Raw genomic sequence first — 57671 nt, forward strand, 5'->3', positions numbered from 1 at the left:
CGCCACGGCCAGACCCCGGCCACCATCGAGGCGGTCTGGGACCTGGTGGGCGTCGCCACCCTGAACGCCACCGCCGACCGCACCTCGATGGCGCTGGCCGCCAAGGTCTTCCAGACCGGCCTGCTGTCCGACCCGGGCGCCGCCGACATCGGCGTCGCCCGCGTCCCGCTCGGCGAGATCCATCACGACCGGGCCCGGGCCGAACTCGAACGCGCGGGCGTCCGGGTGCTGCTGCGGGCCAAGGCCGCCGAGCTGAAGGCCGCCGAGCCCCACGCCGTCCGGCTGGAGAGCGGCGAGCTGCTCACCGCCGACACCGTGGTGCTGGCCGGCGCGCAGGACACCGCGGCGGCGCTGCTGCCGGCCGGCGCGATCCCCGGGCAGCAGCGGCTCGCCGAGTTCGGCACCGCGCCGATCCTCAACGTGCACGTGATCTACGACCGGCCGCTGATCCGCCGCCCGTTCTTCGCCGCGATCGGCTCCCCGGTGCAGTTCGTCTTCGACCGCACCGGGCACTCCGGCCTGGCCGTCCCCGGCGCCCAGTACCTGGCGGTGTCGCAGTCCGCCGCCGAGGACGAGATCGACCTGCCGGTCGCCGAGCTGCGCGAGCGCTACCTGCCGGAGCTGGCCCGGCTGCTGCCCGCCGCCCGCGACGCGCGGGTGCTGGACTTCTTCGTCACCCGGGAGCGGACCGCCACCTTCGACCCGGCGCCCGGCACCGCCCGGCTGCGCCCCGGCGCACGCACCGAGGTGCCCGGGATCCTGCTCGCCGGCTCCTGGACGGCCACCGGCTGGCCCGCGACCATGGAGGGCGCGGTGCGCAGCGGCCACGCCGCGGCCGACGCCGCGCTGGCCGGCTCCGGCCGGCATGGGGGCACCTCCCAGCCCCCCTTGGGGCTGGGGGACGACCGCGCGGACGGGCGGTGGCCCCGATGACGGCGACCCGGCAGCCCCCTGCCATCGACATCGCACCCGGCCTGCCGCCGTTCGCGGCCGGCCAGACGTACCGAGAGGGAACGCACGTGGAGGCACGCACCGGCTCGACGGTCAGGGACACCCCGACGGTCCTGGACCTGCTGGCGCGCGGGCGCACGCTCTGCACGCCGCCGATGCGCGAGGCCGTCGCCACGCTGGCGGCGCCGATGGACACCGTCGCGGCGTACCACTTCGGCTGGATCGACCGCGACGGCCGGCCCGCCGCGGGCGACGGCGGCAAGGCGGTGCGCCCCGCGCTGGCCCTGCTGTCGGCCGAGGCGGTGGGCGCGGACGCGCAGGTGGGCGTACCGGGCGGCGTGTCGGTCGAACTGGTCCACAATTTCTCCCTTCTCCATGATGATCTGATGGACGGTGACGAGACGCGTCGGCACCGGGCCACCGCCTGGACGGTGTTCGGCCCGGCGCAGGCCGTGCTGGTCGGCGACGCGCTGGCCACCCTCGGCACCGAGGTCCTGTTGGACGCCGCGGTGACCGGCGGGGCCACCCCGACCGATGCCGCCCGCGCCGTCCGTCTGATCACCACCGCGACCCGGCGGCTGATCGACGGTCAGGCGCTGGACGTCTCGTTCGAACAGCGTGACGTGGTGACGGTCGAGGAGTGCCTGACCATGGAGGGCGGCAAGACCGGCGCCCTGCTGGCGGCCTCCGCGGCGATCGGCGCGGTACTGGCCGGCGCCGACGACCGGATCTCCGACGCGCTCCAGCGGTACGGCTACCACCTGGGCCTTGCGTTCCAGGCGGTGGACGACCTGCTGGGCATCTGGGGCGCCACCGAGGTGACGGGCAAGCCGCACTGGAGCGACCTCCAGTCGCGCAAGAAGTCGCTGCCGGTGTGCGCCGCGCTGGCCGAGGGTGGCGCCGCCTCCCGCGAGCTGGCCGCACAGCTGGCCGACCCGACCGGCCGCGGCGAGGAGAGCGAGCAGCAGCTCGCCGCCCGCGCCGCGCTGATCGAGCAGGCCGGCGGCCGGGCCTGGACGCAGGAAGAGGCCCGCCGCCAGTACGACACCGCCCTCGCCGCGCTCGGCGAGGTGCCCATGGCCGACGAGGTGCGCGAGCACTTCGTCGCACTCGCCGAATTCGTGGTGGTCAGAGAGAGGTGACGTAAGAGTGACAGCAACCGCGGGTGGAAGGCTCGGACCCCAAACCTCAGTTGCAGTAACACGATCTGACGATTCCTCACCCGCGGCGGCGCTCAGCCGGGCCACCGCACACCTGCTGTCACTCCAGCACGCCGACGGCTGGTGGAAGGGCGACCTGGAGACCAACGTCACCATGGACGCCGAAGACCTGCTGCTCCGCCAGTTCCTCGGCATCCGCACCGAGGAGCAGACCCGGGCCACCGCGGCCTGGATCCGCTCCCGGCAGCGGGAGGACGGCACCTGGGCCACCTTCCACGGCGGCCCGCCCGAACTGTCCACCACCGTCGAGGCGTACGTCGCCCTCCGGCTCGCCGGGGACGCCCCGGACGCCGCACACATGCGGGCCGCCGCCGCCTTCGTCCGGGAGAGCGGCGGCATCGCCGCCACCCGGGTCTTCACCCGGATCTGGCTCGCCCTGTTCGGCTGGTGGCCCTGGGAGAAACTCCCCGAACTGCCCCCCGAAGTGCTGTTCCTGCCCAGCTGGGCGCCGCTGAACATCTACTCCTTCGGCCAGTGGGCCCGACAGACCATCGTCCCGCTGACCGTGGTCTCCGCCCACCGCCCGGTCCGCCCGGCCCCGTTCGACCTCACCGAACTGCACACCGACCCGGCGAACCCGTACCCGAGGCGGCCGCTCGCCCCCGCGCACAGCTGGGACGGCCTCTTCCAGCGCCTCGACCAGCTGATGCACCGCTACCACCGGCACGCCATCCGGCCGGTGCGCCGCCTCGCGCTGCGGCAGGCCGCCGCCTGGATCGTCGAACGGCAGGAGGCCGACGGCTGCTGGGGCGGCATCCAGCCGCCCGCCGTGTACTCGCTGATCGCCCTGCGGCTGCTCGGCTACCGCCTCGACCACCCCGTGATGAAGGCCGGACTGGCCGCCTTCGACGGCTTCACCGTGCACACCGAGGACGGCAAGCGCTGGATGGAGGCCTGCCAGTCCCCGGTCTGGGACACCTGCCTGGCCACCGTGGCGCTGCGCGACGCCGGACTGCCCGGCGACCACCCCGCCCTGGTGCGGGCCGGCGACTGGATGCTCGGCGAGGAGGTCACCACCCGCGGCGACTGGGCCGTCAAGCGCCCCCGGCTCGCCCCCGGCGGCTGGGCGTTCGAATTCCAGAACGACACCTACCCGGACGTCGACGACACCGCCGAAGTGGTGCTCGCGCTGCGCCGGATCGACCACCCCGACCGGGCCCGGCTGCTCGGCGCCGTGGAACGCGCCGTCGACTGGAGCCTCGGCATGCAGTCCAAGGACGGCGCCTGGGGCGCCTTCGACGCCGACAACACCAGCAGGCTCCCCAACAAGCTGCCGTTCTGCGACTTCGGCGAGGTCATCGACCCGCCCTCGGCCGACGTCACCGCACACATGGTGGAGATGCTCGCCGAGACCGGCCGCACCCGGGACCCCCGCACCCGGCGCGGCGTCGCCTGGCTGCTGGAGCACCAGGAGACCGACGGCTCCTGGTTCGGCCGGTGGGGCACCAACTACATCTACGGCACCGGCTCCGTGGTGCCCGCCCTGATCGCCGCCGGGATCGCCCCCGGCCACCCCTCGGTCCGCCGCGCCGTCCGCTGGCTGACGGCCCGCCAGAACACCGACGGCGGCTGGGGCGAGGACATGCGCTCCTACGAGGACCCGGCCACCTGGGCCGGCCGCGGCGACTCCACCGCCTCGCAGACCGCCTGGGCCCTGATGGCGCTGCTCGCCGCCGGCGAACGCGACACCGAGCCGGTCGAACGCGGCATCGCCTGGCTGACCCGCACCCAGCGCCCCGACGGCAGCTGGGACGAGCCGCAGTTCACCGGCACCGGGTTCCCCTGGGACTTCTCCATCAACTACCACCTGTACCGCCTGGTCTTCCCGGTCACCGCCCTCGGGCGGTACCAGCACGACGCGCCGCTCGGCCGGGGCGGCGAGCGATGACCGAGCCCCTGCTGGTGCTCTGCGCGCTCGCCCCCGAGGCCTGGGCGCTGCGCGGCGGCGACTGGTCCGGCGCGGCCGGCGGACCCCCGGTGCTGGCCCGCACCGGCATGGGCCGCCGGACGGCCGGGCGCCGGGCCGCCGCCCTGCTGGACGTCGGCGGCTACGGGGCGCTGCTGATCGCCGGGTTCGGCGCCGCGGTCGGCCCCGGGGTGCGCCCCGGCGAGGTGATCGTCGCCGACCGGGTCACCGACGCCGAGGGCCGCACCCACCCGCTGACCGCCGCGCCCGCGCTGGCCACCGCCCTGGAGGAGGCCGGGCTCCGCGCCCACCTGGGCACCCTCCGCACCGCCGACCACGTGGTGCGCGGCGCCGAACGGTCCCGGCTGCACGCCGAGGGCGCGCTGGCCGTCGACATGGAGGCCGCCGCCGTGCTCGCCGCCCGCGCCGAGCACGTCCCCGACCTGCCCGCCGCCGTGCTGCGGGTGGTGGTCGACACCCCCGAGCGGGAGCTCATCCGCCCCGGCACCCTGCCCGCCGGGTTCCGCGCCTGGCGGGCGCTGCGCGCCGCCGTCCCCGCCCTCACCGCGTGGCACCGGCAGCTGAACGCCGCCCCCCGTCCGCCGACGACCCCCCAGCCCTCGACACAGCCCTCGACGCTCCCTCAGGAGGCGAGCTAAGCCATGGCCATGCCGCTGCGTCAGACCCTCCGCGTGTCCACCTACCTCATGCAGCAGAAGCTGAAGCGCCGGGACAAGTTCCCGCTGATCGTCGAGCTGGAGCCGCTGTTCGCCTGCAACCTCAAGTGCGAGGGCTGCGGCAAGATCCAGCACCCGGCCGGGGTGCTCAAGCAGCGGATGCCGGTCGCGCAGGCGGTCGGCGCGGTCCTGGAGTGCGGCGCCCCGATGGTCTCCATCGCGGGCGGCGAGCCGCTGATGCACCCGCAGATCGACGAGATCGTCCGGCAGCTGGTGGCCCGCCGCAAGTACGTCTTCCTGTGCACCAACGCGCTGCTGCTGCGCAAGAAGCTCGACCTGTTCACCCCGTCCCCGTACTTCACCTTCGCCGTGCACATCGACGGCCTGCAGGAGCGCCACGACGAGTCGGTGGCCAAGGAGGGCACCTTCGCGGAGGCCGTCGAGGCGATCAAGGAGGCCAAGCGGCGGGGCTTCCGGGTCACCACCAACTCGACGTTCTTCAACACCGACACCCCGCAGACCGTGGTCGAGGTGCTGGACTTCCTGAACGACGAACTCAAGGTCGACGAGATGATGATCTCCCCGGCCTACGCGTACGAGAAGGCCCCCGACCAGGAGCACTTCCTCGGCGTCGAACAGACCCGCGAACTGTTCCGCAAGGCCTTCTCCGGCGGCAACCGCCGCCGCTGGCGGCTCAACCACAGCCCGCTGTTCCTGGACTTCCTCGAAGGCAAGGTCGACTTCGAGTGCACCGCCTGGGGCATCCCCAACTACTCGCTGTTCGGCTGGCAGCGCCCCTGCTACCTGATGGCCGACGGCTACGTCCCCACCTACCGGGAACTCATCGAGAAGACCGACTGGGACAAATACGGCCGCGGCCGCGACCCCCGCTGCGACAACTGCATGGCCCACTGCGGGTACGAGCCCACCGCGGTGCTCGCCACCATGGGCTCGCTCAAGGAGTCGATCCGCGCCGCCCGGGAGACCCTCGCCGCCCCCAAGGCCGTCTGAGCGGCCGTCACCGGCCGCCCGCGCCACGACGGCGCGGGCGGCCCACGCCGACAGGCGACCACGACCGCAGGGCCGCAGGCTGGACACCGACCGTCCACCCACCCGAACAGCCGTGAGGGGTACGCCATGCCACTGCTGAGCCGGATCACCGGGCCCGCCGACCTCCGCCGACTGCACCCCGAACAGCTCCCGCCGCTCGCCGCCGAGATCCGCGCGTTCCTGATCGACAACGTCACCCGCACCGGCGGCCACCTCGGGCCCAACCTCGGCGTGGTCGAACTCAGCATCGCCCTGCACCGCGTCTTCGACTCCCCGCACGACCGCATCCTGTGGGACACCGGCCACCAGGCCTACGTCCACAAACTGCTCACCGGTCGGCAGGACTTCAGCCGGCTGCGGGCCAAGGACGGACTGTCCGGCTACCCCTCGCGCGCCGAGTCCCCGCACGACCTGATCGAGAACTCGCACGCCTCCACCGCCCTCGGCCACGCCGACGGCATCGCCAAGGCCGACCAGCTGCTCGGCGTCGACCGCTGCACCGTCGCCGTGATCGGCGACGGCGCGCTCACCGGCGGCATGGCCTGGGAGGCCCTCAACAACATCGCCGAGGCCGAGGACCGCCCGCTGGTCATCGTCGTCAACGACAACGAACGCTCCTACGCGCCCACCATCGGCGGCCTCGCCCACCACCTCGCCACCCTGCGCACCACCAAGGGCTACGAGCGCTTCCTCGCCTGGGGCAAGGACGCCCTGCAGCGCACCCCCGTGGTCGGGCCGCCGCTGTTCGACGCGCTGCACGGCGCCAAGAAGGGCTTCAAGGACGCCTTCGCCCCGCAGGGCATGTTCGAGGACCTCGGCCTGAAGTACCTCGGCCCGATCGACGGCCACGACATCGCCGGCGTCGAACAGGCGCTGCGCCGGGCCCGCAACTTCGGCGGCCCCGTCATCGTGCACTGCCTCACCGTCAAGGGCCGCGGCTACCGGCCCGCCGAGCAGGACGAGGCCGACCGGTTCCACGCCGTGAACCCGATCGACCCGTACACCTGCCTGCCGATCTCGCCGTCCGCCGGCGCCTCCTGGACGTCCGTGTTCGGCAAGGAGATGCTCGCGCTCGGCGCCGAGCGCCCCGAGCTGGTCGCCGTCACCGCCGCCATGCTGCACCCCGTCGGACTCGGGCCGTTCGCCAAGGCCTACCCCGGGCGGACCTTCGACGTCGGCATCGCCGAGCAGCACGCCGTCGCCTCCGCCGCGGGCCTGGCCACCGGCGGGCTGCACCCCGTGGTCGCGGTGTACGCGACCTTCCTGAACCGGGCGTTCGACCAGGTGCTGATGGACGTCGCGCTGCACCGGCTCGGCGTCACCTTCGTGCTCGACCGGGCCGGCGTCACCGGCAACGACGGGGCCTCGCACAACGGCATGTGGGACCTGTCGGTGCTGCAGGTCGTCCCCGGGCTGCGGATCGCCGCGCCTCGCGACGCCGCCCGGCTGCGCGAACAGCTGCGCCAGGCCGTCGCCGTCGAGGACGGGCCCACTGTGGTGCGCTTCCCCAAGGGCGAGCTCGGCCCCGAGGCGCCCGCGATCGAACGGATCGGCGGCGTCGACGTGCTCGCCCGCACCGGCCCCGCCCCGGACGTGCTGCTGGTCGCCGTCGGCCCGATGGCCGCCGCCTGCCTGGACGCGGCCGCGCTGCTCGCCGCCGACGGCATCACCGCCACCGTCGTCGACCCGTGCTGGGTCAAGCCCGTCGACCCCGCCCTGGTCGAGCTGGCCGGCGCGCACCGGATGGTGGTCACCGTCGAGGACAACGGCCGCACCGGCGGCGTCGGCGCCGCCCTCGCCCAGGCCATGCGGGACGCCGACGTGGACACCCCGCTGCGCGACCTCGGCATCCCGCAGGAGTTCCTGGCGCACGCCTCGCGCGGTGAGATCCTGGAGGAGATCGGACTCACCGGCACCGGCGTCGCCGCCCAGACCGCCGCCCACGCCCGCCGCCTGCTCCCCGGGACCGGAACCCGCCCCGGCGCCCAGGAGTACCGGCCCCGGATGCCGCTGACCGATTGGAGCGAACCCGCGTGACCCAGGCCGAACCGCTCGACCTCGCCGCCCTGCTCGCCGCCCGGGGCGGCGAACGCTACGAGCTGCACGCCCGCTTCCTCAACCCGCAACTGCCGCGGATGCTGCACACCATCGGCTTCGACCGGTCCTACGAACGCGCGCAGGGCGCGTACTTCTACGACGCCGAGGGCAACGAGTACCTCGACATGCTGGCCGGGTTCGGCGTCTTCGCGCTCGGCCGCCACCACCCCGCCGTCCGGGCCACCGTCCAGCAGGCGATGGACCTGGAGACCGCCGACCTCACCCGCTTCGACTGCTCCCCGCTGCCCGGCCTGCTCGCCGAACAGCTGCTCGCCCTGGCGCCCGGCCTGGACCGGGTGTTCTTCGGCAACAGCGGCACCGAGGCGGTCGAGACGGCGCTCAAGTTCGCCCGGTACGCCACCGGGAAGCGCCGCGTCCTGTACTGCGACCACGCCTTCCACGGCCTCACCACCGGCTCGCTGTCCGTCAACGGCGAGAGCGGCTTCCGCAAGGGCTTCGACCCGCTGCTGCCGGACACCGCCGTCCCGCTCGGCGACCTGGGCGCGCTGGAGCGGGAGCTGAAGAAGGGCGACGTCGCCGCGCTGATCGTGGAGCCGATCCAGGGCAAGGGCGTGCTCGCCCCGCCGCCCGGCCGGCTGGCCGCCGCCCAGCAACTGCTGCACGAGCACAAGGCGCTGCTGATCTGCGACGAGGTGCAGACCGGCGTCGGCCGCACCGGCGCCTTCTTCGCCTTCCAGGCCGAGGAGGGCGTGCAGCCCGACCTGGTGTGCGCGGCCAAGGCGTTGTCCGGCGGCTACGTCCCGATCGGGGCCACCCTCGGCAAGTCGTGGATCTTCGAGAAGGTGTACTCCTCGATGGACCGGGTGCTGGTGCACTCCGCCAGCTTCGGCTCGAACGCCCAGGCGATGGCCGCCGGCCTGGCCACCCTGCACGTGATGCGGCAGGAGAAGGTGGTGGAGAACGCCGCCCGCGTCGGCGAGCTGCTGCGCTCCCGGCTCGCCGCGCTGGTCGACCGGTACGAACTGCTCGCCGAGGTGCGCGGCCGCGGGCTGATGATCGGCATCGAGTTCGGCCGGCCCAGGTCGCTCAAGCTGCGCACCGGCTGGACGGCGCTGCAGGCCGCCCGCAAGGGACTGTTCGCGCAGATGGTGGTGGTCCCGCTGCTGCAGCGCCACCGGATCCTCACCCAGGTCTCCGGCGACCACCTGGAAGTGATCAAGCTGATCCCGCCGCTGATCATCACCGAGAAGGAGGTCGACCGCTTCCTGGACGCGTTCACCGAGGTGATGGACGACGCCCACCGCGGCAGCGGCCTGATGTGGGACTTCGGCCGCACCCTGGTCAAGCAGGCCGTCGGCTCGCGGTGAACGCGCTACAGCTCGGTGCGGCGGCGGCGCACCACGACCCACAGGTCCGCCGCCGCCACCAGCGTCAGCACCCCGCAGGCCACCGCGAAGACGATCAGCGTCCCGCTGCTGGGCGCGCCGTGCGGCGAGGCGAAGCCCGCCCAGACCGCGAACCCGGCGGTGCACAGCGCGAAGAACGGCAGGAACAGCACCGACAGCAGGAAACGCAGCTTCAGATCGGTGCGCGCGGTGGCCGGCTCCGTCCCGCTCCGCCAGACCTTCGGAGTCTTCGCGCGCCGCATACGCCACCGCCTCCCTCGTACCCTTCCAGCGTAGGACTGTCGGGTGCGGGGAGGCGGAGTGATGGAAGACCGGCTGGACGACTACCTGGGGCTGCCGGTGGAGCGCGCCCGGGCGCTGGCCGCCGAGCGCGGCTGGCGCACGGTGCGGGCGGTGGAGCCGGAGGCGCTGCTCACCATGGAGTACCGGTCCGAGCGGCTCAACCTGACGGTGCGCGCGGGGGTGGTGGAACGGGCCTGGGCGGGCTGAGGGCGCACCGGCAGCGGGCGGCCCGGCCAGTGCGCGGTGGCCGGCTTCGGCCGGGGCACCGGGGCGGGCCGGGCGAACCTGCCCTCGCGGTGCCAGACCGCCAGCACCCGCTCGTCCAGCGCGGCGACGGCCGGCTCGGCCAGCGGCAGCGACAGCAGCACCAGCGCGCCCGCCGCCCAGCCGGCGAACACGTCGGATATCCAGTGGGTGCCCAGGTAGACGGTGGTCAGGCCGATCGAGGCCGCAGTGAGCGCGGCCAGCACCGTGCCGGTCCGCCGCCAGCGCACCGCGAGGTAGGCCAGCACGCCCCAGGTGACCACGGCGTTGGCGGTGTGCCCGGACGGGAAGATGGTGCCGCCGGAGAACAGCTCGGGCGAGCCCACGTAGTGCGCGTAGTGCGGACCCAGCCGACCGGTCAGGATCTTCACCCCGCCCACCGTGACGTTCAACAGCAGCAGCGCCATGCCCATCACCAGCAGCGGCCGCGACGAGTGGGTGCGGTAGCAGCGCCAGCCCAGCCACAGGCAGGCCGCGATCGCGGTCGGACCGCGCTGCCCGGCGATCACCCAGATGTCGAGGTACGGCAGGGCCTGCGGCCACTGCTTGTACGGGCGCAGCTGCTGCAGCGCCCAGTCCAGGTCGACCAGCGGTGAGTCCAGCATGATGGCCAGCACCACCGCCAGGTAGAGCACGGCCGTGATGCCGAAGAGCAGAGCGTGCCGCCGACTGATCGAGGAGAGTGCGGATTCGGTCGTCGTGGTGACGGAATCGCGCTCGGACTGGATCGGAACCGTGCGCGGTGCGGTCGATATCCGCGGCACGGGGGATTCGGGCTTGGCTGGCACGCCTTCGACATTACCGGCTGGCCCGGAGCGCCCCGGGCTATTCGGACGATCTGTCACCCGCCGGTGATCGGTTGTCCGCACTTTCCCCATACGGGCAGTTCAACGGGCACAGGGTGGGGCGGGAAAGCGGAGGGGAGTGGGCGAAATCACCCTCCCGAACGCTTCCGGGCACCGTTTTCCCGGGTTTCTCCAATTGCCGGGCGGGTGGTGCGGGAACGAAAGAGGCGGTCGATTTCCCGTGACGCAGGTCACTTCCGGGAAATCGACCGCCGGGTCGGACGGCGCGGTGCGGTTCAGGGCAGCACCTTCTCGACGGCTGCCGCGCCGTGCTCCTCCAGGTCCTTCTTCGCCTGCGCGAGCCGCTTCTCCGTGACGTCGCGCCCCGTGGCCTGCACCAGGTCGATGGGGTCCACCGGGTTCTCCGCCCCGGTGTGCAGTCGGCTGTCCGGAGTCGGCTTGGAGTCGCTGTCCGTGGAATCGGTCATCAAGATCCTCCATGGGTACGCCCGCCGCCGGGGGACGGCGGCGGGAGGTCTGCACGTCGAGTCTGGACCCGCGCCGTGGGCGGCGCACCACGAACCCGTCGGCGACTAGTCGAGCGGGCCGCCCGCGACGTAGACGACCTGGCCGGAGACGAAGCCGGCGCCCTCGGAGGCGAGGAAGGAGATGGTGTGGGCGATGTCGTCCGGCGTGCCGACCCGCTGCACCGGGATCGCCGAGGCGGCGGCCTGCTTGAACGCCTCGAACTCCATGCCGACCCGGGCCGCGGTGGCCGCGGTCATGTCGGTGGCGATGAAGCCGGGGGCGACCGCGTTGGCGGTGATGCCGAACTTGCCGAGCTCGATGGCCAGGGTCTTGGTGAAGCCCTGCAGGCCGGCCTTGGCCGCCGAGTAGTTGGCCTGGCCGCGGTTGCCCTGCGCGGAGGAGGAGGACAGGTTGACGATCCGCCCGAAGCCGGCGGCCACCATGTGCTTCTGCACCGCGCGGGTCATCAGGAAGGCGCCCTTGAGGTGCACGTTCATGACGGTGTCCCAGTCGGACTCGGACATCTTGAAGAGCAGGTTGTCGCGGAGCACGCCCGCGTTGTTCACCAGCACCACGGGGGTGCCCAGCTCGGCGGCGATCCGGTCCACCGCGGCCTGCACCTGCTCGGCGTTCGAGACGTCGGCGCCGACGGCCAGCGCGCGGCCACCCGCGGCGACGATCGCCTCGGCGGTGCCCTTCGCGGTGGACTCCTCCAGGTCGACCACCGCGACCGCGTAACCGTCGGCGGCCAGCCGGAGCGCGGTGGCGGCGCCGATCCCACGGGCCGCACCCGTCACCACGGCCACCCGCACCGGAGCGTCGGTGGTCACGGACGTGCTCTGCTCGGTCATCTTCGTACTCGTCTCTCTCGAAATCGGACGACGGGACCGGCCCGGGCCGGCGACCCGCGGATGAGAAATGAATGAGGTGCGCAGCGCGCAGCGCGGCAACCCTACCGGCGAGTAGAAATTCCGGCCAGAGGCAGCGCCGCAGGTGACAGAGGGTGAGGGCGTTCGGCGGCCGAGCGGGTGAACCAGGTTGGTCGTGGTCCCGACATACGGGGGAAATATGCCAACTTTGCCGAACCTGCGACTACTCTGCGCCCCTACCTGCCGGTCCAGGCCGACCGTTTGTATAGTGTGCGCCAGCAGCCACCGGCTGCACGGCCGGCGCGTCCTTACTCACAGCGGGATGCTCACTCGCCGTTACTGCCCCGCTCGGGTGTCCCACACACATCCCGAGCGTGACACCGGGACGGATTTCATGGTGCTGGGGGAGATCCCGACAACCCGTGTGCCCGGCCGACTGCAGCAGTCGCCCGGCCACCTCATTCGAGTGGCCCAGCAGGTGCACACCCGCTTGTGGTCCGAATACGTCGGTACCGAGCTGACAGCTCCGCAGTTCGCGGTGCTGCTGGTACTGGCACTGGAGCCCGGAGCCGACCAGCGCACGGTCGGCGAACGGGCCTCGCTCGACAAGGCGACGATGGCCGAAATGGTCGCCCGACTGGTCCGGCGGGGCCTGGTGCTCCGCCGCCGCGACCCTGCCGACGGTCGGCGCAAGCTGCTGGCGCTCTCGCAGAGCGGCGCCCAGGCGGTGCGCGAGGCGACCGGCGGCGTGGTCCGGGTCCAGCGGACCCTGTTCGAGCCGCTCAGTCCGGACGAACAGCTGGAACTCGTCCGGACCATGGCACGGATCGCCCGGCTGGAGCCGGCGGCCGTCGCCGTGATGGCCGACGCCCGGCCCACGCTGGACGCCCAGCGGGCCATCGGCTACCTGATCCGGGTCGCCCAGCAGGTGCACACCAAGCTCTGGTCGGAGAAGGTCGGCACCGAACTGACGGCCCCTCAGTACGCCGTGCTGGACGCGCTGGAGACCGAGCCGGGCGCCGACCAGCGCACGGTCGGCGAGCTCGCGTCGCTCGACAAGGCGACGATGGCCGAGATGGTCAGCCGGCTGGTGCGACGCGGCCTGGTGCTGCGCCGCCGCGACCCCTCGGACGGGCGCCGCAACCTGCTCTCGCTCTCCCCGACCGGCCAGGAGCTGCTGCACCGCTCCACCGCCGGGGTCCGTGAGGTCCAGGAAGCGCTGCTCGCTTCGTTGGAGCCGCACGAGCACGCGCCGGCGCTGGCGCTGCTCGCCAAGGCGGCTCGGCTGTAACGATTCTGCAAAGCGTCGTCCAATTTTTTGGGCGGCGATCGCGCTCCGACGGGCACGCGGCACCGCTCGGGACGCTCCGGAAGGGGTCGACACCACGTCAGGTGTCGGCCCCTTCCGGGTTGTTCCGGTCGTCACGCTCCGTGCTGATTGGGCGTCAGTCAAAACTGATGCGACGTCAGTTCGGCGACCGAACGCGGGGCGTCAGCTCCAGTCGAACTCGGCCGGGTCGGGGCCGATCCGCTTGCCGGTCTCGACGGCGGCGATCGCCGCGAGGTCCTCGGCGTCCAGCTCGAAGCCCGTCACGTCCAGGTTCTCCCGGATGCGGGCCGGGGTGACCGACTTCGGGATGGCGATCACGCCGCTCTGCAGGTGCCAGCGCAGCACCACCTGGGCCGTCGAACGGCCGTGCTTCTCGGCGATCCTCAGCAGCGCGGGCTCGGCCAGCAGGTCGCCGCCCTGGCCCAGCGGGCTCCACGCCTCGGTGGCGATGCCGTGCTCCGCGTGGAGGGCGCGCAGCTCGGCCTGCGGGAAGTACGGGTGCAGCTCGACCTGGTTCAGCGCCGGGACCACCGAGGTCTCCTTCAGCAGCAGCTCCAGGTCCGGGACGCGGAAGTTGGAGACACCGATCGCGCGGACCCGGCCGTCGGCGAGCAGCTGCTCGAAGGCGCGCCAGACGTTGAGGAAGGAGGTGCCGCGCATCGGGCGCGGCCAGTGGATCAGGTACAGGTCCAGCTGCTCCAGGCCGAGCCTGGCCATCGACTCGTCGAAGGAGCGCAGCACCCGGTCGCGGCCCTGCTCGCCGGACCAGTCGAGGGTGCCGGAGTTCCACAGCTTGGTGGTCACGAACAGCTCGTCGCGGTCGACGCCGGACTCGGCGATCGCCCGGCCGGTGCCCGTCTCGTTCTCGTAGATCTCGGCGGTGTCGATCGAGCGGTAGCCGGCCTCGATCGCGGTGGCCACCGCCGGGGCGGCCTCCGCGTCCGGCACCTGCCAGACGCCGAATCCGAGCTGCGGGATCCGCACGCCGTTGTTCAGCGTGATCGAGGGGATCGAAGGTCCTGCGGAAGTGCTGGTCACGAGTACGGGGTGCCCTTCGGTCGTGCATGGTCTTCGGTGTGCAGCGGTGCTGCGCGGGTGTTTCCAAGAGGGCGGCAACCGGGTTGAACAGCGGGGTATTCCCGAGGCGGTCGAGTTCCTCGGAGTTCCCCCCGATGGATGAAACGCCGCGGGAACCGAATTCGGGTCGCACCAAGGGGTGTGGTCTGCATCACGTGCGGTGCCGCCGGTCCGGGGAGGGTGGGCCGGACGGGTGAATGGGCAGGCCCGGCGGTGGTGGTGCGGGGGTCGGCGTGCGGGCCGGGCGCAGACTGCCAGGGTGACCAAGACTTCAGGTGGTTCTCCGTCCAGCGGCCAGCGCGGCGAGATCGGCGGCATCCCGACCCGCTGGATCGGCATCGGCGTCATCGTGGTGCTGGCGGTCTGGTTCCTGTTCGCCAACCTGGACAAGGTGAAGATCCAGTTCTGGGTCTTCACCGTCACCTGCCCGCTGTGGATCGCCCTGCTGGCGACGCTGGTCGCGGGCGTGGCGCTCGGCTGGCTGCTGAAGGGCCGGCGCGAGCGGTGACGGCACCGCAGGAGGGCGCGGGGCGGCCGGCCGGGGAGCCGCTGATCGAGCTGCGCCGGGTGAACAAGCACTACGGGCAGCTGCACGTGCTCCAGGACATCGACCTGACGGTGGGCCGGGGCGAGGTCGTGGTGGTGATCGGCCCGTCCGGGTCGGGGAAGTCCACGCTGTGCCGGGCGATCAACCGGCTGGAGCCGGTGGAGAGCGGCGACATCCTGATCGAGGGGCAGCCGCTGCCCGCCGAGGGCAAGGGCCTGGCGAAGCTGCGCGCCGAGGTCGGGATGGTGTTCCAGTCCTTCAACCTGTTCGCGCACCGGACGGTGCTGCAGAACATCACGCTCGCCCAGATCAAGGTCCGCAAGCGCGGGAAGGCGGAGGCCGAGTCCAAGGGGCGGGCGCTGCTGGAGCGGGTCGGGCTGGCCTCGCAGGCGGACAAGTACCCGTCGCAGCTGTCCGGCGGCCAGCAGCAGCGGGTGGCGATCGCCCGGGCGCTGGCGATGGACCCGAAGGCGCTGCTGTTCGACGAGCCGACCTCGGCGCTCGACCCCGAGATGATCAACGAGGTGCTGGAGGTGATGCGCTCGCTGGCCGCCGAGGGGATGACCATGGTGGTGGTCACCCACGAGATGGGCTTCGCGCGCTCCGCCGCCAACCGCGTGGTGTTCATGGCGGACGGCCGGATCATCGAGGACCGCGTCCCCGAGGAGTTCTTCGCGGACCCGCGCAGCGAGCGCGCCCGGGACTTCCTGTCCAAGATCCTTAAGCACTGAGGCGGCGCGGTGAACCAGCGGTACATCCTGCGCGGGCCGGCGCGGCCCGCCGCGCTGCCCCGCCCGGCCGCCGGGGCTCCGGTCGCCGGGGGTACGACCGTCGTGGCTCCGGCCGTCCTGGCGGTGCTGGCGGTGCTGGCGGCGCTTTCGATGCTGTCCGGCTGCGGCAAGGAGGGCACCCCGCCGCCGAAGGGTCCGCAGCCCAGCGCGCTCCCCAGCTACCAGGTGCGGTCCGAGACCATCACCGGCTCGCCCACCCTGGACGCGGCCCGGGCCCGCGGCCACCTGGTGGTCGGCGCCAAGGAGGACCAGCCGTACCTGGGCCAGAAGAACCCGGCCACCGGCGTGTACTCCGGCTTCGACATCGAGATCGCCAAGATGGTCGGCGCCTACCTGGGCTTCGCGCCCGACCGGATCGAGTTCCGCACCATCGCCTCCGCCAACCGGGAGACCGCGCTGCAGAACGGCCAGGTCGACTACTACGTGGGCACCTACACCATCAACGACAACCGCAAGAAGCTGGTCGGCTTCGCCGGCCCGTACTTCATCGCCGGGCAGGCGCTGATGGTCCGCAAGAGCGAGACGAAGATCAACGGCCCGCAGGACCTGGCGGGGCGGAAGGTCTGCTCGGCCGCCGGGTCCACCCCGTACCAGCGGATCCAGACCGACTACCCGAAGGCCGAGCTGGTCGGCTACGACACCTACTCGGCGTGCGTGGACAACCTGATCAGCGGTCAGGTCGACGCGGTCACCACCGACAACGCGATCCTGCAGGGCTACGTGGCCAAGGTCCCCGACGAGTTGAAGATGGTCGGCGAGCCGTTCTCCACCGAGCCGTACGGCATCGGCGTCCCCAAGAACGACACCGTGCTGCGGATGGCGATCAACGACGCGCTGCAGACGAACATGGACAACGGCAACTGGAAGAAGGCGTACGACGCGACGCTCGGCCTCTCCGGGGTGCCGGCGCCGCCGCCCCCGGCCATCAACCGGTACCCATGAGCAGGGGGCGCGGATGAACGTCCTGACCAGCAACTGGTCGACCTACTGGCACGGCTTCCTCGGCACCCTCTGGCTGACCCTGGCCAGCGCCGCGCTGGCGCTGGTGCTCGGGGTGCTGATCGCGGGCTTCCGGGTGTCGCCGGTGAAGCCGCTGCGGGCCTTCGGAACCGGGTGGGTGACGGTGCTCCGGAACACCCCGCTGACGCTGCTGTTCTTCATCGTGGTGCTGGGCCTGCCCCGGTTCCACATCACGCTGCCGTTCTTCACCTTCGCCGTGCTGGCCCTGGGCTGCTACACCTCGGCGTTCGTCTGCGAGGCGCTGCGCTCCGGGGTGAACACGGTGCCGACGGGGCAGGGTGAGGCGGCCCGCAGCCTGGGCATGACGTTCGGTCAGACGCTGAGCCTGGTGGTGCTGCCGCAGGCGTACCGCTCGGTGGTCGCCCCGCTGGGCAGTGTGATGATCGCGCTGGCGAAGAACACGGCAATCGCCGGCTCGTTCAGCGTGGTCGAACTGCTCGGCACCTACCGGACCATCAACGAGCTGGGCTACAACATCGTCTGGACCTTCGTCTGGATCGCTGTCGGCTACCTGATCATCACACTGGCGATCAGCGCCGTCTTCAACGTGCTGGAGCGACGGGTGGCGGTGTCCCGATGACGGTGGAGTCCTCCGCGCTGTACGACGTCCCCGGGCCCAAGGCGCTGGCCCGGCACCGGCTGTACGGCATCCTGGCGCTGGTGGTGATCGCCGCCGTGGTCGGCTGGGTGATCTGGATGCTGTTCCACACCAACCAGTTCACCCACGACAAGTGGATGGCCTTCGAGTACAAGGGCGTTCAGGAGCTGCTGCTGCGCGGCCTCGGCAACACCCTGAAGGCGTTCGGCTGGACGGTGCTGTTCGCGCTCCCGTTCGGCGCGCTGTTCGCCGCCGGGCGGCTCTCCGACCACCGGTCGGTGCGCTGGGTGTCCACCCTGGTGGTGGAGTTCTTCCGGGCCATGCCGCTGCTGGTGATGATCTTCTTCATCTTCGTCGCCCTCAAGGTCGAACCGCTGTGGGCGCTGGTGGCCGGCCTCACCCTGTACAACGGCTCGGTGCTGGCCGAGGTGTTCCGGGCCGGCGTGCTGGCCGTCCCCAAGGGGCAGAAGGAGGCGGCGTTCGCGCTCGGCCTCCGCAAGACCCAGGTGATGACGTACGTCCTGGTGCCGCAGGCCGTCCGGTCGATGCTGCCGACCATCGTCAGCCAGCTGGTGGTGGCGCTGAAGGACACCTCGCTGGGCTTCCTGATCACGTACGAGGAGTTCCTGCACGCCGGGAAGCTGATCGCCACCAACCTGGACTACGACCTGCCGTTCATCCCCGTGGTGATGGTGATCACCCCGATCTACATCGGCATGTGTCTGCTGCTGTCCTGGCTGGCCAAGTGGCTGGAGCGGCGCGGCCGGCGCAGCCCGCGCGAGGGGGCGACGCCGGTCGCCGCCGCCGGTCCGGTGCTGGACGCGCAGGGGTAGGAAAACCCCGGTGACCGGGCCGTCGCCATCGGTTAGGGTCAGGTGGGTCCGTGACCGTACGTCGACCGGGAGTGACCGGATGTCAGTACTGCCCAGCCGTCAGGGCCTGCCCGAGGCCGAAGTGGTCGACCGCCGGGAGGGTCCGTACGGCGAGGTGGTGCTGCGGCGGCGCGGCGAGCAGTACGAGATCATCGCGAACGGCTGCTTCCTGATGGACACCGCCGACGGCCGCTCCGAACGGCTGCTGATCCAGGCCGCGTTGGACGAGCTCGCGGTGCCGGGCCCGAGCGTGCTGATCGGCGGGCTCGGCGTCGGCTTCTCGCTGGCCCACGCCGCGGCCGAGCCTCGGTGGGGGCGGATCGCCGTGGCCGAGCGGGAGGGCGCGATCATCGACTGGCACCGGGCGGGGCCGCTCGACGCGTTCTCCGCCGGTGCGCTGGACGATCCGCGGGTCGAGGTGCTGCACACCGACCTGGTGGCGTACCTGGCCTCCGCCGAGGACCGCTACGACGCGCTCTGCCTCGATATCGACAACGGCCCCGACTGGACGGTCGGCGAGGAGAACGACGCACTGTACGGCCCCGTCGGCCTGGCCAACGCCGCCGCCCGGCTCCGGCCCGGCGGCGTCCTCGCAGTGTGGAGCGCCCGGCCGTCCGCCGCCTTCGAACGGGCGCTGCGGGACGCCGGGTTCACCGAGGTCCGCACCGAGGAGATCGCCGTCGAGCGCGGCGTGCCCGACGCGGTGCACCTGGCCCGCCGCGCCGCCTGACTCCGCCGACTGCCGGATTCGTGCCGAACATGTGTACGTAACGCGTTCCCAGCGGGGCTCCGTTTGCGGCATGATCATCATCATGGCGGACGAGAAGACCGACCTCCTGGCGTGCCTCTGGGACGAGTTCAGCGCCATGAGGTTCCCCACCGGCTGGTACGACCGGGAGCCCGAAGGCACCTGTCTGGTCACCCTGGACACCGCCCTCGTCGGCTTCGCCGCCAACGTCCTCGACGGCCCGCCGCTCGGCGCCCGCCACCGCGAACACCTGCGCTGCCGCATCGAGCTCCTCGCCGACCTGCTGCCGACCTTCGGCACCGACAGTTACGCCTCCCGGTACTTCGTCGCGCTGTACCGGATGGCGGTGCTGGCCGAGGAGATCGACGTCGAGCGCGGCGCGGCCTGAAGCGACGTCAGGCGGCGGCGCCGGACAGGACGGCGCGCAGCCGCTCCACCGCCTGACGCCAGGCCGGGCCCTCGTCCGTCTCCTCCCAGAGCTCGGCCAGCTCGGACTCCTCGCCGAGCACGCCCGTCAACGCGTCCGCCGCGAGCCGACGCGTCGCCGACGCGAACACCGGCAGCGGCTGCTCCGGCCCGTACGCGGTGTCTACCGGCGTGCCGCCCGGGCACTGCGCGGCCACCAGGGCGGCCGCGGCGATGATCCGGTCCCCGTCGTCGGCGTCCAGGTCGTCGAACTCGCCGAGGGCGACGCCGAAGACGGCACGTATCAGGTCCTCACGCCGCTCCGGTGCAGTGTCGTCGAGCTCGCCGGCGAAGTCGGCGGCGTGGTCGTTGTCGAACGGCCCGATGTCCCAGGCGCCCATGGTGATCTCCTCCGGGTGGGGTGCATGGGGATCTTGACAGGGGGCGCTGACAGCGCGGGTCAGGCGGTGGGCAGAGCGCGGGCGAGGAGGGGGAGCAGGCGGTCCCAGTGGAGCCGGCGGGCGGCGGGGTCGAAGGCGTCGGTGTCGGACATGGTGAAGCCGTGGACGGTGCCCGGGTAGATCTCCGAGGTGTGGGTGATCCCGGCTGCGTCCAGGGAGCGGTTGAGCCCGGCGAGGGTCTCGGGCGTCAGGTCGCTTGCCGCGTGGCCGAAATGGACCTCGGCGGTGAGCCCGGCGAACAGCCCGGGCCCGTCCACCGCCACGGGAGCGTGGAACGCGGCGAGGGCGGCGACCTGCTTCGGGTGGGCGGCGGCGGTGCGGACGGCCTGGAGACCGCCGATGCAGTAGCCCGTCACCGCGACCGGTCCGGCGACGACCTCGGGCCGGGCGGCGAGGAACCGCAGGTAGGCGTCGGCGTCGAGCAGGGCGCGGTCGCGGGTGTGCGCCGTGACCAACGGCATGACCCGGGCGAAGACCTCGGCCCGCTGCTCCGCCCCGATGTACGGGGGGAGTGCGACCACCGGCGCCGGGCCGTGCCGGTAGAACAGGTTGGGGACGAGTACGAAGTACCCGTGGCCCGCCAACTCGCAGGCCAGCTCGCGGAGTGCGGGCCGGAGGCCGAAGCCGTCCGGGTACATCAGCACCCCCGGGTGGCGGCCGCCTCCGTCGGGGAAGGCGGCCAGCGCGTCGGCGTGGCCGTCCGGGGTGGGGATCTGCAGCAGTTCGGTGCGTGGCTGGGCGGACATCGGTTTCTCCTGCCGTGGCGTGGTCGACGTTTCGAGGCTGTGGTCGACACGGCGGAGGCGGAGCGCGGGCGGCTGTGGCAGCGGTGGTGGCTGCGCGAGGATTCCGTTCCGGCAGCGGGCCGGTCACGGCCCGGGCGGTGCTCAGCGGAGCACCGGGTCGCCGATTCGTGAGTGGCGCGAGGCCGTCCCGGTCGTCATGGCCGTCAACCTAGCCGACGGGTGGAGCCCGGGGCCAGTGGTCAACCGGTGCTCGGCTGCGGGTGGTTGACCGTGCGTCGGGGGTGCCCGGGGACGCAGAACGGCGAGCCCGGGCGGGCTCGCCGTTCACGGGGTGCGGATCAGCCTCAGCCGAAGGGGCTGGTGGCCGGCGGGGCCTGCGGGGCCGCAGGTGCGGCGGCCGGGGCCGGGGCGGGTGCGCCGAAGGGGTTGAAGTCGGCCGGGGGGACCTTGACGAAGCGTCCCTTGGTCGGGTCCGGGGTTTCCGGCTCGGCCTCGGGTTCGGCTGCCGCGGTGGGCGGGGCCGGGGGTGCGAACGGGTTGAAGTCCGCCGGAGGCACGTGCACCAGACGGCCCTTGGTCGGGTCGGCGGGCTCCGGCGGAGCGGTCGGAGCGGGGACCGCCGGCGGCGCGCTGGGCCGGGGCGGAATGGCGGCGGGCGAGCCGGTGACCGTCCCGAACGGATCGGCCGGCTCGGAGGACAGGACCGTCCCGAACGGGTCGGCGGAGGCCGCCCGAGCGGGCGCGGGCGCCGCGACCGGAGCAGGCGCGGGGGCGGCGGGTGCGGCGGCCGGGGCCGGGGCGGGTGCGCCGAAGGGGTTGAAGTCGGCCGGGGGGACCTTGACGAAGCGTCCCTTGGTCGGGTCGGGGGCTTCTGCCTCGGGCTCGGGTTCGGCTGCCGCGGTGGGCGGGGCCGGGGGTGCGAACGGGTTGAAGTCCGCCGGGGGCACGTGCACCAGACGGCCCTTGGTCGGGTCGGCCGCAGCCGGTGCCGCTGCCGGTGCCGCTGCCGGTGCGGGCTCGGCGGCCGGGGTGGCGGCGGACGCGGCGAAGGGGTCGGGTGCGCCGAACGGGTCGGCGGCCGGGGCGGGCGCGGGTGCGGGTGCGGGTGCGGGTGCGGCGGCGGCCGGGGCTGGAGCCGGGGCGGGTGCGCCGAAGGGGTTGAAGTCCGCCGGGGGCACCTTGACGAAGCGTCCCTTGGTCGGGTCGGGGGTCTCCGGCTCGGGCTCGGGTTCGGGTGCGGCGGCCGGGGTGGCGGCGGACGCGGCGAACGGGTCCGGTGCGGCGAAGGGGTCGGGTGCGCCGAACGGGTCGGCGGCGGGTGCGGGCGCGGGCGCGGGTGCGGTGGCAGCCGGGGCTGGAGCCGGGGCGGGTGTGCCGAAGGGGTTGAAGTCCGCCGGGGGCACCTTGACGAAGCGTCCCTTGGTGGGGTCCGGGGCTTCGGGCTCGGGCTCCGGCGTGGGCGCGGCCGCCGGGGTGGCGGCAGCGGCGCCGAACGGGTCCGGTGCACCGAACGGGTCGGCGGCCGGGGCGGGTTGGGCCGGTGCGGCGGCGGCCGGGGCCGGAGCGCCGAAGGGGTTGAAGTCCGCCGGGGGAACCCTGACCAGGCGGCCCTTGACCGGGTCCGCGGCCTCGGGCTCGGGCGCGGGTGCGGGGGCCGGAGCCGGGGCGCCGAACGGGTCGGCGGAGGCCAGGACCGGGGACGGCTGCTGGGTCGGCGGATCGGCGGGGGCGGGTGCCGCGAAGGGGTTGAAGTCCGAGGGCGGGACCCGCACCGAGGTGCCCGACGGGGCGTCAGGCTGCTCGGGCGGCGCGACCGGCACCGGCGGGGCGACGGGCACGGACGGTGCGGCGGACTGCGCCGGAACGTTCGGGGCGTGCGCGGGGACGGCCCGGCCGACCGGCACCGGGGCAGGCGCCACCGCCACACCGTCCCAGGCGAGTTGGACCGAGCAGAGCAGGTCGGCGAAGACCGAGGTGTAGACGTCCCAGTCCTCGGTGTCGGAGGTGGTCAGCTGGACCGTCAGGACCGTCGCCCCGTCCGGCATCGGCACGAACGCCTCGACCACCGAGCTGTGCACCACGCCGCCGGGGCGTTCGTCGCGCAGTTCCTTCAGGGCGGGCATCGACCGGTTCTCCACCAGCACGGCGGCCGGGCCGGCCGGCAACAGCACCGTCCACACCTCGGAGTGCGGGCGCTCGGTGGACAGTTCCACCGCCAGCTCCTGGATCGGCTGGGCGCACGGAACGGTCGACACCACCAGCGAGACCCGCGAGCGGCGGCCGTTCACCAGCAGCGCGGCGAGGCCCGCGTAGGCGACGTTCGCTCCGGCGAACTGCTCCGCCAGCAGGGCCGCCACCACGGCGAAGTCGTTGCGCTCGGCCGGGGTGGCACCGGAGAACAACTCCTCGGCGGTCTCGGCGAGATGGGCCGAGAGGGCGTTGCCCGAGCCGCGCACCGTCAGCGTGTGGAAGGCGGGCGGGACCACCAGGCGCGCCTCGACGCCGGAGCCGGTCGACAGCTCATCCGGGGCGACCGTGACCCGGGGCTCGGCCAGCGCCGCGAGGGAGGAGGTGAAGCCGGCCAGCGGCCCACTGTCCACCGGGCTCGGCTCGGCGTGCACCCGCAGCGAGGAGACCGACGGGACGTCGGTCAGGCCCAGGGTGGAGGCGGCGAAACGCTGCGTCAGAACGGGGACGGCCTCGCGGCCGGCGGTCGCGTTCGGACGGCGGTTGGCGGAGACCTCGATCACCGTGCCGAGCTTCGGAACGGAGAGCAGGCCGGGCCCGATCTGGCTGATCCGCAGGCCGAACAGGGCCTTGGCGGCCGGGTGTTGGGGTCGGCGGAACGCGGTGAGCGCGTCGACGGGGTAGTGGGTGGCGCGGCTGCCGAGAAGTGCGGCGGACGCCGCGTCCAGTGTGGCCGTGATCCGGTCTGCGGCGGCGAAGCCGTCCTGCGTCATTCGCCGAGCCCCCTCGTTCTCGGGTGTGGACAGTTCAGGCACTTTTTATCAGACGTGAACGACGCAGGAGGAAGGGTCGTCCGGGGACGGGTGGTTGGTGGTGCGGGTGGTGTTGGTGGTGTGGGTGGGGAAAGGGGGGGGCGCCTGCGGCGCGGGCGTGAGGGGAGGGGATGTGAACGACGCAGGAGGAGGGGTTGTCCGGGGACGGGTGGTTGGTGGTGCGGGTGGTGTTGGTGGTGTGGGTGGGGAAAGGGGGGGGGCGCCTGCGGCGCGGGCGTGAGGGGAGGGGATGTGAACGACGCAGGAGGAAGGGTCGTCCGGGGACAGGTGGTTGGTGGTGCGGCTGTGGACGGGTGAGGGTGGGTCAGGTGGTGGGTGGGGTGGCGAGGTGGAGGAGGGAGGTGGTGAGGGTGGGGGTGGCGAGGGTGGTGGTGAGGTCGCGGAGGAGGCGGGCGGTGGGGCCGTCGGGCTGTTCAGCGGTGAAGAACTCGGGGAGGAGGGCCGCGAGTTCGGGGTCGCGGGTGGCGGTGACGGCGAGTGCGGCGACCAGGTCCTGGACCAGGTGGAGTTGCAGGGTCTCGGCGGGGACCGGCTTGTCGGTGAGCCAGTCGAGGGAGCTGATCTCGGCGTTGGCGATCCAGGCGCGGACGGTGCGGCGCAGGGTCGGGCTGGGGTCGGCGAGGCCGAGGTGACGGAGGATCTGTTCCTGGGCGGCGCGCCGGACCTGGTCGATGACGGCGTCGGCGTCGGGGCTGGCGGCGACCGAGCCGCCGCGCAGCAGCGCGGTGAAGCCGGTCTCGTGGGACTGGACGAAGTCCAGGTAGCGGCCCATGACGCGGTACAGGCGCTCGGAGACCGGGCCGTCGGCGGTCTCCTCGAAGCGTCCGGCGAGCTCGCGGCCGGCCCGGCGGAGGGCCTCCTCGTAGAGGGCCTGCTTTCCGGGGAAGTAGTGGTAGACGAGCGGACGGGAGGCGCCGGCGGCGGCCGCGATGTCGTCGATGGAGACGTCCTCGGGGGCCCGGTCCGAGAACAGTTCGAGGGCGACCGCGATGAGTTGTTCGCGGCGCTCGTCGACGGTGAGCCGCCGCCGGGGGGTGCGGGCGGGCTGCTGTTCCTCCGCGCGGGGCGCCACGGACGGCGTACGGGAAGCCATGCGGCCCACCCTAGTTCGTCGGGGTGGCGCGGGACAGCACGTCCGGGGCGGTCAGCCGGTGGCGCGCTGTTCCAGGTAGCGGCGCCAGGCCTCCCGGCCGTCGGGGACGAACTCCCAGGTGGCGAGGCGGTCGGTGAGCTCGTCCTCGGTGAGCCAGGCGTACCAGGCGATCTCCTCGACCTGCGGGGAGACCGGGCCGTCCCACTCGGCCTCGTGGATGTCGGACCACCAGCTGAAGTGCTCGCCGTCGGTGTACCGGAAGCGGAACAGCGGGCGGGTGCGGATGCCGGTGACGCCGAGTTCCTCCTCGGCCTCCCGGACGGCGGCCTCCGGGTAGCTCTCGCCGGCGCCGACCACGCCGCCGACGAAGCAGTCGTGGGCGCCGGGGGCGAACGCCTTGGTGTCGGTACGGCGGTGGGTGAAGATCCGGCCCTGCGGGTCGCGGACCAGCACGAAGACGCAGCGGTGCAGCAGGTTGTCGCGGTAGACCTCGGAGCGGGGCGCGGTGCGCAGCACCCGGTCGTGTTCGTCGACCACGTCGACGAGTTCGTCGAGCGGAGCGGCAGGGGAGTCGGGGGAGGGAGTGGTCATGACCGCCATTCTGGCCCCGGACGGCCGGTATCACCCGAAAGAGTTGGCATACGGAACAGTCAGGTCGGGAAGGTCAGTTGTCGGACCGTCAGTCACCTGCTCCGGGAGGATCGTTGAGGAACCGTGCCGTTGTCCTGTCCGTCGCCGCCGCCCTGGTCGCGCTCGGCACCGCGCTGCCCGCCGCGGCCGCGTCCGGGCCCGCCGCCGTGCGTTCGGGGCTGGACTGCACCACCTGGGTGCACGAGAACGATCCGCTTACCGGAGGAGTGCTCTGCACCAACAACACCGGCGCCCCGATCACCTTCCACGCCGACATCGTGTGCGGCCTCGCGCCGGACGTCTCGGGCACCTCGGTGACGGCCCGGCCCGGCGAGACGCAGGAGTCGGCGGGCCACTGCGCCATCTACTCCTCGGGCATCGGCCACATCGGTTGGACGGTGGAGTAGCGGTGGAGAGGGAGTAGCCGTGGAGCGGTGACGAGCCCACCGGCGCCGGTCCCTCCGCAGGTCGCGGAGGGCGGTGTCTAAGGTGGGCGGGTGGAGATCCAGGGATTCACGGCGGACGGATTCGCGCCGGTCAGGGCGGCTTTCGAGGGCAACTTCCGGCAGTACGGGGAGCTGGGTGCGGCGTTCGCGCTGTACCTGGACGGCCGGCCGGTGGTCGACCTGTGGAGCGGCGACGCCCGTCCGGAGGTGGGCGGCAGGCCGGCGTCGGCGGTGGGCTGGGAGGCCGGCACCGCGCAGGTGCTGCGGTCGGTCACCAAGGGGCTGACGGCCTCCGCCGCGCTGCTGCTGGCGCAGCGCGGGCTGCTCGACCTGGACGCCCCGGTGGCCTCGTACTGGCCGGAGTTCGGGCAGGCCGGCAAGGAGAGGATCCCGGTGCGCTGGCTGCTGTCGCACCAGGCCGGGCTGCCCGCGCTGGACGTGCCGCTGCGGATCGAGGACGTGCTGGCGTGGGACCCGGCCGCGGCGGCCGTCGCCGCGCAGGCCCCGGCCTGGGAGCCGGGCACCGCGCACGGCTACCACCCGCTGACGTTCGGCTGGCTGGTCGGCGAGGTGGTGCGCCGGGCCGGCGGCCGCAGCGTCGGGCGGTACTTCGCGGAGGAGATCGCCGCGCCGCTCGACCTGGACCTGTGGATCGGCCTGCCCGCCGCGGAGTCCGGCCGGGTCGGCCGGCTGGTCGACCTGCCCGCGCCGGAGGCGGCCAAGGCCGGGCCGGGCGGGATGCGAATACGCCCCAAGCAGTCCGTGGTGGACGCCTACCGGGACCCGCGCTCGCTGACGGCCCGCTCGTTCGGCTCGGTCCGCAGCAGCGTGGACCTGGACGACCCGGCGGTGCAGGCCGTCGAGGTGCCGGGCGCGGGCGGCATCGGCACCGCCCGGTCGCTGGCCCGGTTCTACGCGGCGCTGATCGGCCCCACCGACCGGACGGACGCGCCCGGGCAGCGGCTGCCCGCACTGTTCGAGCCGGCCACCCTGGCCGAGGCGGTTGGCCCCTCGGTGCACGGGCCGGACCGGGTGCTGATCGTCAACACCACGTTCGGCCAGGGCTTCTTCCGGCACAGCGGCACCTCGCCGATGGCGTCCCCGGCGAGCTTCGGCCACCCGGGCCGCGGCGGTTCGCTGGGCTTCGCCGATCCGGAACTGGGCATCGGCTTCGGCTACGTCACCAACGGCATGCAGCCCGGCGTCACCGGCGACATCCGTTCGCGGGCGCTGATCACGGCCGTCCGGGAGTGCCTGGCGGCCCGGGGCTGACCGGTCGCCGGCCGTCCTGACGCGAGCGGCCGCCGGCCGGTGCGCACGGACCGCCCGCCAAGGGGACGGTCAGGCCTGGCCGGTGTCGAAGTGGCTGACCCGGCCGTCGGAGGCGACGGTGAACCTCCAGGCGGTGCGCATCTCGCCCCAGGCGTCGTTGCGGAAGTCGGCCACCAGGGCGCGGCCGTTGGACTTCTCGGTCTGCACCTCGATGTGCCCGTGCGAGGAGAAGATCTCGCGGTCCACCCAGTCCGCCAGGTCGCGTTGGGAGCCGTCGTCGGACATCGTGGCGTCGTCGGTGAGCGCGGCGAAGAAGGCGTCCCGGTTGCCCGAGTTGACGGCGCCGAGCAGTCGGCGCACGGCCGGGTCGGAGAGCTTGTCGACGGCGATGGTCATGAGGGGTTCACTCCTTGGCGGTGGAACGGCGGGTCGGGCCCGACGGATCGGACACTGACCCGACGTGACCACGCCGGACCGCCGTTCGCCAGCCCTCCTGGGCCGGTCGGAGCCGGTGCGCCACCGCTGCGGGCACGCTTCGGCCCCGGGCGCGTGCCGCGGGCCGGGGCCGGGGGAGTGGTGTGGTGTGATGTCCCGATGGGCGGTTTTCGCGCCCCGGTCGGGGAGGCGCGGCGCGGTTGTCGGGCCGTCAGCGGTCCGTCACCAGAGCTGCTCCCACCACCAGGCGATCTCGGGGTAGGGCGGCGGCGTCAGTCGGCCGTCGGCGGGGCGCTCGGCACGCTCGGCGATCGGGACGACGCCCGGCGTGCGGGTGGTGTAGCGGGCGGAGGTGAATCCCCACTCCAGGTTCCCGCTCACCAGGTTGGACAACTGGTCGATGTAGCGCCGCAGTTCGGGCCCGGCACGGCGGGCGGCGCGGTCCGACAGACGGAGGAACAGGACCATGGTGCGGTCGTGCAGCGCGGCGGCCTCCTGCAGGGCCTGGTCCCGTTTGCAGCCCAGATGTCGTTCCAGGGCGTCGACGATGTTGCTCTCCAGCGCGCCCTGGCTGTCCTCCCGCCGGTACGAGTAGACGTCGGCGGCGATCAGCACCAGGAACTTGGCGGCCTCGGTGAGCGCGTGCACCCGCGGCGAGTCCAGTTGGGACTGCGGGACGGCGGTGCGCTCGCACACCTCGATGATCTCGATGCAGGAGCGGCTGCCGCGGTCCAGCGGCCCTATCGTCAGGTACTCGGAGAGCGTCATCGGCCGGCCCTGCGCCCGGTAGGCGGTGACGGCGGCGGCGCCCATGAAGGACTCCAACTGGCTGTCCGCCCACCGTTTCACGGCGACCGCGGGGGCCCAGTCCCGGGCTCTGCGGAACACGTCGCGCACCGAGGCGACGTAGATGTCCGACTCCGCCGGGTGGGAAGGCGTGGAATTGATAACGGCGAGTAATGTGGCTGCTATCGTGAGTACACGGGAGGGGTCTCGGCTCAGTCGGCCGGTGTCCCACTCGTCGTCCAGGGTGAGCATGCTGCACAACCACTGCGAAACCAGTTCCAGCCCCGTGATGCCATCGGCGTCCTTGGCGATCCGGCAGACGAATTCGTGTGCGCCGATGGCCAGGAGGCGACGGCGGCGTTCCTCCTCCTGCGTGAAGCCCATCGTTTCGAGCCAGAGTTCGGTGCTCTTGCCGACGGTCTCGTGCGCGGGGTGCAGGGTCGAGGGGATGGGGCAGAAGAGCGGGGGTATGGCAGCCAACGTTTCTCCAGAGCGGCCTGATGTGCTGGGGCGTCAAGTCGATTTCGGGCTCGCGCCCGGCGTCGGTCTTCCCTCGCAAAGATCGAATACACCTGGGAAACCGGAAAGAGTTAACCTGACGATCCGTCAGTGATCGTCGTCCGCAAGGGATTTGCCCCTGACCAGGCGATCTGACTCCCCGTAGGGGCCACCGCCTGCGGGAACGCCGCCCGTGCCGCCCTCGACGACGCTATGGTCGAAGCGGAGTGCGGGGCAGGCGAGGCGGAAGGACGGACGTGGCCGAACAGCAGAGCGGGCCGCAGGAATCGGTGGCCGGTGAGGGAGCAGTCGCCAAGCGGCTGTGGGAGCGCGACAACGAACTCCACTCCGCCGAACAGGCCGTGGACAAGCTGTGCCGGGAGTTCGCCGCGGGCGGCACCAAGATCGGCGAACTGCTGCTGTTCTCCGGGCCGGCCGGCATGGGCAAGACCACCATGCTCGAACAGGTCCGCCGGATCGCCGGCGCCCGCAAGGACCCCACCGTGCTGTTCGCCTGGGGCAGCGAACGCCAGAAGCACGAACCGTTCCGCGTCCTGCGGCAGTTGCTGCTGCCCGTCCTCGGCGACCTCGACGAGGACGAGCGCACCGAGGTGTTCGGCAACTGGTACAACATCGTCGCGCCGGCCGTCGGCCTGGCCCCGCCGTCCGACGAGGTCGAGCGGATCGACCCGCAGGGCGTGCACGACGGCCTCGACTTCGTCATCACCCAACTCGCGCCCCGGCGGGCCCCGCTGGTCGTGGTGATCGACGACCTGCACGCGGTCGACCAGGAGTCGCTGGCCTGGCTGGCCTCGTTCGCGGTCCGCGCCCGGGAGCTTCCGGTGCTGCTGGTCTTCGCCTACCGCCACGAGTTCGACGAGGCGGCCCGCCCGCTCGTCCTGCAGATCCAGGAACGCGCCGAGCGCCGGCACGAGTTGCTGCCGCTCAACCCGCTGTCGATCGCCGAGATCGTGCACAGCGAGTTCGCCGAGGCCGACGACGCGTTCTGCCGCCAGGTGTGGGCCGTCACCGCCGGAGCCCCGTTCGACACCGTCGCCCTGCTGCGCGAGGTGCGCGACCAGAACCTCGAACCCGTCGAGGAGAACTCGCCCCGGCTGCGCGACCTCGCCGCGGCCGCCCGCGGCCAGGGCCGCGACTACTGGCTCGACAAGCTCGGCCCGACCGTCATCCAGTTCGCCTGGGCCGCGGCCCTGCTCGGCACCGAGATCAGCGAGGAACTGGCCGCCACCATCTGCGCCCAGGGCCCGGCCCAGTCCGCCCAGTCGGTCCGCGAGCTGCGCCGGCTGCGGGTGCTCACCAGCCAGCCCAACGGCAAGCTGGAGTTCGTCCACCCGCTGATCGCCACCTCGATCTACCAGTCGATCCCGGACGCCACCCGCACCGGCATGCACGGCATCGCCGCCACCGCGATCGAGGACCGGGGCGGCTCGCTGCTCTCCGCCTCCCGGCACCTGCTGGAGACCCACCCCGGCGAGGGCGACGACCGGATGGTCCGCAAACTGCGCCGGGCCGCCGCCGAGAACCTCGCCATCGGCGCCCCCGAAGCCGCCCGCCGCTGCCTGGAACGCGCCCTGGCCGAGCCGCCGGACGAGGACGACCGCGCCGAGGTGCTGTACGAACTCGGCAGCGCCGCGCTGCTCACCGACCCGGACGCGACCGCCAACCAGCTGCGTCGCGCGCTCGACATCGAGGACGGCCTCAGCCCCGACCTGCGCGTCGAGGCGGTGTTCCGGCTGTCCGAGGTGATCGCCCACGGCGGCGACCTCACCGGGGCCGCCAGGCTGTGCCTGACCGAGGCCGAGAACACCGCCGAGGGCCTCGGCAAGGTCCGGCTGCTGACCGCCCACCTGCTGTACACCGCCCTCCAGCGGGACGAGGACAACGGCCGCGAGCGGGCCGACAAGGTCACCGCGCTCGCCGCCCAGGTCGACGAGGACAGCGAGGCCTCCCAGCCGGTTCGCGCCCTGCACGCCTGGGACCTCACCCTCAAGGGCGGCCCCACCACCGAGGCGCTGCGGGCCGCCGAGGACGCCCTGGTCCTCGGCCGGCTGCCGCGCAGCCTCGGCTGGACCAACACCACCTGGAACTTCGAACTGCCCGCGCTGCTCGGTCTGTGCTTCGCCTACAACGACGAACTCGCCCGCGCCGAGAAGCTGTTCAGCTCCGCCATCCTGGAGTTCGAGATCGCCGGGTGGAGCGGCGCGCACCGCGGCTTCGCCTACTTCCTGATGGGCTTCGCCCGGCTGCGCCGCGGCTTCCTCCCGGAGGCCGAGGACTTCCTGCGCCGGGGTCTGCGGATCGCGGACCGGATGGGCTCGGGCCTGCCGTTGCAGTGGAACCTGGTCGGCTCGCTGATCGACACCCTGCTGGCCCGCGGCCGCGACCGGGAGGCCTGGGAGATCGCGCAGCGGTACCGCTTCTCGCCGCCGTACCACCAGACCGCGCTGGTCCTGCCCGACGTCGCCACCATCTACGGCAAGCTGCTGATCTCCCGCGGCGACTACGACATGGCGGTCGAGGTGCTCGCCGAGACCGGCATGCGGCTGGACAAGCGCGGCTGGCGCTCCACTGTGCACGCGCCGTGGGCCGGTTACCTGGCGGTGGCGATGGCGCACCGGGACCTGCCCTCCGCCCGGAAGAACGGCGACGACGCGGTCGCCCGGGCCCGGGAGTCCGGTTCGCCGTCGGCGATCGGCAGCGCGCTGCGGCTGGCCGCCAGCGTGTGGGAGGGCCCGCGGGCCGTCGAACTGCTCCAGGAGGCCGTCTCCCTGCTCGGCCGCTCCCCGGCCAGTTACGAGCACGCGCACGCGCTGGTCGACCTCGGGGCCGCCCTGGTGCAGGTCGGCCGCAGCCTGGAGGCGGCCGAACACCTCTACCAGGGAATGGAGTTGGCCAAGCACTGCGGAGCCGACGGCCTGGAGGTGCGGGCCCGCAACGTGCTCGCGTCGTCCGGCCTGCAGCCCAGCCGGGCGCTGGTGCCCGTCAAGGTCACCCTCAACGAGCAGGAGCTGGAGGTCGCCCAACTGGCGGTGCAGGCCCTGCCGCCGCAGCGGATCGCCGAACAGCTGAAGCTGCCGGTGTCGGTGGTCAAGCAGCGGCTGGCCGCCGTCCACCGCAAGCTCGGCACCGGACCGGAGGGTCTCGCCGACGCGCTCGGATTGCCCGGTGACGACCCCGGGCAGGCTGTCTGACGGCCCGACGGACCACCCCGGCGCGCGGGGAGCGGGTCACCGACCCGCCCGCCGGGGCGGGCTACGCTGGCCGACAAGGGTGATCACGAACCAAGCCGAGCAGGGTGATCACGGACCGAGGAGCAGCCCATGACCGTGCCGGACCGGCCCACCGAGGTGCACCGCGCACCGTACGACTCGTCCGGGGCCGGGATGGGACTGGACCGGTGGACGCTGCGCTCCGACCGGATCGAGGCCACCGTCATCACCCTGGGCGCGGCGCTGCACACCCTGACCGCGCCCGACCGTGCGGGCACGCCCGCGCAGGTGCTGCTGACCACCGAGGACGTCGGGGCGCTGCTCGGGCCGGCCAAGCACTACGGCGTCACCGTCGGCCGGTACGCCAACCGGATCGCCGACAGCCGGGTCACCCTGGACGGCGAGGACCACCCGCTGCTGCCGACCGGACACGGCGTCACCCTGCACGGCGGGCCCGACTCGTTCTCGCACCGGGTGTGGCAGGCCGAGGAGATCCCCGACGGGGTGCGGATGCACCTGCACTCGCCGGACGGCGACCAGGGCTTCCCCGGCGCGCTGGACGTCTGGACGGACTTCACGCTGAACGGCGCCGACCTGACCATCTCCTACCGGGCCGTCACCACCGGGCCCACGGTGGTCAACCTCACCAACCACGCCTACTTCAACCTGGCCGGCGAGGGCCGCGGCGACGTGCTCGGCCACCTGCTGACCATCGACGCGGACGCCATCACGCCGGTCGACGAGCGGCAGATCCCGTACGGCCCGTTCGAGCCGGTGGCGGGCACCGCGTTCGACTTCACCAGTGCCCGGCCGATCCGCGAGGGCCTCGCCCAGGGGCACCCGCAGCTGAAGCTCTCGCACGGGTACGACCACAACTGGGTGCTGCGCGAGCGCCCCGCGGACGGCCCGCCGGTGCGGGCGGCGCTGCTGGCCGACCCGGGCAGCGGGCGGACGTTGGAGGTGCTGACCACCGAGCCGGGCCTGCAGGTGTACACCGCGAACGGCTTCGACCGCAGCGTGGTCGGCCCGTCCGGCACGCGGTACGGCCCGTTCGCGGGCGTCGCGCTGGAGACCCAGCACCACCCCGACTCGCCGCACCAGCCGTCCTACCCGTCGACCGAGCTGCGGCCGGGCCAGGAGTTCCGCTCCAGCACGGTGCTGCGGCTGGGCACCGCCGGCTGACCGCAGCAGCGCACCGAGCAGGGCCCCGGGAGCTTCCCGGGGCCCTGTTCTGCCTGCTCAGCGATGGTGGGGCTGCAAGGAGTTTCCGCAAGGCCACAGATGGTCAAGACGCGCGGCGGCAACTCTAAGGACACGTGGACGTAACGATCCCCTGGAACTTGCAGAAACTTGCTGCAAGGACTTTCAGTCGCGTTGGCCGCGCTGTTACGTTCCTGCTCAAGCCCGACGGCCTGCAACGGCGCAGTCGGCTGGGACAGCCATTATGCGCGGTCCTCCCCCACTCGGGCACCCTCATCTTTCAAGGAGTTTCCATGCGGCGTGGTATCGCGGCCTCCGCTCTCGTTGCGGCTCTTGCGGTCACTCTTGCAGCGTGCGGCAGCAGCGGCTCCGGTTCGGACGCCAAGGGCGACGGCGGACCGGTCACCATCACCTACTGGGACACCTCGAACGCCACCAACGAGGCGCCGAACTACCAGGAACTGGTCAAGAAGTTCGAGGCCGCGAACCCGAACATCAAGGTCAAGTTCGAGAACGTGCCGTTCGATCAGGCGCAGAACAAGCTCCAGACCGCGATGGGTGCCAAGGGTGCGCCGGACGCCTTCCGTTCCGAGGTCGGCTGGACCTCCGCCTTCGCCAAGGCCGGCTACCTGGAGCCGCTGGACGGCACCCCGGCGCTGACCGACGCCTCCGTCTTCCAGCCCTCGCTGATCCAGCAGGCCAAGTACTCGGGCAAGACCTACGGCGTCCCGCTGGTCACCGACACCCTCGCCCTGATGTACAACAAGGAGCTGTTCGCCAAGGCCGGCATCACCGCCGCGCCGACCACCTGGGACGAGCTGAAGACCGACGCCGCCCAGCTGAAGGAGAAGGCGGGCGTGGACGGCTTCTGGCTGAAGGCCGCCGACGGCTACTACGCCATGCCGTTCCTGTACGGCGAGAACACCAACATGGTGGACGCCGCGGGCAAGAAGATCACCGTCAACTCGGCGGAGGCGGTCAAGGCCGTCGAGACCTACAAGTCGATGTTCACCGCCCCCGGCACCGTGAAGGCCGACGTCACCACCGACGCCTACGCGCACATGATGGACGCCTTCAACACCGGCAAGGTCGCGGCGATCATCCAGGGCCCGTGGGAGGTCACCAACGTCTACAAGGGCGCCGCCTTCGCCGACAAGAAGAACCTCGGCATCGCGGCCGTCCCGAACGGCGCCTCCGGCAAGGGCGGCGCCCCGACCGGTGGCCACAACGTCTCCGTCTACGCCGGCTCCGACGCCGCCCACAAGGCCGCCGCCGAGAAGCTCGCCGCGTTCCTGACCTCCGCCGAGAGCCAGACCTTCCTCGCGCTGAAGAACGGCACCCTGCCGACCCGCAGCGACGCCTACACCGCCGAGGTCAAGGCCAACCCGGGCATCGCCGACTTCCAGGCGATCCTGACCTCCGCCCAGCCGCGCCCCGAACTGCCCGAGTACGCCTCGCTGTTCGGCTCGTTCGGCACCAACCTCGGCAAGATCGTCCAGGGCCAGTCCGACACCAAGGCCGGCCTGGACGCCACCGCCACCGACTACGCGAAGCTCCTGCCGGGCTTCGGCAAGTAAGTCGGAACCAGGCTCGCCCGGCCCACACCTGACGGTGGGCCGGGCGCGCCCCGTCAGACCACACAGCACCAGTCGCCGAGGCAGGCGGCGGACCTCCCGGAGAAGGTGTCAACCCATGGCAGTTGCGGTCGTTCAGCGCATCAGGCTGTCGTACTCGAAGTACTGGTACGCGTACGCGATGGTCGCGCCGGTCGTGGTCGTCCTCGGGGCGCTGGTCGGCTACCCACTGGTGCGCGGCTTCTACCTGACCCTGACCAACGCCACCAGCCTCAACGTGGGCCGCCAGATCGGCGTCAACCACATACCCGACAGCTTCGACTTCGTCGGCCTCGACAACTACGCGGACGTGCTGTGGGGGCCGACCGCGTACGACCGGTTCTGGTCGCACTTCATCTGGACCGTCGTCTGGACCGTGACCTGCGTGGTCCTGCACTACAGCATCGGCCTGGGCCTGGCGATGCTGCTCAACCGCAAGATGCGCGGCCGCAGCGTCTACCGGCTGGTCCTGATCCTGCCCTGGGCGGTGCCGACCTTCGTCACCGTCTTCTCCTGGCGGCTGATGCTCGCCGACGGCGGCGCCGTCAACGGCCTGCTGTCGATGCTGCACCTGCCCGAACCCGGCTGGCTGTCCGACCCGTTGGCACAGAAGTTCGCCGCGATCCTGGTCAACACCTGGGTCGGCGTGCCGTTCATGATGATCTCGCTGCTCGGCGGCCTCCAGTCGATCCCGGCCGAGCTGTACGAGGCCGCCGAGATGGACGGCGCCACCGCCTGGCAGCGGTTCCGCCACGTCACCCTGCCCGGCCTGCGGACCGTCTCCTCCACCGTCGTGCTGCTCGGCGTGATCTGGACCTTCAACCAGTTCGCCATCATCTTCCTGCTGTTCGGCTCCGGCGCCCCCGACGCGCAGATCCTGGTCACCTGGGCCTTCCGCCTCGGCTTCGGCCAGCAGCCCGCGGACTACGCGCAGTCGGCGACCTACGGAATCCTGCTGCTCTCCATCCTGATCGTCTTCACCGGCTTCTACCGCCGCTGGACGGCCCGCGTCGAGAAGGCCAACGGATGAGCGCCGACGCCCGGACCGGAACCGAACCCCAGCCCAAGGACCAGGCAGGTAGCCCGATGACCCTCACCGCCGACCGCCCCGCCACCGACGACCCGGCGCCCGCCGGACGACCCGTCAAGGTCCGTCCGCGCGGAGAGTCCTCCCGGCTGGCCTCCGTGCTCTCGCACGGCACCCTGATCGTCGCCAGCCTGATCGCCCTGTTCCCGGTGCTGTACATCGCGTACATCTCGCTGGGGCCGGACGACATGGACTACCTGCACCCGGCGAAGATCATGGACAAGGCCACCTTCGCCAACTACGGCCGGGTGCTGGGCGACACCGGCTTCCTCACCTGGTTCGGCAACTCGGCCATCGTGGCCGGCGGCACCACGCTGATCGGCGTGCTGATCGCCGCCACCACCGGCTACGCGGTCTCCCGGATGCGCTTCCCCGGCTACCGCCCGCTGATGTGGGCCCTGCTGGTCACCCAGATGTTCCCGATCGCCGTGCTGATCGTGCCGATGTACTACATCCTGTCCAACCTGCAGATGCTGGACAGCTACACCGGCCTGATCCTGGTCTACGCGACCACCACCGTGCCGTACTGCGCCTGGCTGCTGAAGGGTTACTTCGACACCATCCCGGTGGAGATCGACGAGGCCGGCCGGGTCGACGGGCTGTCGCCGTTCGGCGCCTTCTGGCGGCTGATCCTGCCGCTGGCCCGCCCGGGCCTGGCGGTGGCCGCGTTCTACTCCTTCCTCACCGCGTGGGGCGAGGTCGCCTTCGCCTCCACCTTCATGCTCTCGTCCAGCAAGTACACGCTGGCGGTCGGCCTGGCCTCGTTCGTCAGCGAGCACGACCACCAGTGGCAGCTGATGGCCGCCACCTCGGTGCTCATCGCCATCCCCGCCGCGGTCGTCTTCTACCTGGTGCAGCGTCACCTGGTGACCGGTCTGACGGCCGGCGCGGCGAAGTCCTGAACCTCCGTCACCTTCCACAGCACCCAAGGGATGACTGTCCAATGACCCAGAACCTGGCCGACGCCTCCCGGCCCGCCGCCGTTCCCGCCGCTCGGACGACTGCTGCGACCACCGGGGCCTCCAGAGGCGGCTGGTGGCGGGACGCGGTCATCTACCAGGTGTACCCGCGGAGCTTCGCCGACGGCAACGGGGACGGCATGGGCGACCTGCCCGGCATCCGCAGCCGCCTGCCCTACCTGCGCGACCTCGGCGTGGACGCGGTCTGGCTCTCGCCGTTCTACGCCTCCCCGCAGGCCGACGCCGGCTACGACGTCGCCGACTACCGCGCCGTCGACCCGATGTTCGGCACCCTGCTGGACGCCGACGGGCTGATCCGCGACGCCCACCAGCTGGGCCTGCGGATCATCGTCGACCTGGTCCCCAACCACTCCTCGGACCAGCACGAGTGGTTCCAGCGGGCGCTGCGCGAGGGCCCCGGCTCCCCGCTGCGCGAGCGCTACCACTTCCGCGCCGGCAAGGGCGAGAACGGCGAACTCCCGCCGAACGACTGGGAGTCCATCTTCGGCGGCCCGGCCTGGACGCGCAGCGACAACCCCGACGGCACCCCCGGCGAGTGGTACCTGCACCTGTTCGCCCCGGAGCAGCCCGACTTCAACTGGGACAGCCCCGCGGTCGCCGACGAGTTCCGCTCCATCCTGCGGTTCTGGCTCGACATGGGCGTCGACGGCTTCCGGATCGACGTCGCCCACGGCCTGGTCAAGGCCCCCGGCCTGCCCGACCTCGGCAGCCACGACCAGCTGAAGCTGCTCGGCAACGACGTCATGCCGTTCTTCGACCAGGACGGCGTGCACGCCATCTACCGCAGCTGGCGAAAGATCCTCGACGAGTACCCCGGCGACCGGATCGGCGTCGCCGAGGCCTGGACCCCGACCGTCCAGCGCACCGCCAACTACGTCCGCCCCGACGAGCTGCACCAGGCGTTCAACTTCCAGTACCTGGGCACCGACTGGGACGCGGCGAAGCTGCGCGAGGTGATCGACCTGTCGCTCGACTCGATGCGCCCGGTGCAGGCCCCCACCACCTGGGTGCTGTCCAACCACGACGTCACCCGGCACGCCACCCGGTTCGCCAACGAGCCCGGCCTGGGCACCCAGATCCGCACCGCCGGCGACCGCGAGCTCGGCCTGCGCCGGGCCCGCGCCGCCACCCTGCTGATGCTCGCGCTGCCCGGCTCCGCGTACATCTACCAGGGCGAGGAGCTCGGCCTGCCGGACGTCACCGACCTGCCCGACGAGGTCCGCCAGGACCCGTCGTTCTTCCGGCAGGCCGGCCAGGACGGCTACCGCGACGGCTGCCGGGTGCCGATCCCGTGGTCCGGCGCCGAGGCGCCGTACGGCTTCGGCCCGACGGCCGGCGGCCCGAGCTGGCTGCCGCAGCCCGCCAGTTGGGCCGGGCTGTCGGTGGAGGTCCAGACCGGTGACCCGACGTCGACGCTGGAGCTGTACCGCTCCGCGCTGGCCGTGCGCCGCGCGCAGCCCGCGCTCGGCGCCGGCACCGAGGTCGAGTGGCTGGCCGCCCCCGAGGGCGTGCTGATGTTCCGTCGCGAGTCGGCCGAAGGGTCGTTCGTGTGCACCGTGAACGCCACCGGCGAGAGCGTCACCGTTCCCGCGCCCGGCCGGCTGCTGCTGTCCTCGGCGGCCGTGGCGGAGTCCGAGCAGGCCGAACTCCCGGCCGACAGCACCGCATGGTGGGCGGTCTGAGGTGGTTGCAATAGGCTCTGGGATCGTGACTACGGCGCGACTCTCCGACATCGCGGCGCAGGCGGGGGTCAGTGAGGCCACCGTCAGCCGCGTTCTCAACGGTAAGGCGGGCGTCTCCGCGACCACCCGGCAGACGGTGCTGGCCGCGCTGGACGTGCTCGGCTACGAGCGACCCACCCGCCTGCGCCAGCGCAGCGCCGGGCTGATCGGCCTGATCACCCCGGAGCTCAGCAACCCGATCTTCCCGGCGCTCGCCCAGGTCATCGAGCAGGTGCTCAGCCGGCACGGCTACACGCCGGTGCTGTGCACCCAGACCCCGGGCGGCTCCACCGAGGACGAACTCGTGGAGATGCTGGTGGAACGCGGCGTGGCCGGCATCGTGTTCGTCTCCGGACTGCACGCCGACACCACCGCGGACCACGACCGGTACGCCAAGCTGTCGGGCCGCCAGGTCCCGTTCGTGCTGATCAACGGCTACAGCGAGAAGATCGCCGCGCCGTTCATCTCCCCGGACGACCGGGCCGCGATGTGGATGGCCGTCCAGCACCTGGTCGAACTCGGCCACGACCGGATCGGGTTGGCGGTCGGCCAGAAGCGGTTCGTCCCCGTGCTGCGCAAGATCGAGGGCTTCACCGCCGCGCTCCAGCAGCTCACCGGGCGCACCGCCGAAGAGGCCGCGGAGCTGGTCCACCACACCCTGTTCAGCGTGGAGGGCGGGCACGCCGCCGCCCAGGCGCTGCTCGACAAGGGCTGCACCGCGATCGTCTGCGGCTCGGACATGATGGCGCTCGGCGCGATCCGCGCGGTGCGCCAACGGGGCCTGTCGGTGCCGCAGGACGTCTCGGTGGTCGGGTTCGACGACTCGCCGCTGATCGCGTTCACCGAACCGCCGCTGACCACCGTCCGCCAGCCGGTCGAGGCGATGGCCACCGCCGCCGTCGACGCCCTGCTGGAGGAGGTCGGCGGAAACCCGGGGCAGCGCTCCGAGTTCATGTTCCAGCCGGAGCTGGTGATGCGCGGCTCCACCGGGTCGGGTCCGCGCAACTGACGGGTGTTCCGCGGCGCTTGCGGCCTCCGCTCGACGGCGGAGCGGGGGCCGCGGCGGCCTTTCAGCCGTAGAGCTGCTCGATGTCGCGCCGGTAGGCGGTGCTGACGGCCTGCCGGCGGACCTTCAGCGACGGGGTGAGCAGGCCGCGTTCCTCGGTGAAGTCGCCGCCGACCACCCGCACCCGGCGGATCGACTCGGCGCGCGAGACGGTCGAGTTGACGGCCTGCACCGCCTCGGCGAGCGAGGCCAGCACGGCGGGGTGGGCCGGGACGGCGCTGCTCACGTCCACGGTCCTCGCGGTGGGCGTCGGCGGCTGCTGCCGCAGGAACTGCTCCACCGCCTCCGGGTCCAGGGTGAGCAGCGCGCCCACGTACGGGCGGCCGTTGCCGACCACCAGCGCCTGGCTGATCAGCGGGTGGGCGCGCAGCCGGTCCTCCAACGGGCCGGGGGAGACGTTCTTGCCGCCGGAGGTCACCAGGATCTCCTTCTTGCGGCCGGTGATGGTCAGGTAGCCGTCCTCGTCCAGCCGCCCCAGGTCGCCGGTGGCGAACCACTGCTCCCGCTCGGTCGGCTCCGCCCCCAACTCGTAGTAGCCGTCGAAGACCTGGCCGCCGCTCAGGAACACCTCGCCGTCCTCGGCGATCCGCACCGCACTGCCCGGCACCGGCGGGCCGACGGTGCCCGGGCGGGGCCGCAGCGGCGGGTTCACGGTGGACGGGCCGGTGGTCTCGGTCAGCCCGTAGCCCTCGTACACCAGCACGCCTGCGCCGGCGAAGAACAGCAGCAGCTCCGGGTCGATCGAGGAGCCGCCGCTGATCGCGTACCGGATCCGGCCGCCCATCGCCTGCCGCACCCGGCGGTACACCAGCGCGTCGTACAGGCGGTGCGCGAGGCGCAGCGACAGCGGCACGGGGCCGCCCCCGCCGGCCAGCGCGGCCAGTTCGGCGCGGGCGTGGCGCACCGCGGCCTCCGCCGCCCGGTCGAAGACCCGCACCGCGCCCTTCGCCTGCGCCTCGGCCCGGCCCAACTGGTGGATCTTCTCGAACAGATAGGGCACGCCGACCAGGAAGGTCGCGCCGAACGCGGCCAGGTCGGGCCGGAGCTCGTCGGGCTTCAGGGACGGGCTGTGGCCGAACCGGATCCGGCCGAAGACGCAGGTCACCTGGATCATCCGGCCCAGCACGTGGGCCAGCGGCAGGAACAGCAGGGTGGACGGCGTCTCGCCGGTGGCGGCGGTGAACACCGGCTCCAGCAGGGCGTGGCAGTTCGCCGCCTCGGTGAGGAAGTTGGCGTGGGTGAGCAGGCAGCCCTTGGGGCGTCCGGTGGTGCCGGAGGTGTAGATCAGGGTGGCCTCGCTGTCCGGGCCGAGCGCCTTCCTGCGCTGCTCCACCTCCCCGGCGGGGACGGTCCTGCCGAGCTCGCCGAGGGTGGCGACGGCGTCCTCGTCCAGCCGCCACAGCGGCACCGTGCCGCCGGTGCGGGCGATCGCCACCGTCAGCACCTCGGCGGTGCCGGCGTCCTCCGCGACCGCCAGCACCGCGCCGGAGTCGCGGAGGATCCACTCGGCCTGCTCGATCGCGGAGGTCGGGTACACCGGCACCACGGACGCGCCGGCCGCCCAGGCCGCGAAGTCCAGCAGCGTCCACTCGTAGCGGGTGCGCGACATCAGGACGATCCGCCCGCCGGGCCGGACCCCGGCGGCGATCAGCCCGCGGGCGGTCGCCGCCACCTGATCGGCGAACTGCCGGGCCGTCACCTGCTGCCAGCCGCCGTCCGGCCGGCGCCTGGTCAGCACCTCGGCGTCCGGCGCCTGCTCGGCGTTGCGGAACGGCAGGTCGGCGAGGCTGCCGGCGTCCGGCGGCGGTACCAGGTGCGGGGTGCGGGCTTCGACGACCCGGCCGTCGGAGCGCAGGACTTCGACGGGCGCACGGTCGCGCAGATGCTCGGCGCGGGCGGCCCGGGCGAGGGGGTGTGCCATCGGCGAACTCCCTTGGGTGGGTGGGGGTCCGCCCAGGGTAGGGACTCGGCCGCGAACTTACTAGACGGTAAGTTCCTTGACAGTAACAGGATTTGACGTGTCGCCGACCGGCCTCGCCCGCCAGGTTGCTCAGCCCTCCTCGACGGACGGCGCCGGGCCGGCGAACCGCTCGCCGTCCCGGCTGCCGCCGGTCCGCGCCCGGGTGCGCCGGCCGGTGGACAGGTAGTCGCGCACCAGCAGCTCCACCGCGTCCTGCGGGCTGCCCACCCCGAGGCGCATCATCGCCTCCAGCGCGAGATCCGCCTCCAGCGTGATCGTCACCTTCGCCATCGCACCGCTCCCCGGTTCTCGGCGGTCTCGCCACCGCTTCCGGCCGACAACAGGCCGCTGCCCCCGGAGCCGACCAGGGTCTCCGGGGGCAGCGGCGTTCACCGTGCGGTGCGTGCGGCGGGGGCTTCCGGGTGTCAGACCCGACCGGCGAAGTCCGGCGCCCAGTTGGCGATGGTCTCGGTCCGCACACCGGACTTCGGGTTGGCGGCCTCGACGTACTTGCCGTCGCCGATGTAGATCGCCACGTGGTAGACGCCCGAGTTGGCGCCGTTGTTCGACCAGAACAGCAGGTCGCCCGGCTGCAGGCTGTTCAGCGAGACCCGGGTCGAGTAGTCGGCCTGGTCCGCGGCGACGCGCGGCAGGCTGATGCCGGCCTGGCGGAACGCCGCCTGGGTCAGGCCCGAGCAGTCCCAGCCGCCGTTGCCGGTGCCGCCGTAGATGTACGGCTGGCCGACCTTGGACAGCGCGAAGTCGATCGCCGCGGCCTTCGACCCGGTCGCCTTGACGGCGGCGGTGGTGGCGGCGGTGGTCGTGGTGGTGGCGGCCGGCTTCGCGGGGGTGCTCGGCTTGGCCGGGGCCGGGGTGCTCGGCGCCGGGGCGTCGGTCTTCCGGTTCGAGCCGTTGGACGAGGAGTTGCCGGCCGGCGCGGACTGCTTGGCCGGAGCCTGGGCGACGGCGACGTTGCCGAGCGCCAGCTGCTGACCCGGGTAGATCATGTCCGGGCCCTCGGCGAGGACGGAGCGGTTCAGCTCGTACAGCTTCTCCCAGCCGCCCTCGACGTTCTGGCGCTGGGCGATGGCGGACAGCCAGTCGCCCGCCACCACGGTGTAGCTGCCGGAGGCCTGGGGGGCCTGCTGGGCCTGCGGCTGGGCCTGCTGGCGCTGCTGCTGGGGCTGGGTCTGCTTCGGGGCCTGCTGGACCTGCGGCTGGGCCGGCTTCGACGCGGTGTCCTGCGACGGCTTGGCGGCGGTGGAGCCCGCGGAGGTGTCGACCTGCGGGGCGGCGCCGCCCTTGGTCAGACCGGCCTGGACCGAGCACACCGGCCAGGCGCCGGGGCCCTGCGAGGCCAGCACCTTCTCGGCGACGGCGATCTGCTGGTCCTTGGTGGCCAGGTCGGCGCGCGGGGCGAACGCGGTGCCGCCGAAGGCGGCCCAGGTGGAGGCGGTGAACTGGAGGCCGCCGTAGAAGCCGTTGCCGGTGTTGATGGACCAGTTGCCGCTGGACTCGCACTGGGCGACCTTGTCCCAGGTGGCCACCGACGCGGCGGAGGCGGTGCCGGCCGCGAGGCCGGGGACGGTGAGGCCGATGCCCACGACACCGGTGGTGGCGATCAGACGGCGGGCGCGCTTGGCGCTGACGGGCAGCATGAAGATGCGTTCCTCTCCCACGCCTGCGAGGTGAGCTGTCGGATTCGGGCTGGAGTTGCCCGGCCGCGCGCACCTCTCGGTGCGCCCGGCTTCACCCCTAGCCCCGGACCGGTCCGTCAGGACCGCCCCAGGGCGACTTACCTGGTTCCCCCGCCCCTGCCGCGGTGCGTTTCGCATGAGCCGGCGCACCCGGCGGCAGGACTCGGCGTTCCGGGTGAGCTGGGTCCGTGTGTCCACGAACGTGGGCAGGAGATTAAGCGGATTTAAGGACGATTAGCAAATGCCAGTGACGGTCGTCACTCGGCTCAGAAAAGACGATCACGGACTCGCTCCGAACTGGTCCCGCGATGTCGGAAACTGCTGACCCCTCAGGCCTGGGTGTGCTACGTCATGAAATGCGAGCTATGTGATGGAGTTCGCAAATGTCCGTATCGATTTTCCACCCCCGGTTTCGTGATGTGGCAGCCCGTGGTCCGAGGCGGCTCGAGCGTTCGTGGGGCACTCCGGGAAATCGGGCGCCGGCCGATTTCTGCGCTTCAGTAATGGTTGATGACGACGCGTCAAATCTGCGACATGTGTGGATGGTTGAAGTAGTCCCGAGTTTCCGATATGTGATTCTGACGGAACCTTAGAGGCTCAATTTTCATGCAGTGACATTGCTTTGACGTGGCATCGAAATCTGAACAGCACTGCTACTGCGGCACGGCGAGGGTCCTGGTCGGGCAGCATGTCGCAGATGTGGGACGGCGGGTCGCGGAGGCCCTTGCCGGACTGCTGGATGCCGCGATCGGATCGGAAGGGCTATTGCTTTGCCTCCGTTCCATCTGTATAAGGATGATCAATCGATCGTCAGTAGGTGGGCTGGCGGCCGCACTTGACCAGCTCTTCACGTTGCCTGCATCGTTCCTTCCCGACTGCTCGCCGATGATCATGGCGAGCCTGTGGGAGGAAAAGATCAAAAGCATGTCAAGAAATCCTGAGTCATCACGTTGTACGGCCGGGTGCCGCAGAGGGGGGACGAGAACTGTTTCGCAGGCAGCCTTCAGTGCCGCTGCGGCACTGTTGCTGATTTCCATATCGGTGCCTTTTGCCGCGGCCGAGCCGACTCCGATGCCCAGTCAGACCGCCGGGGACAATCAGCCCCCCGGTGAGTCCGAGGCCACCAAGGCGATCCGCGCGGCGCTCCAGCAGGCCAAGAGCACCGGCACGCCGGTCCGGATCGACGCGCTGACCACCGAGACCAGCGAGACGTTCGCCGAGACGGACGGCCGGTCGCTCCACTCCGAGAACTTCGCCCAGGACGTCAGGACCAAGCGCACCGGTCAGTGGCAGACCCTCGACACCGCGTTGCGGCCCAAGAGCGACGGCACGATCGTCCCCGCCGTCACCGGCTCCGACCTGGCGCTCTCCGGCGGCGGCAGCGGTCCGCTCGCCACCGTTACCACGGCCGACGGCAAGAAGCTTTCGGTCTCGGCGCCGTTCGCCCTGCCGAAGCCGACGCTGAACGGCTCCAAGGCCACCTACGCCTCGGTCCTGCCCGATGTGGACCTCGAAGTGACGGCCCGTCCGGACGGCGGCTGGCGCGAGGTGGTCGTCGTCAAGACTGCGCAGGCGGCCGCCGACCCGCGCCTGGAGTCGTTGCGGTTCCCCATCCAGGCCACTGGGCTGACGGTCGCCTCGGACCAGGCCGGCAACGTCTCGCTGACCGACGACGCGGGCAAGGTGCGTTTCCACGCCCCGACGCCGTTCCAGTGGGACTCCACCAAGCCCGCCCCGGCCGCCCCGTTGAACGGCTCGCCCGCGGCCGCCCCCAAGTCGCTGTTCGCCGCGCCTGCGTCGGCCGCGACGGCACCGGACTCGGACGTCTCCACCGCGGAGCGCCCGGGCGACGGCGCCGTCGTCTCGGCCATCGGCGTGGGCGCCAACAGCAGCGAACTGGTGCTGACTCCCGACCGGAACACCTTCGGCAAGGGCACCGGCCCCTGGTACCTCGACCCCGAGTGAGCCGCCGACATGGGCCGTCAGGTCAATGCCCAGGTGCAGGAGAACCACCCGGACACCTCCAACGTCAACACCCTCAGCAACCTCGGCGTCGGCTACTGCGGATACGCCAACTGCACCGGCTACGGCCGCTACCGGGCCTACTACCAACTCGGCGTCCCGGATTCGCTGTTCGAAGGCAGCGGCCACGGCGCCGCGACCGTGACCCGGGCGACCCTGCTGGCCGACGTGACCGACGCGTCCTCGCCGGAGACCAAGAGCACGATCAACCTCTACAGCGCTCCGGCGTTCTCGGGCACCACGACCTGGAACAACCAGCCCTGTGGCACCGCCGGCAAGATGCAGGGCTGCACCTGGGTCGCGAACGCCGACATCACCGGTACGGGCGGCCTCAGCTACGACGTCAAGTCCTGGGCCCAGACGCTGGTCAATGGCAAGTACCCGAACTGGACGGTCGGCTTCTCCGCCGAGAACGAGAACGACAAGCTGCAGCGCCACCACCTCGGCGCCAACCCGCACATCAGCCTCTACTACGACATCGCGCCGACCATCTGGTACCCGCGGACCACGCCCACCCCGGGCTACATCAACGACCCGGTCCTCGGCACCCAGCGCAACGACTGCGTCACGCCCGGCGGCGACGCCGGGTACGCGCCCGGCTGGGTCGGTGCCAACCAGTACATCAGGCTCAACGCCAGTGTCTGGTCCCCGATCAATGCCACGCTGGACACCACGTTCCGGCTCCGGGACGACACGACCGGCGGGCTCTCCACCTTCACCACCTCGACCGGCGGATGGGCCGATCCGACCGTGCTCGTCGACCGGTTGGAGGACGGTCACCAGTACCACTGGAACGCCAGTGCCAACGACCAGCTCCTCGGCTCCGGCGACACGGCCGCCTGCTACTTCCGCGTCGACAAGACCCCGCCCCAGGTCGCTCTGACGTCCAGCGACTTCCCGGCCAGCGGCATCCTGAACCAGACGCCGACCAAGAAGGTCGGCCAGAGCGGCACCTTCACGGTCAGCGCCCAGGACCCGGCCCCGACCTCGGGCCTGAACGCCTCCGGCATGGCCTGTGCCCGTTGGAGCACCGACCCGAACGCCGTCACCGGATGGTCCTGCAACGATGCCGCCACCATCGGCAGCGGCATCATCAAGGGCAACTCCGGCACATTCGCCTTCACCCCGACGGTGTGGGGCACCAACACCATGTTCGTCCAGGCGATGGACGTGGCCGGTAACTACAGCCAGCCCCTGCGCTACACCTTCTACGTGCCGTGGGACCCGGCCAAGGGCACCGCGTCGCCCGGTGACCTCACCGGTGACGGCCGCGGCGACATCCTGCTCCCCGACGACCTCGGCAACCTCCGGGTCATGACCCTGGACAACGACCCGACCAGCGCCCTGGCCGCCCCGCTGGACCTGTTCCCCGGCGGCTACGGCTGGAAGGACAGCATCACCAGGACCACGCACCGCGGCGCGCTGCGCTCCATGCAACTCGACGACGCCTTTGCGTGGACCAGTGCCACGACGGACCTTGCCAAGGTCCTCTACCTGTACGAGAACAGGGGTGACGGTACCTTCAAGACCGGCTCGCCGTTGGCCAAGCCCACCAGTTTCGCCGCGACCGACGGCACGCCGCTGACCACTGCACCGACAGGCTGGGTCTCGGACTGGTCCAAGGTCGAACAGATCCTCGCGCTCGGCGCGCTCAACGGCCCGCTGAACGCGTCGGACGGCATCGTCAGCAAGAACCAGACCGCCCTTCTCACCGTTGAGAACGGCAGCCTCTGGATGTACCGCGGCGACACCCACAACACCCTGGACGCTCCGGCGGTGAAGGTCGCCACCACCGGCAACTGGAGCAACTTCGACCTGATCAACCCCGGGCCGGCCAACGGCACGTCTAAGCAGCCCACCCTGTGGTCACGCAGCAAGGCCGACGGCCTGATCCGGGCCTACGACATCACTCTGAAGGCGGACGGCCGAATCGACCTCTCGGCGCTCACGGATCCGACCGGCCCGCAGTCCCGGGTGATCAGCGCCCAACGGTTCTTCAGCAGCGCCTACCCGAAGATCGGCTCCAGCGGCGACGCCAACAAGGACGGCATCACCGACCTGTGGACCATCGACACCAAGGGCAAGCTGCAGATCTGGCCCGGCACCACCACTGACGGAACGTCGACCACCGCGGTCAACGGCTTCGCCGCCACCGGCGCGGACCAGGGCGACACCCGCCGCTTCGTCGAGCGCTACCGCCTGCAGGGCCTGGACTCCAGCAGCCTGGTGCCCGGCTACTACAAGAACTCGCCCGCGGCCCGGGCCACTGGGACGGTCACCTTCCCGACCGACACGGTCAACGGCGTGTCCACCAATGTTGCTGCGTTCTCCGGCAACTCCAGCCTCGGACGGATCGACTTCACCAACACCACCGGCTCGTTCCAGGTCGACACGGCCAAGTCCTTCACGGTCACCGCCTGGGCCAAGCCCAGCGGCACCACCGCCCAGGGCGCCGTCCTCAGCACCCGCGGTACCAAGTCCAGCGGCTTGGTCCTCGCTCCGGGCGCGGACGGCAACTGGCACTTCAAGCTGGCCACCGCGGACGGTGCGGCAGCGGCGTACGACGACACCAACTCCAACATCACCAACGCCGCCCGTTACAAGGACGGCCGCTGGGACCGACTGACCGTCAGCTACAACGCCACCACCAAGGTCATGACCCTCTACGTGAACGGCGCCCTGGCCGGTTCCGCCGTCCACGCCGGCGGCTTTGCAGCCAAGGGCCAGCTGGTGATCGGTGCCAACCAGGAAGCCGGCGCCTTCAGCACCGCCTTCTCCGGCCGCGTCAGCGACGTCGCCGTCTACGACACCGCGACCGACGCCGGCAGCACCACCGGACCCCTGATCCTCGACACTCCGACCAACACCTGCCTGGAAGACCTCGAATCGGTCAACCAGAACGGCCAGCCCATCCAGATCTCCACCTGCAACGGCTTCACCAAGCAGCAGTTCACCGTCCAGCCCGACGGCACCCTCAAGGTCTTCACCCGCTGCATCGAACCCGTCAACAGCGGCACCGCCAACGGCACCCTCATCCAGCTGATGGACTGCAGCGGCACCCCCAACCAGCAGTGGATCCTCCGCCCCGACGGCTCGCTCTACAACGTCCTCTCCACAAGGTGCCTCGACGTCCCCAACGGCAACACCACCAACGGCACCCGCGTCCAACTCTGGGACTGCAACCAGACCACCGCCCAACGCTGGCGCTCGACGCCGGTCGGCTGACCTGGGGTCCGAAAAACGCTAAAACGGTTGCCCCCAGTTTCGACTGGAGGGCAACCGTCTATTCTTTGGCCAGAATGCAAGATATGCAGATCGGTCGGCTCGGCCTTTGAGGTGTTCGTAGGCAGAGTCCGGCACTGGGAAGGTCGGGCGAGGAAAGAGGCCCGTGGGAGATTCTCTCACGGGCCCCCCTGTTTCGCGTTAGATCAAAACTTGAAGTACGTGAGGTTGCCACCTTGATCCGCAGGTGGGGCAGGATTCGACATAGTTGTGAGCGCGAAGCCTGGCTGCCATGTCAGTTAGAAGTGGATTCCCAGTGTCAGTCAGGATTCCAGTAAACTTCTCTCCGCAGTTTCGACAGTGAATAGGCGTCTCGGTGCCAGCCAGTGCGCCAGAGAAGAAGCTGTCGTAGGGATGGCCGTCAATGATTCTTTGGTCTAGTAGATTAAGGTCGGTGCCATCGCTCCAATGAAGGAAGAGCGTGAAATTTCTTCCTCCTGGAAGCGTCATGCTGATGCGTCGCAGTCTGTCAGGCTGGTAAACGCCTGGTTTCTGCATGGCATGCGGGCCGGGCGACAGGTCTTTTGAGGTCGGCCTGATAGCGCCTGGGTAATATCGCACCGGGAGGGTGCCAAGAATAATCTCCATGTACATCTATAGCCTCGAAACTTCCACCATGTGCGGGATGAGGACTTCAGACTCCCCGGCTCCAGGAAGTGTCTGCATAATTACTTGACTCCGGGGAACTTTCGCGACATAGACGGTTCCGCCGAAATTCCGTGCGATGTCGATGTCTGTGGTGAATGACATCATCGACCGTTCGCCAATCTGAGAGATTTCCGTGCCGAATGCTCCATGGGCTTGGGCGTACGTATCGGCGGACCCCCACGTGGCAAGCGCATTTGAGTGAGCATGTTCGGATGCTTTCCTTGCAGCATCCAGTGATCCGGTGCCTGCATATGTGGTTCGGGCGGAATCGCTCATCAGGTAGCCAGATTCTTCCGCGATTGCATTTTCCAGTCCGTGGTCGGTCCCTCGATACACTGTAATTAGATCATCAGATTCGGATTCCGGCTTGGTTCCCGGCGCGTCTGCCTTGTTTTCAGGTTTGGGCCCGGCGTCTGCCTTGGTTGCCGCGTTATCGGCTTCGGCTGCCTCCCGCTCGGTCTTGCGGGCGATGTTGAGGGCGTCTTCGGCCTCCTTGGCGATGCGCTGGGCGCTTCGCATGGCGTCGTAGGCCTTCTCGCCCTCGCGCCAGAGCTTGAACGCCTTGATGCCGATCTTGACGGCCTTGAGGGCCTTGGCCCAAGGGACGAAGTTGAGGGCGGTGTTGATGCAGCCCATGACGTCGCCCTTGGTGAAGCAGTCGCGGGCGTCGTTGAAGCCGATCAGGTCGCCGACGACGTCGACGATCTTGGTGATCAGTTCTTCGCGCTCGCGCTTCGCCTTGGCGAGGGCCGCGTCGGCCTCGTTCTTCTTCTGGAGGGCCTGGTTGGTGGCCTCGGACTTGCTGTTGTCGGCCGAGTTGGTGCCGGACGAGCCGGACTGGCCGGTGGTGGAGCCGTGGTCGACGTAGATCGGGGCGATGCCTTGGCAGATGTTGTCGTCGAAGGCGACGCGGCAGGTGCCGTTGGGGTCGGAGCCGTTGATCGGGTCGTTGTTGGCGTACGCGTAGCCGTTCCAGGACTGGGGGTCTCCGCCGTTGAATATCGGGTCGACGGAGAGGAAGCGTCCGGTTCTGGGGTCGTACTGGCGGGCGCCGAGGTTGGTGAAGCCGGTGCCCTCGATGGTGCCGCCGACGAAGCCCTTGTCGCCGGCCCAGACTCCGTTGCCGGGCTGGGTGCCGCGGGCGTTGCCGAAGGGGTCGGTGGGGCGTCGGACGGAGTTGAGGGTGGCGGCCTCCATCTGTACGCCGCCGGTGCCGTGCGGGTCGGCGGCCTGGTAGTAGAGCTTGCCGCCGCCGGTGGCGGTGGTGCGGGTGACGGTCAGTCCGCCGGGGGCGGAGTAGTAGCGGGTGTTGGACAGGGCGTGAGTCGCGGTGTTGAGGGTGAGCTCGTCCGAACCCAGGTTGATGGTGACCTTGCCGGGGCTGCGACGGATGAACTGGTTGCCGCTCGCGTCGTAGACGTAGCTGGTGTCACCGGTGGCGCCGGTGTCGTGGACCTTGGCCAGCTTGCCCTGGTTGTCCCAGGTCAGGGTCTTGGTGCCGGCGGTGTCGGTGATGGAGGTGGTGTTGCCGTTGGCGTCGTAGGTGGACGTGGCGACCGTGCTGGCACCGTTGATCGTGGTCTTGGAGGTCAGCAGCGCGTGCGGACCGCCGGTTCCGCCGCCCGTGGCCGGGTCGGTGGAGGGGGTGTTCGGGCCGGTGGCGAAGGTCTGGTCGACCGTCTTGTCCTTGGTGGCCGTGCCGGCGGTGTCGTGCTGGACCAGCTTGGTCCGGTTGCCGGTCAGGTCGTAGCCGTAGGACTGCCAGTACGGTGCCGGACCGCCGATCCGGGCCGACGCGGTCGCGGTGGTCGGCTCGGTGGAGTTGGTGCAACCGCCGATGCCGGGCACCGAGGGTGCGGCAGCGGTGGTGGTGGTTCCCTTGTCGGTCCAGGCGGCGGTGAGGCGGCCCAGGTAGTCGTACGTGAAGCACTGCAGGTCGGTGTTGACGCCGTCCTGCACGGTCTTCACCGAGGTGAGCGAGCCGACCTTGTTGAACGTGTAGTCGGTCAGGTCGACGTGGGTAGTGGTCGCGGTCTGCTTGTCCAGGGTGGACTGCATGATCCGGCCGGTGGCCGGGTCGATGCCCTGGGTGGAGACGACCTGCATCCCCGACGCGCCGATCGTGGTGCGGAGCGGGCGGCCGAAGTTGTCGTACTGCATGTCCTGGACGTAGTAGTCCAGGCCGCTGGAGCCGGTGAAGTTGCCGTCGTTGTCGTACGAGCTGCCGACCGTTTCGGCCGCCAGGCCGCCGAGCGCCGGCATCTGCACGGACTTGAGCAGGTTCAGGGCTCCGCTGTAGGTCATCGACCACGTGTAGGTGCCGGCGAGTTCGGTCTCGCCCGCGACCGACGGGATGGTGACCGAGGTGCCGGTCGGCCGGTAGCCGAGGTCGTAGCCGGTGACCGACTGCTTGTACGCCAACTTGGCGCCGCCGGCGGGGTTGTCGACGTAGCGGGTGGAGCCGTCCGGCTTGCCCAGCGCCTTGGAGTCGTAGGTCCAGGCGGTGGTCAGCTTCGACGCGTCAGTGTTCGACGTGCCGTCGTACTGCCCGGTCTTGCGGCCGAGCAGGTCGTAGCTGAAGCTGGTCGCCTTGCCGCGTGCGTCGGTTGCGGTGACGACGTTTCCGGACTTATCGTACGCGACGGTCGAGGCACCGGAGTCGGGGTCGGTGCCGCTGGTCTGCTGACCGAGCAGGTCGTAGCTGTAGGTCCAGCGGTGCGGTGGGTTGGACGAGTCCTGACGCCAGGTCGGCTTGCCCGCGATGTCGTACCCGTAGGTCGTCGCGTCGTAGGCCCCGGTCGGGGTGTTGGACTTGTACTGCCGGGTCTCGACGGTGGCACCGGTGGCGTCGACGATCGTCGTGGACGCGAAGCCGCCGGTGGGCGGGGTGCTGTCGATGCGGTCGGCGCCGACGTAGGTGGTGGTGGTGCGCCACTGTTCCTGGGCGTAGGAGACGAACTTGCTGACGGTGGGTCGGCCCAGGCCGTCGTACTCCGTCCAGGTCTGGGCGGCGATCTCCGAGTCGGCGATCGGGAGGTAGACCGCGCTGGTCGGGCCGGAGTCCTTGTTGTAGTAGGAGGGAGTGGTCTGGACCTGCCAGCCGTGCGAGTCGAAGACGGACTCGGAGATCAGACGGCCGGTGGTGTTGGCGACCGGCACGGACTGGGCCTGCCGGATGCGGCCGAGGCCGTCGTAGATCTCGATGCTGTTGGCGTAGGTGACGCCGTCGTTGTGCAGGCTCTTGCTGGTGACGGTGGACGGTCCGTTGACGCCGTTGAGCGCGTACGAGAAGACGCGGTTGGCGTTCTTGGAGAGGTCGGTGGCCGCCGGGTCGTGCCCGGGCAGCCACACACCGGTGAGGCGGCCGAGCGCGTCGTAGGCCTCGATGGTGGTCCGGCCGTTCTCGTCGACCGCCTTGGTGGGCAGGCCGCGACCGGGGTCCATGGTGGTGGTGGACTTCCAGCCGAGCGGGTTGGTGACCTCGATGGTGGTCGGGATCGCGCCGGTGGCCGGGGTGTAGACGGTCGTCGTGGTGGCGCCGCCCGGGTGGGTGGCGTCGATGCGGTTCGGGTCGGTGGTGGCGGTCTGGCGGCCGTAGGTGTCGTACTGGGCCTTGGCGGTCGCCCGGTAGTTGGGCGTGTTGCCCGCACCGTAGGACTCCAGGACCCGGCTCTCGGTCTGGTTGGCCTCGGCGCCGATGGTGCCGAGGGCCTGGCCGTCGTAGATCGTCAGGGTGTCGGCGATGGTGTTGGCCTGGGTGGGTGTCTGCCCGCAGGCACCGGCCAGCGTGAGCACCCGGTACGGGGTCTCCACCATCACGGAGTTGCCGCCGGACGCGTAGCTGATGGCCGTGCACTGCCGCTGGGGCAGATTGGCCAGCGAGGTGTCACCGAGGACATCGGTGGTCACCACTCGTCCGGCGTGGTCCTTGTCGTAGGTGGCGTTGCGTTCGGTCACCCGCCAGGAGCCGTTCGACAGCAGTGAACGGGCCTTGACCTGGGCGGTGTTGACGTACCGGGCGTAGACCTTCGGCAGCCCGTTCGGCTGGGTGTGGGTGGCCGTCACGTCGGAGATCCACGGAGTGGTCAGCTCGCCGCCCATGACCTTGGCACCGGCCGCCGCGGAGTCGTAGTTCTGGGTCTCCCGGACGAATCCGGCCAGTTCGTCCGAGTCGGTGATGGTGCCGCCCCAGGAGTCCGTGACCTGTCCGCCCATACCGCGCAGGAACGTCGTGACGTTCTTGGTCTTGGGCCCGTCGGAGCCGCTGCCGGTGGTGGTGGTGACGGTCTGGTAGCCGCGGAAGTTGTCCCAGGTGCGGGTGTCGTCGTCGGCGAACTCCGAGTCGTTGCGGTGCCATGCGGCGCCGCCGCCGTAGCTGTACTCGGTGAGCTTCGCCGCACTGGACGCCGTCACCATCGACTCCTCGATGACCGAGGAGACCAGGTACTTGTGGAACCAGTCGTCGTAGGGCTTGGCGGTGGACGGCGAGTTCGGCGGAACCCACTTCACCGGCATGCAGGCCAGGGTGTTGGTCTGCGCCGAAGCCGGCATCCGGCCGGCCGCCCGCGAGCACTCCGCGTCCTTGTAGGTGACCGTGATGCGGCCACCGGTCTCGGTGCGGATCTCCTTCATACGAGGACGGTTGAACTGCGGGACCGGCGGGACCAGGCCGTCGACCCGGTTCGGGAGCGGCGACGCGGTGAAGCTGACGGCCGGGACGTTGAGGGTCCCCTGGCCGTTCGAGCCGGCGCGCTTGATCGAGCTCAGCCACACCAGCTTCGCGGTGCCGTCACTCGGATCCCACTGACTCTGGGTCAGCGTCCAGGTGTCGACGGTCCGCGGGTTGCCGCCGACGTAGACCTTGGTGTCAATCTGCGACAGCATCTTCGACGTCCAGAACGACGGCCCGTAGTTGGTGCAGGGGCCGGTGGACGCGCACAGCTGGTCGAGCGGAGTGTCCGGCCAGGATGCCTGGTTGGCGGCCGTCATCTCCGCCGAGGTGCAGGTGGTGGCACCCGGCCAGCACCGCTCCTTGACCGTGAAGACGACCTTCTCGGCCGGGTTGCCGGCGCCCTTGATCGCAATCTGGTCGGACAGTCGGACACCGTAGTGGATGTCGGTGATGTACGAGTTGCGGTCGTAGGCGGTCAGCGTGCCGGTGCCATTGTTCTGGCCACCGCCCCGGCTGTAGTAGTTGCCCTCCTTGGCGTACTTGTACTTGATCAGGTTGCCGTGGAGGTCGACGACGAAGTCGATATTCCATTGCCACCCCATCTGGCACCAGGAGGCAAGCCCGGTCGAGGAGTTGTAGCAGGGGTCGCCCGCGTGTGGGTGGTACACCGGCACGGTGTTGACCGAGTTGGCGGCCGGATCGGTCCCATCGCCACCGGGCAGGTGGTTGGCACCGAAGTAGTACTGAGTGCCGTCGGTGGTGGTGACCTTGAAGCCCTCACCGTTCCAGGCGCCGTTGGCGAGACCGGTCAGCGGGGTGATCTGGGTGCCGTCGTCGCCCTGGAGCCGCAGCTCGCCGGTGGTGTCGTCCTTGACCACCGTGCCGGAGTGGCCGGCAAGGTTGAGCTGAAGGGCCTGACCGGCCCAGCACTCATCGCCCGACATGTCGATGCCGGACTTGGCGCACGGCTTGTACGAGCGGCTGATCGAGCCGGGCGTGTAGTCCCAGCCGTCACCGATCCACGAAGGCTGCGCGTTGTTCGCGGCGGTCCGCCCGTCCACGGCCGACGAGTCGTAGGTCAGCACCACGCTGGGCGCCGCTCCGCCGATCGCGGTCGGCGCGGCGATCGTGTACGAGTAGGTGAAGTTGCCCGCGTTGGTGCCGGCGCTCCACGCCGCGGACGGCGAGATCGGAGTGGCCGCGTACGAGCCCATCGAGCCGGACGGCGAGGCTTCCGCAGCGAGCACCATGGTGCCCGAGGACGCGGCGGCCTGCTCCACGAAGCCGGCCTGCACCACGGAACCGGAACCGGTGGCGTTGGCCTTGACGGCGCCGGACTTGTCTGCGGCGGCCGGGAGTTCGAGATCGGCGGTGAGCGTGCCGGTGCGGGCGTCCAGGCTGGAGGCCACCAGCGTGCTCTTGGCGCACTCCGGCTTGTCCGGAGTGGTCAGCGCACACTCGGGCAGTCGCACCAGTCGGGCCCGGTCGGTCCAGGCGCCGTCGCCGATCAGGTCCTTGAGGTCCAGCGAGACGCTCAACGGGTGGCCGGGCGTGTGGCGGACCCGTTCGCGCCGGTCAGTGCGATCACCGGTCCGGTACGGCCGGTGGCCTTGGACTTGCCCTCGTCCAGGACGTCGACCTTCACGGACGGGGCGTCCGCCGAGGAAGCCTTGCCCTGAGCCCGGTCGGTCAGGAACACCGGCAGATCGCCAGCCTTGACCCGGGCGTCACCCCCAGCGGCGGGAGCCGCGCCGCCGTTCAACTTTCGGGCGGCGAGCTGTTCCTGCGACACATCGCCGACTGCCACCGTGGCGGAGCCGGACTTGGGCGCGCGCCGCGGTGCCGGCTTGCCGTCGGCCCGGGCGCTGTCGGCCGGAACGGACTTCAGTACTTCGTCGTGTCCGGAGACCGATTTGGTCTCCTGCAACTGCGTGTTGGGCGGTACCCAGACCTTCGGAGGTTTTGCGGCGAACGCCGCGGGCGGCACCACCAGCATCGAGGTCACAACTGCCAAAAGCGTCAGCAACCCCACCCCGCGCGTCTGGCCTCGCAGCCAGCGCCAGAGCGGAGAGCGCACGCGCCAAGTCCCCACCAGTATCTCCCCAAGAAGCGGATTTCGTTGCATCAAGACCAGCCCAACCCGTGAGGGGGATGTCTGAATCCTGTGCAATAGCAATCGCTCAAGTTAGAGACTTTTACCGGGCCTCCACCACTGCTGGCCGGGTACTTTAACCATCCCGTGACCAGCCGTCAGAGACCAATCGGGACAACAGTGGACAATGAGTCATCTGTCGGTCGTCGGGTGTCCATTGACCTTTGGGAATGCGCGAGATCGCATACAGAGGCATCGCAGGCGAACGGTATATGACGGTAAGTCAGTTGACATATTCTTGGAAATCGGTGCTACGCGAGTTCGATCGGCATCGCACGATTGTTCCTGATGCTACGTCAAAATGCTTAGTGTGGGCCGAAGATGCGCGCGCGGCATGCGCGGCCGACGTACGCTGCCCCCGACGATTCGGAGTCCCTGCGGGTGTTCGGGAGGCGGCCATCGTGGAGCAGTGGGAGAACGGGCGGCACCGGCGGCCGCTGCTGGGGCGGCGGCGGATGCTGACCTGGCTGGCCGTCGGGACGGTGACGGCGGTCGGCGGGGGAGTGGCGCTGCGGCAGTCGCTGGCCGGGGCGGCGGTGACGGCGGCGGGGCCACCGCCGACGGCGGCCCCGGCGGCGCTGGACGAGAGCGGGCGGAAGTGGTCGGACGCCAAGGGGTGGGGCGGCAGGGCGCCCGGGCCGGGGAGTGCCGTGCGGATCACCGACAAGGTGGTGCTGGACGCCGACGCCCGGGTCGGCTCGCTGCTGATCGACACCGGCGGCTCGCTGGTGTTCGCCAAGGACCGCTCGCTGACCCTGGAGAGCGGGGGCAACGTCGAAGTCCGTGGCGTCCTGGCCCTCACGCCCGACCCGGCGCACACCCACACGCTGCGCTTCCCCGACATCGACGAACACCGCTTCCAGGGCGGCGGCATGACCGTCGTCGACACCGACACCGGCCTGTGGGTCACCGGCAGCGGCTACCTCCGGCTGGACGGCGCACCCCGCACCGCCTGGGTGCGCGCCGCCGCCGAGTTGAAGGCCGGCGACACCACGGTGCGACTGGCCGCCGACCCCGAGGGCTGGCAGGCGGGCGACGAACTCGCCGTCACCCCGACCGCCCCGCCCGACGCCGCGGACTTCTCCACCTCCTACGACCTGGTGACGGTCCAACGGATCGACGGCCGGACCGTCACCCTCACCGCGCCGCTCCAGCACGCCCACCCGCGGGTGAGCGCCGGCGGCGGTGCGGTGTTCGGCGCCGAGGTGCTCAACCTGACCCGCAACGTCCGGGTCGAAGGCACCGAACAGGGCCGGGCGCACGTCCACCTGACGTCCAGCCGTCCGGCCGACCTCCGGCACGCCGCGCTGCGCCGGGTCGGACCGCGCGCCGCCGGGAAGGAGAGCTGGAACGGGCAGCCCGTCACCGAGCCGGTGCTCGGCCGGTACGGGCTGCACTTCCACATGCTGCTGGACACCTCGCGCGGCACCGTGGTCGAGGGCGTCGTGGTCCGCGACGCCGGCAGCCACGCGTTCGTGCCGCACAACAGCCACGGCATCACCTTCCGCGGCTGCATCTCCCACCAGACCTGGGAGGACGCGTACTGGTGGGACGGCCCCACCGACACCCG

The 57671-nt window shown here is 71.2% G+C and carries 44 protein-coding genes and 1 riboswitch (2 of these 45 only partly in view); of the genes, 27 read left to right on the plus strand and 17 right to left on the minus strand.

All coding sequences use genetic code 11. The features are described from left to right. From hpnE to ACI1MP_RS28920, 7 genes are all read left to right on the plus strand, one after another. Positions 1-933, plus strand: partial view of a hydroxysqualene dehydroxylase HpnE gene (gene hpnE, locus ACI1MP_RS28890; RefSeq protein WP_380336635.1) — the 3' portion only. It extends 495 nt beyond the left edge of the window; only the last 933 of its 1428 coding nucleotides appear in the window; the start codon falls outside the window, past its left edge; it ends in the stop codon at positions 931-933. Continuing rightward, the gene (locus ACI1MP_RS28895) at positions 930-2093 is read left to right on the plus strand and encodes a polyprenyl synthetase family protein (protein ID WP_404869808.1); all 1164 of its coding nucleotides are present in this window, start codon (positions 930-932) and stop codon (positions 2091-2093) included. Before hpnE ends, ACI1MP_RS28895 begins: the two co-directional genes overlap by 4 nt. Positions 2094-2100: 7 nt before the next feature. Continuing rightward, a complete protein-coding gene (shc, locus tag ACI1MP_RS28900; protein ID WP_380336631.1) occupies positions 2101-4059 on the plus strand; it encodes a squalene--hopene cyclase in 1959 nt (652 codons plus the stop codon). Next, positions 4056-4736 carry a 1-hydroxy-2-methyl-2-butenyl 4-diphosphate reductase gene (locus tag ACI1MP_RS28905; RefSeq protein WP_404869809.1) on the plus strand — a complete coding sequence of 227 codons (681 nt, stop codon included), beginning with the start codon at positions 4056-4058 and terminating at the stop codon, positions 4734-4736. Before shc ends, ACI1MP_RS28905 begins: the two co-directional genes overlap by 4 nt. 3 nt (positions 4737-4739) lie before the next feature. Next, entirely contained in the window at positions 4740-5765 is a 1026-nt protein-coding gene (hpnH, locus tag ACI1MP_RS28910; RefSeq protein ID WP_100586787.1) for an adenosyl-hopene transferase HpnH, read from the plus strand. Between the two features lie 126 nt (positions 5766-5891). After that, positions 5892-7841: a 1-deoxy-D-xylulose-5-phosphate synthase gene (dxs, locus tag ACI1MP_RS28915; RefSeq protein ID WP_404869810.1), complete on the plus strand. Its 1950-nt coding sequence runs from the start codon at positions 5892-5894 to the stop codon at positions 7839-7841. After that, on the plus strand, positions 7838-9229 hold the full coding sequence (locus ACI1MP_RS28920; protein ID WP_380336624.1) for an aspartate aminotransferase family protein: 1392 nt from the start codon (positions 7838-7840) through the stop codon (positions 9227-9229). The genes dxs and ACI1MP_RS28920 overlap by 4 nt, the downstream gene beginning before the upstream one ends. Positions 9230-9234: 5 nt before the next feature. Here ACI1MP_RS28920 and ACI1MP_RS28925 read toward each other — a convergent pair whose 3' ends face one another. From ACI1MP_RS28925 to fabG, 4 genes are all read right to left on the minus strand, one after another. Then, positions 9235-9510 carry a DUF6343 family protein gene (locus ACI1MP_RS28925; RefSeq protein WP_100586784.1) on the minus strand — a complete coding sequence of 92 codons (276 nt, stop codon included), beginning with the start codon at positions 9508-9510 and terminating at the stop codon, positions 9235-9237. Positions 9511-9591: 81 nt separating this feature from the next. Beyond that, on the minus strand, positions 9592-10602 hold the full coding sequence (locus tag ACI1MP_RS28930; RefSeq protein WP_369880203.1) for a phosphatase PAP2 family protein: 1011 nt from the start codon (positions 10600-10602) through the stop codon (positions 9592-9594). 293 nt (positions 10603-10895) lie between these two features. After that, the gene (locus tag ACI1MP_RS28935) at positions 10896-11087 is read right to left on the minus strand and encodes a hypothetical protein (RefSeq protein ID WP_043913050.1); all 192 of its coding nucleotides are present in this window, start codon (positions 11085-11087) and stop codon (positions 10896-10898) included. A gap of 105 nt (positions 11088-11192) precedes the next feature. After that, positions 11193-11978, minus strand: coding sequence for a 3-oxoacyl-ACP reductase FabG (gene fabG, locus ACI1MP_RS28940; RefSeq protein WP_100586783.1), 786 nt, complete (start codon positions 11976-11978; stop codon positions 11193-11195). A gap of 508 nt (positions 11979-12486) precedes the next feature. Here fabG and ACI1MP_RS28945 point away from each other — a divergent pair. After that, complete coding sequence (locus tag ACI1MP_RS28945; protein ID WP_232734011.1) at positions 12487-13287, plus strand: MarR family winged helix-turn-helix transcriptional regulator; 801 nt, start codon at positions 12487-12489, stop codon at positions 13285-13287. Positions 13288-13488: 201 nt separating this feature from the next. Here the strand turns inward: ACI1MP_RS28945 and ACI1MP_RS28950 are convergent, their stop codons facing one another. Next, entirely contained in the window at positions 13489-14364 is an 876-nt protein-coding gene (locus ACI1MP_RS28950; protein WP_380336612.1) for an aldo/keto reductase, read from the minus strand. A 298-nt stretch (positions 14365-14662) separates the two neighbouring features. Here ACI1MP_RS28950 and ACI1MP_RS28955 point away from each other — a divergent pair, with 298 nt between their 5' ends. The 7 genes from ACI1MP_RS28955 (at position 14663) to ACI1MP_RS28985 (ending at position 19367) form a co-directional block, all read left to right on the plus strand. Beyond that, complete coding sequence (locus ACI1MP_RS28955) at positions 14663-14911, plus strand: LapA family protein (RefSeq protein ID WP_380336609.1); 249 nt, start codon at positions 14663-14665, stop codon at positions 14909-14911. A 41-nt stretch (positions 14912-14952) separates the two neighbouring features. Further along, complete coding sequence (locus ACI1MP_RS28960; protein ID WP_189271367.1) at positions 14953-15681, plus strand: amino acid ABC transporter ATP-binding protein; 729 nt, start codon at positions 14953-14955, stop codon at positions 15679-15681. Between the two features lie 150 nt (positions 15682-15831). Next, entirely contained in the window at positions 15832-16683 is an 852-nt protein-coding gene (locus ACI1MP_RS28965; protein ID WP_380336944.1) for a glutamate ABC transporter substrate-binding protein, read from the plus strand. Positions 16684-16696: 13 nt separating this feature from the next. Continuing rightward, positions 16697-17341: an amino acid ABC transporter permease gene (locus tag ACI1MP_RS28970; RefSeq protein WP_100586780.1), complete on the plus strand. Its 645-nt coding sequence runs from the start codon at positions 16697-16699 to the stop codon at positions 17339-17341. Then, complete coding sequence (locus ACI1MP_RS28975; RefSeq protein ID WP_404869811.1) at positions 17338-18192, plus strand: amino acid ABC transporter permease; 855 nt, start codon at positions 17338-17340, stop codon at positions 18190-18192. Before ACI1MP_RS28970 ends, ACI1MP_RS28975 begins: the two co-directional genes overlap by 4 nt. 79 nt (positions 18193-18271) lie before the next feature. Further along, positions 18272-18961, plus strand: a complete 690-nt coding sequence (locus ACI1MP_RS28980; RefSeq protein WP_404869812.1) for a spermidine synthase — start codon at positions 18272-18274, stop codon at positions 18959-18961. An 82-nt stretch (positions 18962-19043) separates the two neighbouring features. Continuing rightward, on the plus strand, positions 19044-19367 hold the full coding sequence (locus tag ACI1MP_RS28985) for a hypothetical protein (protein WP_380336599.1): 324 nt from the start codon (positions 19044-19046) through the stop codon (positions 19365-19367). Positions 19368-19374: 7 nt separating this feature from the next. Here ACI1MP_RS28985 and ACI1MP_RS28990 read toward each other — a convergent pair whose 3' ends face one another. From ACI1MP_RS28990 to ACI1MP_RS29010, 5 genes are all read right to left on the minus strand, one after another. Next, the gene (locus ACI1MP_RS28990) at positions 19375-19785 is read right to left on the minus strand and encodes a DUF4259 domain-containing protein (RefSeq protein WP_380336596.1); all 411 of its coding nucleotides are present in this window, start codon (positions 19783-19785) and stop codon (positions 19375-19377) included. Between the two features lie 59 nt (positions 19786-19844). Beyond that, positions 19845-20591, minus strand: a complete 747-nt coding sequence (locus ACI1MP_RS28995) for a dienelactone hydrolase family protein (protein ID WP_380336594.1) — start codon at positions 20589-20591, stop codon at positions 19845-19847. Positions 20592-20935: 344 nt separating this feature from the next. Further along, the gene (locus ACI1MP_RS29000) at positions 20936-23551 is read right to left on the minus strand and encodes a hypothetical protein (protein ID WP_404869813.1); all 2616 of its coding nucleotides are present in this window, start codon (positions 23549-23551) and stop codon (positions 20936-20938) included. A 364-nt stretch (positions 23552-23915) separates the two neighbouring features. Beyond that, positions 23916-24704 (minus strand): TetR/AcrR family transcriptional regulator, encoded by a 789-nt coding sequence (locus ACI1MP_RS29005; RefSeq protein WP_380336588.1) that lies wholly within the window; start codon positions 24702-24704, stop codon positions 23916-23918. Positions 24705-24755: 51 nt separating this feature from the next. Continuing rightward, positions 24756-25295 carry an NUDIX hydrolase gene (locus ACI1MP_RS29010; protein ID WP_380336585.1) on the minus strand — a complete coding sequence of 180 codons (540 nt, stop codon included), beginning with the start codon at positions 25293-25295 and terminating at the stop codon, positions 24756-24758. 113 nt (positions 25296-25408) lie between these two features. Between ACI1MP_RS29010 and ACI1MP_RS29015 the strand changes: the two genes are divergently transcribed. Beyond that, complete coding sequence (locus ACI1MP_RS29015) at positions 25409-25741, plus strand: hypothetical protein (protein WP_232734010.1); 333 nt, start codon at positions 25409-25411, stop codon at positions 25739-25741. A 90-nt stretch (positions 25742-25831) separates the two neighbouring features. Further along, positions 25832-27052 carry a serine hydrolase domain-containing protein gene (locus ACI1MP_RS29020; protein ID WP_404869814.1) on the plus strand — a complete coding sequence of 407 codons (1221 nt, stop codon included), beginning with the start codon at positions 25832-25834 and terminating at the stop codon, positions 27050-27052. Positions 27053-27121: 69 nt separating this feature from the next. On the opposite strand, the gene ACI1MP_RS29025 is transcribed toward ACI1MP_RS29020, so the two are convergent. Further along, positions 27122-27448: a nuclear transport factor 2 family protein gene (locus ACI1MP_RS29025; protein ID WP_189271152.1), complete on the minus strand. Its 327-nt coding sequence runs from the start codon at positions 27446-27448 to the stop codon at positions 27122-27124. Between the two features lie 261 nt (positions 27449-27709). Continuing rightward, a complete protein-coding gene (locus tag ACI1MP_RS29030) occupies positions 27710-28753 on the minus strand; it encodes a hypothetical protein (RefSeq protein WP_380336579.1) in 1044 nt (347 codons plus the stop codon). A gap of 275 nt (positions 28754-29028) precedes the next feature. Here ACI1MP_RS29030 and ACI1MP_RS29035 point away from each other — a divergent pair, with 275 nt between their 5' ends. The 7 genes from ACI1MP_RS29035 to ACI1MP_RS29065 all read left to right on the plus strand — a co-directional run bounded on the left by ACI1MP_RS29035 (position 29029) and on the right by ACI1MP_RS29065 (position 39611). Beyond that, positions 29029-31983 carry an ATP-binding protein gene (locus ACI1MP_RS29035; RefSeq protein ID WP_404869815.1) on the plus strand — a complete coding sequence of 985 codons (2955 nt, stop codon included), beginning with the start codon at positions 29029-29031 and terminating at the stop codon, positions 31981-31983. Positions 31984-32112: 129 nt separating this feature from the next. Then, a complete protein-coding gene (locus tag ACI1MP_RS29040) occupies positions 32113-33183 on the plus strand; it encodes an aldose epimerase family protein (RefSeq protein ID WP_404869816.1) in 1071 nt (356 codons plus the stop codon). A gap of 311 nt (positions 33184-33494) precedes the next feature. Continuing rightward, complete coding sequence (locus tag ACI1MP_RS29045) at positions 33495-34778, plus strand: extracellular solute-binding protein (protein ID WP_380336570.1); 1284 nt, start codon at positions 33495-33497, stop codon at positions 34776-34778. A gap of 115 nt (positions 34779-34893) precedes the next feature. Continuing rightward, a complete protein-coding gene (locus tag ACI1MP_RS29050) occupies positions 34894-35844 on the plus strand; it encodes a carbohydrate ABC transporter permease (RefSeq protein ID WP_100586766.1) in 951 nt (316 codons plus the stop codon). 56 nt (positions 35845-35900) lie between these two features. After that, positions 35901-36803: a sugar ABC transporter permease gene (locus ACI1MP_RS29055; RefSeq protein ID WP_043913029.1), complete on the plus strand. Its 903-nt coding sequence runs from the start codon at positions 35901-35903 to the stop codon at positions 36801-36803. A 41-nt stretch (positions 36804-36844) separates the two neighbouring features. Next, positions 36845-38563 carry a glycoside hydrolase family 13 protein gene (locus ACI1MP_RS29060; RefSeq protein WP_404869817.1) on the plus strand — a complete coding sequence of 573 codons (1719 nt, stop codon included), beginning with the start codon at positions 36845-36847 and terminating at the stop codon, positions 38561-38563. 25 nt (positions 38564-38588) lie between these two features. Next, positions 38589-39611 carry a LacI family DNA-binding transcriptional regulator gene (locus ACI1MP_RS29065; RefSeq protein WP_404869818.1) on the plus strand — a complete coding sequence of 341 codons (1023 nt, stop codon included), beginning with the start codon at positions 38589-38591 and terminating at the stop codon, positions 39609-39611. 61 nt (positions 39612-39672) lie between these two features. Here ACI1MP_RS29065 and ACI1MP_RS29070 read toward each other — a convergent pair whose 3' ends face one another. The 3 genes from ACI1MP_RS29070 to ACI1MP_RS29080 form a co-directional block, all read right to left on the minus strand. After that, the gene (locus ACI1MP_RS29070; RefSeq protein WP_404869819.1) at positions 39673-41589 is read right to left on the minus strand and encodes an AMP-dependent synthetase/ligase; all 1917 of its coding nucleotides are present in this window, start codon (positions 41587-41589) and stop codon (positions 39673-39675) included. A 129-nt stretch (positions 41590-41718) separates the two neighbouring features. Beyond that, positions 41719-41919: a hypothetical protein gene (locus ACI1MP_RS29075; protein ID WP_404869820.1), complete on the minus strand. Its 201-nt coding sequence runs from the start codon at positions 41917-41919 to the stop codon at positions 41719-41721. Between the two features lie 134 nt (positions 41920-42053). Beyond that, positions 42054-43307 carry a transglycosylase family protein gene (locus ACI1MP_RS29080; protein ID WP_404869821.1) on the minus strand — a complete coding sequence of 418 codons (1254 nt, stop codon included), beginning with the start codon at positions 43305-43307 and terminating at the stop codon, positions 42054-42056. Further along, a riboswitch (cyclic di-AMP (ydaO/yuaA leader) is annotated at positions 43294-43465 on the minus strand. (Overlaps the previous gene by 14 nt.) Positions 43466-44396: 931 nt before the next feature. On the opposite strand from ACI1MP_RS29080, the gene ACI1MP_RS29085 reads away from it, so the two are divergent. Beyond that, positions 44397-45290: a hypothetical protein gene (locus tag ACI1MP_RS29085; RefSeq protein WP_404869822.1), complete on the plus strand. Its 894-nt coding sequence runs from the start codon at positions 44397-44399 to the stop codon at positions 45288-45290. Between the two features lie 9 nt (positions 45291-45299). After that, the gene (locus tag ACI1MP_RS29090; protein ID WP_404869823.1) at positions 45300-48572 is read left to right on the plus strand and encodes a ricin-type beta-trefoil lectin domain protein; all 3273 of its coding nucleotides are present in this window, start codon (positions 45300-45302) and stop codon (positions 48570-48572) included. A gap of 651 nt (positions 48573-49223) precedes the next feature. Here the strand turns inward: ACI1MP_RS29090 and ACI1MP_RS29095 are convergent. Then, complete coding sequence (locus ACI1MP_RS29095) at positions 49224-55487, minus strand: RHS repeat domain-containing protein (RefSeq protein WP_404869824.1); 6264 nt, start codon at positions 55485-55487, stop codon at positions 49224-49226. Further along, positions 55484-55981 (minus strand): hypothetical protein, encoded by a 498-nt coding sequence (locus ACI1MP_RS29100; RefSeq protein WP_404869825.1) that lies wholly within the window; start codon positions 55979-55981, stop codon positions 55484-55486. The genes ACI1MP_RS29095 and ACI1MP_RS29100 overlap by 4 nt, the downstream gene beginning before the upstream one ends. Before the next feature lie 521 nt (positions 55982-56502). On the opposite strand from ACI1MP_RS29100, the gene ACI1MP_RS29105 reads away from it, so the two are divergent. Next, positions 56503-57671 carry the 5' portion of a hypothetical protein gene (locus tag ACI1MP_RS29105; protein WP_404869826.1) on the plus strand. 865 nt of this gene lie beyond the right edge of the window, so only the first 1169 of its 2034 coding nucleotides appear in the window; its start codon is at positions 56503-56505; its stop codon lies off the right edge, out of view.

Origin of the sequence: Kitasatospora griseola (genome assembly GCF_044999035.1) — a bacterium.
In the GTDB taxonomy this organism is placed as follows: domain Bacteria; phylum Actinomycetota; class Actinomycetes; order Streptomycetales; family Streptomycetaceae; genus Kitasatospora; species Kitasatospora griseola.

Bases quoted from the DNA above. Each gene is read 5' to 3' on its own strand.
- ACI1MP_RS28895 (WP_404869808.1), top strand. From the start codon at position 930: ATGACGGCGACCCGGCAGCCCCCTGCCATCGACATCGCACCCGGCCTG.
- ACI1MP_RS28905 (WP_404869809.1), top strand. From the start codon at position 4,056: ATGACCGAGCCCCTGCTGGTGCTCTGCGCGCTCGCCCCCGAGGCCTGG.
- hpnH (WP_100586787.1), top strand. From the start codon at position 4,740: ATGGCCATGCCGCTGCGTCAGACCCTCCGCGTGTCCACCTACCTCATG.
- dxs (WP_404869810.1), top strand. From the start codon at position 5,892: ATGCCACTGCTGAGCCGGATCACCGGGCCCGCCGACCTCCGCCGACTG.
- ACI1MP_RS28925 (WP_100586784.1), bottom strand. From the start codon at position 9,510: ATGCGGCGCGCGAAGACTCCGAAGGTCTGGCGGAGCGGGACGGAGCCG.
- ACI1MP_RS28935 (WP_043913050.1), bottom strand. From the start codon at position 11,087: ATGACCGATTCCACGGACAGCGACTCCAAGCCGACTCCGGACAGCCGA.
- fabG (WP_100586783.1), bottom strand. From the start codon at position 11,978: ATGACCGAGCAGAGCACGTCCGTGACCACCGACGCTCCGGTGCGGGTG.
- ACI1MP_RS28965 (WP_380336944.1), top strand. From the start codon at position 15,832: ATGCTGTCCGGCTGCGGCAAGGAGGGCACCCCGCCGCCGAAGGGTCCG.
- ACI1MP_RS28970 (WP_100586780.1), top strand. From the start codon at position 16,697: ATGAACGTCCTGACCAGCAACTGGTCGACCTACTGGCACGGCTTCCTC.
- ACI1MP_RS28975 (WP_404869811.1), top strand. From the start codon at position 17,338: ATGACGGTGGAGTCCTCCGCGCTGTACGACGTCCCCGGGCCCAAGGCG.
- ACI1MP_RS28980 (WP_404869812.1), top strand. From the start codon at position 18,272: ATGTCAGTACTGCCCAGCCGTCAGGGCCTGCCCGAGGCCGAAGTGGTC.
- ACI1MP_RS28985 (WP_380336599.1), top strand. From the start codon at position 19,044: ATGGCGGACGAGAAGACCGACCTCCTGGCGTGCCTCTGGGACGAGTTC.
- ACI1MP_RS28990 (WP_380336596.1), bottom strand. From the start codon at position 19,785: ATGGGCGCCTGGGACATCGGGCCGTTCGACAACGACCACGCCGCCGAC.
- ACI1MP_RS28995 (WP_380336594.1), bottom strand. From the start codon at position 20,591: ATGTCCGCCCAGCCACGCACCGAACTGCTGCAGATCCCCACCCCGGAC.
- ACI1MP_RS29000 (WP_404869813.1), bottom strand. From the start codon at position 23,551: ATGACGCAGGACGGCTTCGCCGCCGCAGACCGGATCACGGCCACACTG.
- ACI1MP_RS29005 (WP_380336588.1), bottom strand. From the start codon at position 24,704: ATGGCTTCCCGTACGCCGTCCGTGGCGCCCCGCGCGGAGGAACAGCAG.
- ACI1MP_RS29010 (WP_380336585.1), bottom strand. From the start codon at position 25,295: ATGACCACTCCCTCCCCCGACTCCCCTGCCGCTCCGCTCGACGAACTC.
- ACI1MP_RS29025 (WP_189271152.1), bottom strand. From the start codon at position 27,448: ATGACCATCGCCGTCGACAAGCTCTCCGACCCGGCCGTGCGCCGACTG.
- ACI1MP_RS29040 (WP_404869816.1), top strand. From the start codon at position 32,113: ATGACCGTGCCGGACCGGCCCACCGAGGTGCACCGCGCACCGTACGAC.
- ACI1MP_RS29045 (WP_380336570.1), top strand. From the start codon at position 33,495: ATGCGGCGTGGTATCGCGGCCTCCGCTCTCGTTGCGGCTCTTGCGGTC.
- ACI1MP_RS29050 (WP_100586766.1), top strand. From the start codon at position 34,894: ATGGCAGTTGCGGTCGTTCAGCGCATCAGGCTGTCGTACTCGAAGTAC.
- ACI1MP_RS29055 (WP_043913029.1), top strand. From the start codon at position 35,901: ATGACCCTCACCGCCGACCGCCCCGCCACCGACGACCCGGCGCCCGCC.
- ACI1MP_RS29060 (WP_404869817.1), top strand. From the start codon at position 36,845: ATGACCCAGAACCTGGCCGACGCCTCCCGGCCCGCCGCCGTTCCCGCC.
- ACI1MP_RS29070 (WP_404869819.1), bottom strand. From the start codon at position 41,589: ATGGCACACCCCCTCGCCCGGGCCGCCCGCGCCGAGCATCTGCGCGAC.
- ACI1MP_RS29075 (WP_404869820.1), bottom strand. From the start codon at position 41,919: ATGGCGAAGGTGACGATCACGCTGGAGGCGGATCTCGCGCTGGAGGCG.
- ACI1MP_RS29085 (WP_404869822.1), top strand. From the start codon at position 44,397: ATGCCCAGTCAGACCGCCGGGGACAATCAGCCCCCCGGTGAGTCCGAG.
- ACI1MP_RS29090 (WP_404869823.1), top strand. From the start codon at position 45,300: ATGGGCCGTCAGGTCAATGCCCAGGTGCAGGAGAACCACCCGGACACC.